Genomic DNA, 56,570 nt, shown 5'->3' with positions numbered 1-56,570 from the left:
AGAAAGTGTATTGCCCTGCTGGTGTTGCTGTGTGCGCCCTTTAGCCTGCTGGCCTGGGGCGTGGTGGGCCACCGGGCCGTGGCCAAAATTGCCGAAAACCACCTTTCCAGCTCCGCCAAGCGCGAAATAGCCCGCCTGCTGGGCACCGAAACCCTGCCGCTGGTGAGCACCTGGCCCGATGAAGTCCGCTCGGACCCGCAGTACAGCAGCACGGGCCCCTGGCACTACCTCAACGTGGCGTCCGGCCTCAACTTCCCGGCTTTCACGGCCCAGCTAAACGCGACGCCGATTATCCCGCCTACCAATGCCTACACGGCGCTGCTGCAGGTGCGCAAGGACCTGAAAGACCCCAGCAAAACGGCCGCCGAGAAGCTGTTTGCCTTGAAATTCCTGGTGCACTTGGTGGGCGACGTGCACCAGCCCCTGCACGTGGGCCACGGCGAAGACCGCGGCGGCAACAGCATCCTGGTGAGCTGGCGCGGGCACGACACCAACCTGCACAGCATCTGGGACGGCGACCTGGTGGAGTACCCCGGCTTCACCTACTCCGAAATGGCCCAGGCCTACGACCACGCCACTTCGTCCCAAGTGAAGCAGTGGCAGAAGGACGATATGGCCACGTGGCTGTTTGAGTCCTACCAGCTGTGCACGCCGGTGTACGCCGCCGCGGCCACCAGCCCCAAGTTCGACTACCGCTTTTACCCCGCCTTTGGCCCTTTAGTGGAGCAGCAGATTCTCAAGGCCGGCATCCGGCTGGCGGGCGTGCTCAACGCCGTGTTCCGATAACCCAGCTTCGGCGCGGCCAGGCGCCCCTTCCTGAAAGCCAAAGAAGCCCCGGCAGCGCGTGCAGCCGGGGCTTCTTTGGCTTTCAGGCAGATACCAAACCCCTAAGCTGAACACTGGTAACATGCGCGTAACATTGGCCGTCATAAGAGCCAAACAAGCGGCCATCGGCCCCTTTGCGCCATGACAAAACCCCTGCACCAACTGCCCGCCCGGGTGCCGCACTCCCACCAGCGCGTGCACGTAGTGGTCGAAACGCCGAAGGGCGGCCGCAACAAGGTGGCCTTCGACCCCGAACTGCAAGCCTTCAAGCTGAAAGGCGTGCTGCCCGAAGGCCACAGTTTCCCCTTTGACTTTGGCTTTGTGCCCTCTACCCAGGCCGAAGACGGCGACCCGCTCGACGTGCTGCTCCTGCTCGACGCGCCCACGTTTCCGGGCTGCGTGGTGGAAGCCCGCCTGATTGGGGCCCTCGAAATTGAGCAGGAGGAAAAAGACGGCCAGACCGTGCGCAACGACCGGCTGCTGGCCGTGGCCGCCGACTCGCGCGAGCACAAAAGCATCCACACCATTGCCAACCTCTCCGGCGAGATGCTGCACGAAATCGAGCATTTTTTTGTCTCTTATAACCAGGTAAAAGGGCAAAGCCTTAAGGTGCTGCGCCGCGTGGGCCCCGAGCGGGCGCACGCGCTACTAGAGCACGCGCAGCACTAGCCCCGCGTCATGAAAGAGCTTTGGGATACGCTATTTGGGCTGCACGCCACCTCCACCACCATCACCGCCCTGCAGATGATGACGCGGGCCTTGCTGGTGTTTTTTGCGGCGCTCTTGCTACTGCGGGTATCGGGCAAGCGCACGTTCGGCGGCAATGCCACCTTTGATATCGTGGTGAAGATTATGCTGGGCGCCGTGCTGAGCCGGACGGTGGTGGCGGCGTCGCCGTTTTGCGGCACGCTGCTGGCCTGCCTGGTGCTGGTGGGGCTGCGGCGGCTGCTGGCCTGGGGCTCGTTTCACAGCCACCTGGTGGGCCGGCTGGTGAAGGGCGATGAGTACGTGCTGGTAGAAAACGGCCAAATCAACCAGGAAAACCTCTCCCGCAACAACCTCTCCCGCAAAGACCTCATGGAAGGCGTGCGCGAAAGCGGCCACCTCGAGACGCTTGATGAGGATGAAATTGTGCGCCTGGAGCGCGACGGCAGCATTTCGGTGGTAAAAAAGAAGCCGGAGTAAAACGGAGCAGGCGAACTGCCTGATGGAGCCGGCTAATGCCCCGGGCGGTGTGGGCCTCCTTTGCCACCAGTCAAATGCCTGCTACTCCGGCGCGCTGATGCCGTTGGGCTGAAAAGCCCTGGCTGCGGCCCCTGAGCGAGCCATGCAAACACCACCTTCCGGGCCCCTGGTGCGGCGCTGTACCCGGGCCGTAGGGCGGCGCATGGGCGGTTATTAAATCAGGAGCGGGGACTTGGGCACGCAGCTGTTGCGGCGCTTTGGCTGGCTGGCACACAGCATGTGGGCAAGACCATAGGAGGGGCTGGGGCCGGTTATCGACTCAAGCAACTTGTATAAATAAGCTCGACTTTCCCAGCACCTCCTAGGCCAACTCCAAGCTTGGCTGATGCTGAGAATATGCTATTTCTTGGCAAGAACACAAAATCGGCTACATGTAATTAATACTCCAGAAAATAATCAAGATATTGTAGGTCCGAATCTTCATCCAATTTTAATTGAGCGGACATATAGCCTGCTTAGAATGTTTTAAAGCCTCATTTTTTTCTCCCTTTTCGTTTTACATGATAAATCCTTACTCTCTGGGAATCTGGACTCGTCGTTTACAAAGGTTCAGCTTGGCAGCGCTGCTGGCTGGCGGAACTACCGTAGCCGCGCAGGCACAGCTTTTGAATTATTCTACCGCGACGGCTACCAATGTGCCCGGCACCTACACCGACCTGGCCACGGTAGCCGGCAGCACCGTCATCGCCACGGCCAACACGGATAATGCCAACTCGGCGGCCCAAAACATCGGGTTCAGCTTTAGCTACAATGGCGGCACCTTCACGCAGTTTGTGCTCAACACCAACGGCATCATGCGCTTGGGCAGCGCGGCGCCTTCGGTCGCCAACCTGTTTGCGGCGTACGAAAACGGCCAGGCCGCGGGCGTCGACCCCATCACCAGCCCAAGCGCCGCCGATGTCAACCTGCTCGCTCCGTTCAACTTCGACCTGGAAGACGGCAGCGCCGGCCCGGCCGAGTACCGCGTGGCCACCACCGGCACGGCGCCCAACCGCGTGTGCACCATTCAGTGGAAAAACGTGCGAGACAAAGCCGGCACCGTCAACGCCACGCAGTTCGACAACTTTGAGTTTCAGGTACGGCTCTACGAAACCACCAACCTCATCGAGTTCGGGTACGGCAACACGGTATCGGCCACGGCCGGGGCCAGCATCAACCGCTTCCCCACGGTGGGCATCAAAGGCTCGGGCAGCAACCCCGGGCAGGACATCTTGGTCAATAAAACGTCATCGACTGCGGCCTGGTCAACGGCCGTTTTCATTACGGGGGTGTACGCTAGCAGCACTCTCAACTTTCGCCGCCTGGTGCCCCCCGACCTGGGCCGTACGTTTCGCTTTGCCACGGCGCCGGCCAGCGACGCCGCGGTAACCATGGTGTATACCCTGGGCAAAATAGCCAGCCCAACGGCCCTGCCCCACGCCGTGAAGGCCGTGGTGACCAACGCGGGCACGACTACGCAAACCAACCTGGCCGTGACGCTGAATGTGACGGGCGCCAACACCTTCACCGACACCAAGACCGTGGCCTCGCTGGCAGCGGGCGCGTCCACCACAGTTACGTTTGCCGATTACCCCGCCGCCCTCACGGCCGGCACCAACACCGTCACGGTGACGGTTCCGGCCGATGCCAACAACGCCAACAATGCCGCTACCTACGGCCAGCAGGTCACGGCCGACCGCACTTCTTACACCGACCCCACGGTAGCCGCTACCGGAGGCGTGGGCATCGGCACGGGCAATGCCGTTTTGGCCACTAAATACACGCTGTCGGCCGCTTCGGTACTCAGTGATGTGGTGCTGACGTTCGCCGCCGCGGCAGCCAATGCCGTTAACACGGCTCCCTTTCAGGTGCTGATTTACGATGCTTCCGGAACGGGCGGGCTGCCCGGCCAAGTGCTGTATGCTTCAGCCACGCAGAACCGCACATCGGCGGGCGGAGCCGTAACCGTGACCGTGCCCAGCGTAGCCGTACCCGCGGCCTTCTTCATCGGGGTGAAGGAAACCAGCACCGCGAACATTGCCATTTCCTACCAAACCGAGAACCCCATCCGCCCCGGCACCTTCTACTACACGACCGATGGGGCGGTGTGGAATGACTTTATCAACGTAACGCCCAAAGCCCGGGTGGCCATCGAATTCGGCACGGTGGTGCCGACTTGTACCCCGCCCACGGCCCTGGCAGCCAGCAACGTCACCGCTACCGATGCTACCATTACCTTCACGGCCCCGGCCAGCGGCGCGGCCAACTACGAAATTCTGTACGGCCCCACCGGTTTCAACACCGTGTCGGGGGGCACGCTGGTTACGGCGAGCTCCTCGCCCGTGACGCTCACCGGCCTGAGCCCGGCCACCACCTACCAGGTGCATGTGCGCAGCAACTGCACGGCCGGCGGCACCAGCATCTACGCCACGCCCATCAGCTTCACCACGCTGTGCAACCCGAACCCGGCCGTGGCCGCCTTCCCCTATAACCAGAACTTCGACACCATTCTGGCAGGCCAGGCCCTGCCCTGCGGCTTCACCACACTGAACGCCAACAACGACAACACGACTTGGGCCATCACCAAAACCAACCCCAACTCGGGCACCAACGCCATTCGCTACACCGGCCTGACCCTGAACAACGTGACGGCCGACGACTGGTTCTTCACCCCGCCCCTCACGCTGGCCGCTACTTCGCGCTACCAGGTGGCGTTCCGCTACCGGGGCGAAGGCATAGCCAACAGCCTTTCCTCCTTCACCGAAAGCCTAGAAGTTACGTCGGGCACGGCCGCTATGGCCGCCGCCCAAACCAACCTGCTGTACACCAACGCCGCCATTACCAACACGTCTTACCTACTGGCTGACGGTTCCTCTACGACAGTGGTAGCCCTGCTGCCGGCCGGGGCCGGCACCCAGTACGTGGGCTTCCACATCAAGAGCGCGGCCAATCAGGGCAACCTCTACATCGACGACCTTTCCATCACGGCTACCGCCGTCACGGCTACGTCGGACGCCTTGCTGCGCGCCATCAGCGTATTCCCCAACCCCTCCACTACGGGCCAGTTCGACCTCGAAATCCACGGAGCCAATGCCAAAGGCAGCCTCGCCGTGCTCGTGACCAACGCCCTCGGCCAGCGGGTATATACCGGCTCGGCCCGCGACAACTACTCCAACAAGGTCAACCTGAGCAGCCTAGCGCCCGGCATCTATTACCTGCAGGTGCGTCACGGCCAGGAGCAAATGACCAGCCGGATAAGCATCGTGAAGTAGCTCAATTTTAGTAAAACGTCTGGTGCCTGTTTGGGATTTGGAAACCCCTGATTTCCGTCATGCAGAGCGCAGCGAAGCATCTTGTCCCCGCTCTTTGTTATGCTGACAAAGGAAGCATCTTCTCACGGCTCAACGATTCGTGCAACCGTGATAAGGTCCTTCGCTCTGCTCAGGATGACAGACCAAGCGAGCGAGGTGATTCGCTGCACTCAGCATGACAATTTCCAAACACACGCTGAGACAATTTCCACGACAGCGGTTGAGACGGAATTTTTTCGGGCGAATGGCCGTCTCGCCAAGCAACTACCAAAAGGACTGTTGCTCAATCCCTTTATTTTCTCACTCTTTTCTTTACATGACGTTAATTCCTACTCTTTCGGGTTCTCGTAAGCTGGCCTTGGCAATTGCCTTGGCCATGCCGGGCCTGGCGGTAGCGCAGCAGGGGGCACCAGTAGCCCAAGCCCTGGCCTCCTTCTCGGCCAAGGTGCAGGCACAGGGCCGCCTGAGCGCGGCTGACGTAGCCAACCCCGCCGTAACCAGCTCCTACTTTGACCAAAGCACGGGCCTCACGCACACCTACCTGCAGCAGCGGGTGAACGGCCTGACGGTATTCAATGCCACCGGGGCCGTGCACACCGACCAAACCGGCAAAGTGGTGTTTTTCAACCAGGACTTTCTGCCGGGCGCCGCAGCCGCAGCGCCTGCCGCCACGCCGGCCCTCACGCCAGAGCAAGCCGTGGGGGCCGCCGCCAAAAGCCTGAGCCTGCCGCAGCCCGTGGCCCTGCGCCGCCTGGTAGAAGCCCGTGCGGCCGATGGCCTCCTCTTCAACAATGGCGGCATTTCGGAAGCGAATATTCCGGTGCGCCTGATGTACCAGCGCGTGGGCGACAAGCTGGTGCTGGTCTGGAACGTGACCATTGCCCAACTCGACCAGCAGCACCTCTGGAGCGCCCGCATCGATGCCCAGACCGGCCGGATGCTGGACCGCAACGACTACGTAGTGAACGAACTGGCTACCTTCCGCCAGCACGTGCTGGAAAATAAGGAGCGCCGCCAGCCGCTGACTACCGCAGCAGCGGCCGCTGCCGCTACGCGCGCCGTACGCAGCCCGAAGGGTACCCTGGGGGCACCCAATAGCCTGACGGTTATTCCGGTGCCTTTCGAAAACATTGACCTTTCGCCGCGGGTGGTCGTGCCGTTCAGCTCCGCCAATCCGCTGTACTCGCCCTATGGCTGGCAGGTGGGCGATGCCAAGGCTCCCAGCGGATTCTTTGCCGACAGCTACTCGTTCCTCTCGACGGGCAAGCAGCTCACGCGCGGCAACAACGTAGCCGCCTACGACGACAACATGACCGCGACTTCCGGCAGCGGCAACGTGGCGTCGAGCACCAACTCGCCCGATGGCGGCGCCACGCGCGACTTCGACTTTCCCTTCAACCAGCCGCAGGGCCCCCGCAATGCCGACAACCTCGCCGCGGGCATTACCAACCTGTTCTACTGGAACAACATGCTCCACGACGTGATGATGAGCAAAGGGTTTGATGAGGTATCGGGCAACTTCCAGTACAAGAACCTCACCGGCCAGGGCCTTGGCAACGACTTTGTGCGGGCCGAATCGCAGGACGGCAGCGGCCGCAACAACGCCAACTTTTCGACGCCTCCCGATGGCAGCTCGGGCCGCATGCAGATGTACCTGTTCGACAACACCGCCGCCAACGCCTTGACCATAACGGGCGCCAGCAGCGCGGCTGGCACCTACAGGTTTGCCGGCGTTGCCTTTGGCCCCAAGCTCACCAAGAAGCCCCTGGCGGGCAAGCTGGTGCTCGTGAATGACGGCGTATCGGCCGACGGCGGCGACCACGCCTGCGCCACGCCCTTTGTAAACGCGGCCGACGTAGCTGGCAACATTGCCTTCATTCAGCGCGGCGGCTGCCCCCAGCTCACCACGCTCAACCCGCGGGTCAACAACCAGTTTGCGCCCAAGGTGAAGCGCGCCCAGGACAACGGCGCCACCGCCGTTATTGTGTTCGACTCCCTGGCCACCACCGGCCTCACCAACTTTGGCGGAGCTGATACTGTCGGGATTCGCATTCCCGCTATTTTCATTAGCGGCGCCGATGGCTTTAAGCTGCGCGCGGCCCTGCTGGCCGGCGGCACCCTGAATGCTACCGCAACTCTGGGCCCGGAGTTCGACGGCTCGTTTGATAACGGCGTGGTTTCACACGAGTTTGGCCACGGCATCACCAACCGCCTCACCGGCGGCCCGGCCAACGCGAGTTGCCTCAATCCGGCCACCGGCAACCAGACCATGGGCGAAGGCTGGAGCGACTTCTTTGCGCTATGGATGACGACTCGCCCCGGCGACGACGGCAAAACCAGCCGCTACATTGCCACCTACGACAACGGTGACCCCTACAACGTGGGCCCCGGCTTCCGCCGCAAGCCTTACAGCACCGACTTCTCAAAAAACAACTACACCTACGCCCAGCTCGGTACCACCACCGGCAAATTCCAGGAAACCCACGACGTGGGCGAAGTATGGGCCACGGTGCTCTGGGACCTGAACTGGCAGTTTATCTACAAGTATGGCTACAACGCTGACTTCTTCAGCGCCACCGGCGGCAACAACAAGATGCTCAAGCTGGTGCTCGACGGCTGCAAGCTGCAGGTCTGCAACCCCGGCTTCCTCGACGGCCGCGACGCTCTGCTGCGCGCCGACTCCGTAACGAACCGCGCTGCCAACGCCGACCTGATTTGGAACGTATTTGCGCGCCGTGGTATGGGCTACAGCGCCGTGCAAGGCGACCGCGTGAACGGCCAACCCCGCGTGACGGGCATTGCCAACGGCTTCGACCTGCCTCCCGGCAGCAAGGTGATTGCCCTGGCCAATAAGAATGGCGCCGTGGTGGGCGGGGCCCTGGAAGCCTACCCCAACCCAGCCCAGGACCAGCTCACCGTGCGCACGCAGCTGAGCAGCGCCGCCCCCATGCAGGTGACCGTGCTCGACCTACTGGGCAAAACCGTATTGCGGACCGTAGCAGTACCAGCCGCCCGCATGCAGCAAACCGGCGTGGAGCTAAATACCAGCCGCCTCGCCTCGGGCATCTACGTGGTACGCGTGACGACCAGCAATGGCACTTACAGCACCAAGGTCAGCATCCAGCACTAAACTGCCAGCTCACCTTATTTGCAAAAAGCCTGGCTTCGGTCGGGCTTCTTTGTGCTTGGGCCGGCTAGGTATTTCGCCGGGGTAGCTCAACTTCTTGAATGCTGAAAGTTAGCTGGTGGCCTTAGCCCGGCAGAACCGGCCGCCTGGCAAACCACGGCTGGGCCTGCTCCAGCTGCCCCGCCAGCCGAAACAGCACGTCTTCGGCGCCCAGCGGGGCAATGAACTGCACGCCGCACGGCAGGCCGTCGGCGGTCCAGTGCAGGGGCACCGACATGGCCGGCTGGCCCGTGAGGTTGGCTACCTGCGTGTAGGGCGTCTTTTCGAGGCTTTGCTCAGCCAGCTTCTCCACGATGCCGGAACGGCGGATGAGGCCGCCGAGGCCGAAGGTGTTCACCAGTTTCAGGAGTCGCTGCTCGCCGGGCTTGGGCTGCAGCTCGCCAACGCGCACGGGCGGCGTGGCCAGCGTGGGCGTGAGCAGCAAGTCGTAGGTTTGGTGGAAGCGGCCCATGCGGCGCGCGCTGTCGTTCCAGGTGTGGCGGGCGGCGGCGAAGTCGGCCGCGGAATACGTGCGGCCCAACAGGCCAAGCAGCCAGGTGGTGGGCTCCACGTCGCGGGGCCGGGCGGGGCGGCCCAGCACCTTGGCCAGGGCCGCGATGCTGGCGCCGGTCTCGCCAAAATACAGCATGAGAAAAGCCGACGCCACGGCCCGGCCATCGAAGGGTAGCGGCACTTCGGCCACATCGTGCCCTAGGCTTTCCAGCAGTTGGGCGGCGTGGCGCACGGCGGCCATGCACTCGGGGTGCAGGGCGCTGCCCAACGGGTGGCCCAGACTAAAGGCAATGCGCAAGCGGCCGGGCGGGCGGCCCACTTCCTCTAGGTACGGCCGCACCGGGCCGGGCAGAAAGTACGGCGCGCCCGCGTCGGGGCCCTGGGTGGCGTCGAGCATAGCCGCGCTGTCGCGCACCGAGCGGCTGAGCACGTGCTCCACGGCCGCGCCCTGCCACTTTTCACCCTGCTCGGGGCCGGTGGGCACGCGCCCGCGGCTGGGTTTCAGCCCGAACAGGCCACAGCAGGCCGCCGGAATCCGGATGGAGCCGCCCCCGTCGCCGGCACCGGCCAGCGGCACGATGCCCGCCGCCACGGCCGCAGCCGCCCCGCCGCTGGAGCCCCCGGGCGTGTGGGCCAGGTTCCAGGGGTTGCGCGTGGGGCCGAACAAAACCGGCTCGGTCACGCCCATCAGGGCAAACTCCGGGGTGTTGGATTTGCCCAGAATGTTCACGCCCGCGGCCTGCCAGCGCCGCACCAACTCGGCATCCTCGGCGGGCACAAAATTGCGCAGCGCGCGGCTGCCCGAGGTGTGCGGCGCGCCGGCGTATTGCGCCCCAAAGTCTTTCAGCAGAAACGGTACGCCGCCCAAGGGCCCGGCGGGCAGCCCCGCTCCGGCCCGCAGCCGGGCCGGCTCGAACAGCGGGTGCACCACGGCGTTGATTTGCGAATTGACGGCCCCGGCCCGGGCAATGGCGGCCTCGCACAACTCCATGGCCGTGAGCTGGCCGGTGCGCACCAAATCAGCCATAGCCAGGGCATCAAGCTGGTCGTATTCGGAGAATGAAATCATGGGCTAAATGTAGCATCAGGCAGTGCGGAGCGAAGCATCTGGCTTGCACCACTTGTCAACCACGCCTCTTGTCATGCAGAGCGCAGCGAAGCATCTTATCAGGTTCGCACGAATCGTGGTGACGTGAGAAGATGCTTCGCTGCGCTCTGCATGACAAGAGGCGCGGGCGAGATGCTTCGCGATGCTCTGCATGACCGCCTGACACAAAAGCCAAGACAGCTCAAAAAGCGAAACTGCTTATTTGCTGCGCTTGGGTACGGCTGGAACTGGGACACTTGGGGCAGCAGTGGGCACCAAGCTATTGAGGTAGCTTTCTAGATTGGTGTAGCCGTTGGAGGCACGCAGGGCCCGGTCGGTGGGGCTGGCGGGGTTCAGGCCGTGGGCCTTTTCCCAGGCGTCGGGCATGCCGTCGTGGTCGGCATCGGCGGGGGCCGGGGATGATTTCAGCACCGGCCAGGCTCGCTGCGATACGCTGTAGGGCGTGCCGTGTGGGTAGTGGCCCTGCACGTCGATGATGGTGCCGGTGCCGGCGCGCACTTCCCGCACAATGCGCTGGTCGAGTGTATCGCGCCGCGGGCGGATGGCCCCGGCCCCGAGCAGTACGGCTTCGTAGGCCGCCGGGGCGGTTTGCAAGGCCAGCGGGCCCAGCACAAAGGGCTGGTCTACTTTGGACTGGGCGGTATCAGCCGCAGTGCCGCCGTTCATAACTACGCCGCGCCAGTTGTGGGCCGTAATGGCCGGGGCGCCGGCCACGTAGTTGCCGGTCAGGTAGAACTTTCCGTAGGGCAGGCGGCCGGTTTCCTTGTCAATCTTGTACGGGTTCAGCACCTGGGCGCGCACTTTGGAGTCGGTGCTGGGGCCGGGCTTGTAGTAGTTGTTCACCACGTTGTAGTTGCCGCCCTCGCCGGCGTACACGTTGTTTTCGCCCCAGTTGTAGATGACGTTGTTGCTAAAATCGCAGTTCTCGAAGCCCGCCGGGTGGGTGTAGCGGCTGCCATTGAAGCGGGGCGTGCGGTTTTTGCAGTGCGCAAATAGGTTGTGGTGAAACGAGGCGTGCTGCCCGCCCCAGATGCCGCCAAAGCCGTGGCGCTCGAAGTCCTTGTCGCCCTTCTCATAATGGTAGGAGTAGTTCAGGGGCTCGGCAATGAGGTTCCATTGCAGGGTGGTGCTGTCGCCCTCGTACACCGACAATACCTCGTCGGTGCTCCAGCTCATCGAGCAGTGGTCCACGATGAGGTGGTTGTTGCGCTGGCCGCCAAAGGCGTCGTCGCCTCCCGCGCCGTCCACAAAGCCCTGGTTCTGGTTTTTGTCGCCCATCCGGAACCGCATAAAGCGCACGATGACGTTGTTGGCCCGCACCATCACGGGGTAGTCGGCCAGGCAAATGCCATCGCCCGGCGCAGTTTGGCCGGCAATGGTGGTATTGGCTTTCTTGATTTCGAGCGGCGAGGCCAGGTGAATGGTGCCCGAAACCCGGAACACCACCGTGCGGGCCGCCGCGGGCTGGCTCAAGGCATAGCGCAGGCTGCCAGCCTTGCCGTCATCGTTGAGGGTAGTCACTTCAAACACCGTGGTGGGCACCGCCGCCGAGCCGCGCCCGCCGGTGGTAAAGCGCCCCGCGCCTTCGGCGCCCGGAAACGCGACTAGCCCCTGGGCCCATCCACGGGCCGGGGCCAGCAGCAGGCTCAGCCCAAGCACCCAGGTGGTTTGCAGGGAGCGGTAGTGAAACGACAACCGAGGTGAGATAGCGCGCATATAGTGGAATTGAAGAAGCAACTTAACGCCGCCGTGGTGAACATGCGGTGAAAGCCAGCCGTTGGGCCCGCTTGAATGCCAATTTGACGCGTATTCGGGCCTTCCTATCGCGCTTGCTTGTGCAAAGGGTAACTTCTGTGGGGCATCGTGCGTGTTAGGTAAGGTCATCCGTAGCAGCCTCGGGCTGGCTCGTGGCGTTTCTGTCCTTCCTTTTTTACCCTCGCTCTTCGCTTATGCGTTTACTTTTCCTCGCTGCTGCCTTTGCCGTGTGTGGCGCCCTGCCCGCCGCCGCGCAACGTGGTTCTACCGCTTCTACTTCCAAATCCGGTAATTCCCGGGACCGGATTGCCTTGGCTACCCGGCCCAACGCAGCAGCCGAGCGGCCCCTGCGGCTGGCCTGTGCCCCCATCAGCGGCAAGGTGTTTGACCCCAACGGCCAGCCGTTGGTAGGCGCCACCCTGCTCATCAAAGGCACCCAGGACGTGTACGTTACCGATTCGGAAGGCAAATTCCGCTTTACCGAGCCCGTGTACGAAGGACAGGTGCTGGCCATAGAAGCCGCGGGCTACAAAACCCTTAATGTGCCGCTGGCCGACTGCGCCGTGCCACGGCTGGTGCTGGAGCGGGCCCCCAGTGCCCACATCAAGCGCAGCGGTAAGCGCGCCGGGCAGGTCACCCGCCTGCACAATCGAAACACCAACCTGAAGTAGACAAGCTAGGCTGCCCGGACCTGGGCTGTGTGCGGCGGCGCTAGTAGCTACAGCTCCTCAGGCAGCCGCATTTGCCGCCACCAAGCACTTATTCGTCCTGCCGGGTAACAGAATCGTGTAATCGCCGTAGCAAGGTGATTATAGGTTGTTATGCAGCACTTCTCCGACCACTCCGGCACAAAGCACCTTCGGCTATATGCCTCCTGGGACGATGCTGCCCTGCTAAAAGCGCTGCAGCACGGAGACGAGCAGGCCTTTGCCGAGATTTATAGCCGCTATGGCTTTGAGCTGATTCAGCAGGCGTACCGCAAAGTGAATTCGCGCGAAGCCGCCGAAGAAATTGTGCAGGACTTGTTTGCCACGCTCTGGCACAAGCGTGCCACCACCGACGTGCAGAAACTAAAGGAATACCTGGGGTCGGCCGTGAAGTACCGGGTCATCAACCTGATGAAGACCAAACTGACCCACGCCGGCTACCTCGCCTACAGCCGCGCAGCAGCCAGTGAGGCCGACTACAGCACCGAGCAAAATTTGGCAGCCCTGGACTTGTCGGGGGCGTTGAAAATGGGGTTGGCGCACTTATCCGGCCACACCCGCGAGGTTTTCCAGCTCAGCCGGATTGAGTACCAAACGGTGCCGCAGATTGCGCTGCGACTGCAGCTCACGCCCAAGGCCGTGGAGTACCACCTAACGCGGGCGCTAAAACTTCTGCGCGTTTCCCTCAAGGAATTTCTGGTGCTGGCTATTTTCTTAATAGCTCAATAATTGATTGAAGCTAAGTGACAACCACGCAATCAGCTCAATAATTATATCTGTTTAGCTAATATTTTTTCACTCGGGATTAGGGATTGGCGCGGGTTGATTGACTATCATATCAGCAACTCTATAGAGTGGTACTGCCATGGCTCAATCGGATTTTCGCGCGCTGCTGCATCGTTACCAACGTAACGAGTGCACACCCGTGGAAAAACAGCGCGTGGAGGAATGGTACCAGCGCCTCGGCTCCAAGCAGGAGCTCGACCTCACGCCCGAGGAACGTGCTGAGCTGGTGGCCACCGTTTGGCAACGCATCGCGACCCTGACAACCGCCGCCTCTCCTTCGGTTTCTTTCCCCAAGGCTAAAGTTACCCGCCCGCTATGGCCTTCGCTGGGCGTGCGCTGGGCAGCGGTAGTGCTACTGGCCTTGGGAGCCGGCGTAGTGGGCATGCTCAGCGTGCCCGGCCCCACCAAGCTGCTCACCATATGGCAGCCCAAGACCAAGCCTACTACCACCAAGACGGCCTGGCTGGTCTATGCAAACACTTCTAAGAGCGAAGCCCGCGTAGCCCTGCCCGATGGCAGCCTCATCACCCTGGCGGCGGCCAGCTCCCTGAAATACCCCCGCTCGTTCACAGGCCCGCGCCGCACGGTTTACCTCACCGGGGCGGCTTTTTTCGATGTTTTTCATGACGCCGGGCACCCCTTCTCGGTGTACACCGACCAAGTGGTGACGACCGTGCTTGGCACCAGCTTTCGGGTGCAGGCCTACCCAGGGCAGCCCGAAGTGCAGGTGCAGGTGCGAACGGGCCGGGTGCGCGTGAGCCCCCGGGCCACCGCTACTGGGGCGCCCGCTGCCAGCGTAGTGGTGCTGCCCAATCAGCAGGCTGTGTATTCGGCCGTGCGCCAGGAGCTGCGGCGCGAGCTCGTGGCGCAGCCGGTGCTTCTGGCCCCGCAGCCTTTTGTTTTCAATGACCGGCCCGTGGCCGAGGTACTGGATGCGCTGCAGAAGGCGTATGGGGTGGCCATTGTGTACGATGCCGCGGCCCTGCACAACTGCACCATCAATCTCAGCCTGGGTGATGAGCCGCTGTTTGAAAAGCTCGACATCATCAGCGAGACGCTGGGTGCCTCCTACGACAAGGCCGACGGCCGCATTCTCTTTCATAGCCAACCCTGCCGGGCCGAATAGCCCGCGCATCTTAGCCCTTATGCCTATGCCTTAAATCCCCACAATCGATTCCGGAGCCTGCCCAGGCCACACAACAGTCCCACCGGTTGTGCACTCCCCTTTTTGAAGGCCGCGGGCAGCAAATGATTCCCGAACCAACTCACCATTTTTCTTATGACCACTCGACTACAATTCCCACCCCTCTTGCCCGGCCTTAAGCGCCTGGCACTGCTCTCGGGCCTGCTATTGGGCCTGCTTTCGAGCATCTCGCCGGCCTTTGCCTCCGCGGCCCAGCCCGTACTGGAGCACCTCGTTACGCTGCAGGCCAATGATGAACGCATGGCCACCGTGCTTAGCAAGCTGGAAACGCAGGCCAACGTGCGCTTTCAGTACAGCCGGCAGCTCATCGGTGCCAGCCGCCGCGTATCGGTTAATGCCGTGAGCCAGCCCCTGGCCCAGGTGCTGAGCCAGCTGCTGGAACCACTCCAAATCAACTACAAGCTCGTCAACGACGGTATTATCCTGCGGCCGGCGGCGCCCCTTGCGGCTCCCGCCGCGCCCGCCGATGCTACCGTGACCGGCCGCGTGGTTGACGAAAAAGGCGCGGGCCTGCCCGGCGTCAACGTCGTCATCAAAGGCGGCTCCAACGGCACCCAGACGGATATGGACGGCAAGTTCACGCTCTCCGTGCCCGAAAACAGCACGCTGGTTTTCTCCTTCGTGGGCTATACCTCGCAGGAAGTGGTGGTAGGCACCCAAACCACCATCAACATCGCGCTGGTGCCCGACGCCAAGGCGCTGAGCGAAGTGGTGGTAGTGGGCTACGGCTCGCAGCGCCGCCAGGACCTGACCGGGGCCGTGGCTCGCGTGGATGGCGCCGAAATCGTGAACCAGCCCGTGCAAACGCCCACCCAGGCCCTGCAGGGTAAGATTGCCGGCGTGCAAATCATCAGCGACGGCACGCCGAACTCGCAGCCCAAAGTGCGCATCCGGGGTACGGGCACGCTGCTGGGCGGCGCCGAGCCGCTCTACGTGGTGGACGGGGTGCAAACCACCGACATCCGCAACCTGAGCAACGCCGACATTGCCTCGATTGACGTGCTGAAGGACGCTTCGGCCGCTGCAATCTATGGTGTGCGGGGCGCCAACGGCGTGATTATCGTGACCACCAAAAAGGGCCAGCTGGGCAAACCCGTGCTCAGCTACAGCGGCACCGCCGGCTTCAAAACGGCCGCCCACCTCGTGCAGATGGCCGACGCGAACCAGTACGTAAACTACCTGAAAGACACCTCGCCCAATACGGTAATTCCGCCCTATTCGGGCACTACCAACTGGTACGACGAAATTCTGCGCCGGGGCACCTACCAAAACCACAACCTGGCGGTATCGGGCGCTACTGAAAGCGTGAAGTACTACTTTTCGGGCAACCTGCTGCAGGACGATGGCACGGTCATTAACAACAAGTTCTCGCGTCTAACGGTACGCTCGAACACCTCGTTTATGCTCTCGGATAAGGTCACGATTAGCTCGCAGGCCTCGTTTAGCCACGCCGACACGCGCGATGTGAACATCGGCACGGCCTACAACAACGCCTACCGGGCGGCGCCCATCATTCCAGCCAAGGTAAACGGCCTTTACGGCAACACGGCCGCTTTTGGCAACGTGGGCAACCCCGTGCTCGACATTGAGAAAAACGACAACAAGTCGCTCGAAAACCGCTTGCAGGGTAACATCGGTCTCGACGTGCGGCCCATTGAGGGTCTGACGCTGCGCTCGGCCATCAACGTGGACCTGAACGCCGACAACCGCCGCGTATATAATTATCAGTTTGCCAACGACGCCAAGACCTTCATTACCAGCGGCGGCAACCAGCGCAACGACCGCAGCAGCCTCTCGACCACGCAGGTAAATGCCTACCGCTACCTGTGGGAAAACACGGCCACTTACCAGCGCACCTTCAACGAGAAGCACAACCTGACGCTGCTGGCCGGCACCGTGGCCGAGGAAGGCCTGCGCGCCCAGTTTTCGGGCAGCCGCCGAAACGTGCCCGCCGACCCCAGCCAGTGGTACCTGAACACTGGCGACCCCAACACGGCGGTGAACGACGCCAGCACGGCCAAGGACCGCCGCCTCTCGCTGCTGGGCCGCGTCAACTACGCCTACAACAACCGCTACTTGCTCACCACCAACCTGCGCTACGACGGCACGTCGAAGTTCAACCGCGACCGCCGCTATGGCTTCTTCCCGTCGTTGGGCCTGGGCTGGATTGTGTCGGAAGAAGACTTCCTGCGCGACAACAAGACATTGAGCTACCTCAAGCTGCGCGCCAGCTACGGCCAGCTCGGCAACGACCAGATTCCGGCCGACTCCTACATCCTGACGGCCGATTCCAACATTCCGTATGTGTTCAACGGCCAGCCGGTGCTGGGCGCGGCCATCAAACAGATTAAGGACCGCAACGTGCGCTGGGAAACCACCACGGAGTACGACGCCGCCGTGGAGTTCGGCTTCCTGGAGAACCGCCTGACCGGTGAGCTGACGTACTACGACAAGCGCACCACCAACGCCCTGATTCCGGTGAACATTCCGGCCATCTTCGGCGACCCCGAAAACCAGTACATCACCAACGCGGCCGACATCACCAACCGCGGCGTGGAAGCAGCCCTGAACTGGCGCGCCGCTATCGGCACCAGCACCGACTGGACCTACAACCTCGGCGCCAACGTCACTTTCAACAAGAACCGCATTGCCAACCTCAACGGTGGCCAGGCCTTGTTTGGCGGCACCAACCTGGTGACCAAGTCCGACAACGGCGTGGCCGCCGGCAGCTTCTTCCTGCTCGACGCCATTGGCGTGTACCAGAGTGCCGATGAAATCACCAACGGACCCAAATCGACCTTCAACCCCAAAGTGGGCGACCTGAAGTATGCCGATACCAACGGCGACGGCATCGTCGACAACAAGGACCGCCGCTACTTCGGCTCCTACCAGCCGCCGGTATACTACGGCATCAACGGTGGGCTGAACTTCCGGAATGTGGACTTCTCCTTCGTGTTTTCGGGCAACCTGAACAACAAGGTGTACAACGCCAAAAAGCAGCTGCGCACCACCAGCACCGACAACATCGAAGCCAGCTTCGCCAACGACCGGTGGACGGCCTCCAACCACTCCACCACTAACCCCAGGGCCCTAAACAGCGGCATGCCCAACTCCACCTACTTCCTGGAGTCGGGCTCCTACCTGCGCCTCACCAACCTGGTGCTGGGCTTCACGGTGCCCGCCGCCACGCTGGAGCGCGCCCACCTGGCCTCGGTCCGGGTGTTTGCCGCAGCCCAAAACGTGTTCACGGCCACCAAGTACACGGGCTTCACGCCGGAACTGGCCGGCGGCCCCCTGGATTCGGGCATCGAAGCCAACACCTATCCCACGAGCCGCACCGTTACGCTGGGGCTGAATGTCAATTTTAAATAACGTAAGCCGATGAAAACCTTTTCTTACGCCTTTACCCGCCGTGCCGGCACGGCCGCACTGGCCTTGTCGCTGGCCCTCGTCAGCGGTTGCAAAGACTTTCTCGACGTGGCCCCGCAAGGCCAGCTAAGCGAAGACGCCATCCGCACGGACCCCGGCGCCGCCCAAAAGCTGGTAGACGGCGTGTACAACGCCATGTACCTGGGTGGCTTCGGCCCCGACATTCACGGCCTGCAGTTCGTCATCCTCACCGACATTGCCTCCGACGACGCCGACAAAGGCAGCACACCGAGCGATTATAACGACGCCCTCACGATTGACAACTTCACCGTAACGTCGTCCAACGGCACCATCAACAACGCCTGGAACGGCTACTACCAGGGCATTTCGCGCGCCAACCAGGCCCTCGACAAAATCCCGCTCAGCCCCGCCGCCGATGTGGTGAAGAACCGGCTGCTCGGCGAGGTGCGCTTCCTGCGCGGCTACTTCTACTTCAACCTGGTGCGCCTGTTTGGCGGCGTGCCCAAGCTGGATAAAGTACCGGCCACGTCCGAAATCAACAACCCGGACCTGCAGAAGCGGGCCACGGCGGCCGACATCTACGCCCTCATCATCAGCGACCTGGAGTTTGCGGCGGCCAACCTGCCCCTCAAAGGCGCCACCGAAACCGGCCGGGCCACCAAAGCCGCGGCCCAGGGCATGCTGGCCAAGGTGTACCTCTACCAGAAAAACTACCAGAAAGCTTACGACCTGACCAACGAAATCATCACGGGCAAGTCGGGCGCCTATGCCCTCTACCCCACGTATGCCGACATTTGGCGTACAGTGGGCGCCAACAGCTCCGAATCCATTTTTGAGGTGCAAGCCGGCATCAATTCGGCCTGCAACAACTCGGCGGTGGAGCTGTACAGCGTGAGCCAGGGCCCGCGCTCGGGTGGCAAAGGCGGTTGGGCTGACTTGGGCTTCGGATTCAATAACCCGACCCAGCAGCTGGCCGATGCCTACGAGCCCGGCGACGTGCGCCGCGCCGGCAGCATCATCTTCATTCAGCCCACCGCCCCGGCCGGCCAGCGCTCTACCGGCACGGTGCTCTGGGACGGCTTCCGCATCCCGAGCAAGGACTCGGTGGAGAACTTCCGCTACAGCTACAAGGCCTACCACAGCCGCACCAAGGAGCCCAACTGCGGCAACAGCGACTTCCTGCCCAAGAACATCCGGGTGCTGCGCTACGCCGAAATCCTGCTCATCAACGCCGAAGCCGCCGTGCAGATAGGCAACACCGCCGCAGCCACCACCGGCCTCACCGCCGTGCGCGCCCGTGCCGGCCTCGGCCCCAAAGCCGCCACCCTGGCCAACATCTGGCAGGAACGCCGGGTTGAGCTGGCCCTGGAGCACGACCGGTTCTTCGACCTCGTGCGCCAGGAAAGCGTGCAGCCCGGCCGCATTGTGCCACTCTTCGCCGCCCAGGGCAAGACGTTTGTGAAAGGCAAGAATGAGATTTTCCCCATTCCCCAGCCCCAGATTGACCTGAGCGGCGGCCAGCTCACGCAGAACCCGGGGTACTAGCGTTTGCAGCTTTGCTAAGATGAGAAGAACGTCATGCTGAGCTTGCCGAAGCATCTCTACCTCACGCTTGTCATGCTGAGGCACGAAGCATCTTATCACCAAGGAACGACTGGTTCGAACGTGATAAGATGCTTCGTGCCTCAGCATGACAGGTGGCGCGGCGGATGCCTCGGCAAGCTCAGCATGGCGTTCAATTTCATTGCATTTGAATATTGACCTATGAACACAAAACTCCTCCTGTATCTGCTGCTTCTGCTGCCCGGCTTCCTGCAAGCCCAGCCGAAGCCCGCACCGAAAAAAGACGCGCCCACGGCCAAGTTTGTCCCGCGCCAGCGCCCGCGCAACCTCACCGACGACCAGCTGCTGGACCTGGTGCAGAAGCAGACGTTTCGGTATTTCTGGGATTTCGGGCACCCGGTATCGGGCATGGCCCGCGAGCGCAGCAACGTGGCCTACGATTACGGCAACGAGGTAGTGACCACCGGCGGCACCGGCTTCGGAATCATGGCCATCGTTGTAGCGGCCGACCGCAAGTGGATAACACGGGAGCAAGCCGCCACGCGCATCTACAAAATGGTGCGCTTCCTGGAAAAGGCCGACGCCTTTCATGGAGTCTTTCCGCACTGGATGAACGGCGCCACCGGCAAGGTCATCAAGTTCGGGGCCAAGGACGACGGCGGCGACATCGTGGAAACGTCCTTTCTGATGGAAGGCCTGATTTGCGCCCGCCAGTACTTCACCGCCGAAACACCGGTGGAGCGCGACCTGCGCAACCACATTCTCTGGATGTGGGAAAACGTGGAGTGGAACTGGCACACCCAGGGCGGCCAAAACGTGCTCTACTGGCACTGGAGCCCCAACAACGGCTGGAGCATGAACCACCAGATTCACGGCTGGAACGAGTGCCTCATTACCTACGTGCTGGCCGCATCCTCGCCCAAATACGCCATCGACAAGCCCGTTTACGACCAGGGTTGGGCTACCGGGCCGGAGTTTAAGAATGGCAAGGAATACTACGGCATCAAGCTACCGCTAGGGCCGGACATGGGCGGGCCACTGTTCTTCACGCACTACTCTTTCCTGGGCCTGAACCCCCACGGCCTCAAGGACCAGTACGCCGACTACTGGCAGCAAAACCAGAACCACACGCTCATCAACTACGCCTACTGCGTCGACAATCCCAAGAAGTACAAGGGCTACGGCCCCAACACCTGGGGCCTCACTGCCTCCGATAGCTACCAAGGCTACGCCGCCCACAATCCCAAGGAAGACCTGGGCGTGATTTCGCCCACGGCCGCGCTTTCGGCTTTCCCCTACACGCCCGAGCATTCCATGCGCGCGCTGAAGCACTTTTATAACGACCTGGGCGACAATATCTGGGGTGAATATGGCTTCGTGGACGGTTTCAGCGAACAGCACAACTGGCACGCCAAATCCTACCTGGCCATCGACCAGGGCCCCATCGTGGGCATGATTGAGAACTACCGCTCGGGCCTGCTGTGGAAGCTCTTTATGAGCTCACCCGACGTACAGCGCGGGCTGACCAAGCTGGGGTTTGAGAGCCCGATGCTTAAGAAGTAAACCCCGATAACGCCAGAATAAACACCAAATAACGTCTGTCATCCTGAGCGCAGCGAAGGAACCTATCGCCGCTGAACAACTTGCAGTAATTCAGCCGGCGCGGTTGTGATAAGTTCCTTCGCTGCGCTCAGGATGACAGATGAGGATGATAGACGAATTTCCTTACATGCTCCGAATCCTCAGCTTCTTCAGTCTCTTCACGCTTCTCAGCTTCGCCACTCAGGCGCAGCCCAACACCCCCGCGCCCACCCGCCGCACCTACTGCAACCCGCTCAACCTGGACTACGGCTACACGCCTATTCCGGGATTTGCCACTGCCGGCCGGCACCGCGCCACCGCCGACCCGGTTATCACGCGCTACAAGGGCGACTACTACCTGTTCTCGACCAACCAGTGGGGCTACTGGTGGAGCCACGATTTGAACCACTGGAAGTTCATTCCCCGCCACTTCCTGCGCCCTGAGCACAAGGTGTATGACGACTTATGCGCCCCGGCCGTGTTCGTGCTCGGCGATACACTTTTGGTGTACGGCTCGACGCACGAGAAGAACTTTCCCATCTGGATGAGCTCCAACCCCAAATCCGACGACTGGAAGGAAGCAGTGCACAACTTTCAGGTTGGGGCCTGGGACCCCGATTTTTTCCTCGACACCGACGGCAAGCTCTACCTCTACTGGGGCAGCAGCAACGAATTCCCGCTGTACGGCCAGCAAATTAGCCGCAAAACCTTCCAGCCCATCGGCGAGCCCAAGGCCATGTTTGGGCTGAATGACAAGCAGTTTGGCTGGCAGCGCTTCGGCGAATACCTCGACAATACCTTCCTCGACCCGTTTATGGAAGGCGCCTGGATGACCAAGCACAACGGGCGGTACTACCTGCAATACGGCGCACCTGGCACCGAATTCAGCGGCTACGCCGATGGCGTGCAGGTGGCCGACCAGCCGCTGGGGCCGTTCACACCGCAGCCGCACAATCCATTTGCCTACAAGCCCGGCGGCTTTGTGCGGGGCGCCGGCCACGGCAATACCTTTCAGGATGCCTGGGCCAACTGGTGGCACGTGTCCACAACGGTCATCAACGTGAAAAACAACTTTGAGCGGCGCCTGGGCCTGTGGCCCGCCGGCTTCGACGCCGACGGCACGCTCTACACCAACACCACCTTCGGCGACTACCCACACTACCTGCCCAACGGCCCGGCCGACCACCTGCAGCCCCAGTTTACGGGCTGGATGCTACTCAACTACCAGCGCCCGGTGCGGGTGTCGAGCACGCTCGGCAGCTACCTGCCCAACTACGCCGTCGACGAAAGCATCAAAACCTATTGGAGCGCCGCCACGGCCAACCCCGGCGAATACATCCAGACCGACCTGGGCAGCGTGAGCACCGTGCGCGCCATCCAGATAAACTACGCCGACCAGGACGCCACCTTCCTGGGCAAATCAAAAGGCGTCTATCACCAATACAAGCTCTACAGCTCGCTGGACGGCAAAACGTGGAAGGTATTGGTCGACAAAAGCCGGAACAAAACCGATGTGCCGCATGACTATATTGAGCTGCCCGCGCCAATTAAAACCCGCTTCCTAAAGCTGGAAAACGTGCACATGCCCACCGGCAAATTCGCCATCAGTGGCCTGCGCGTCTTCGGCCTAGGCAGCGGCGCCAAGCCCACGCCCGTGAAAGGCTTTGTGGTGCTGCGAACGGAAAAAGACAAGCGCAGCGCCTGGCTCAGGTGGGCTCCCAACGACAAGGCCTACGCCTATAACATCTACACCGGCCTCGCCCCCGACAAGCTCTACAGCTGCATCATGGTGCACGGCGCCAACGACTACTACTTCAAAGGCATGGACAAAGACCGGCCATATTACTTCACCATTGAAGCCATCAACGAAAACGGGGTTTCGACCCGCACGCCGGTAACCCTGGCGAAGTAGCAGGCCGAACAATGCAGAGACGCGACACTTGGCTACGCCGACCTGCGGTTCGCGTCTCCTCGTTGAACGATAATAACCGCGCACAACTAACAACATCAGCAACGACAGAGAAGCGAAGTGTCGCGTCTCTATGCCGTTCAAATCAACACTTTCTTTCACTCCGCATGAAACGAATCCCCCTCGCTGCCCTCGCCCTGGCGCTACTAGCCAGCCCCGCCGCCCAGGCCCAGAAGAAGCCCGCTGCCGCACCAACCGCTGACCAAAAGATGAAGCAATTCATCGACGGCCTGATGGGCAAAATGACGCAGGACGAAAAAATTGGACAGCTCAACTTGGTGTCCGTGGGCTTTGATGTGACCGGGCCGGTGGTGAGCAAGGACGTGGACGCCAACATCCGCAAGGGGCTGGTGGGCGGGGTGTTCAATACCTTCACGCCGGTGGCCATCCGCAAACTGCAGGAAATGGCGCTGAAGGAGTCGCGGCTCCATATTCCGCTCATGTTTGGCTACGACGTCATTCACGGGCACCGCACCATTTTCCCGATTCCGCTGGGGCTGGCCGCTAGCTGGGACATGGCTGCCGTGGAGCAAAGCGCCCGCATCGCAGCCGAAGAATCTACCGCCGACGGCCTCGATTGGGTGTTTTCGCCCATGGTCGACATTGCCCGCGACGCCCGCTGGGGCCGCATTGCCGAAGGCGCCGGCGAAGACCCCTACCTCGGCTCCCGCATTGCCCGCGCCATGGTGCGCGGCTACCAGGGCCCCGGCAACGACCTGACCAAAGACAACACCGTGATGGCCTGCCTGAAGCACTTCGCACTCTACGGCGCCGCCGAGGCCGGCCGCGACTACAACACCACCGACATGAGCCTGCAGCGCATGTACAACGAGTACCTGCCGCCGTACAAAGCCGCCGTCGACGCCGGCGTGGGCTCGGTAATGTCGTCCTTCAACGACGTGAACGGCACGCCCGCCACCGGCAACAAGTGGCTCATGACCGATTTGCTGCGCAAGCAGTGGGGCTTCAAGGGCTTCGTGGTGACGGACTACACGGCCATCAATGAAATGATGGAGCACGGCATGGGCAACGCCGCCCAGGTGTCGGCGCTGGCCTTGAACGCGGGCATCGACCAGGACATGGTGGGCGAGATTTTCCTGAAAAACGTGGCCGACAACATCAAATCCGGCGCCGTGAGCAAGGCCCAGCTGGATGCCGCCTGTCGCCGCATTCTGGAAGCGAAGTACAAACTGGGCCTGTTTCAGGACCCGTACCGCAACGTGAGCGCGCAGCGCGCCACCAGCACCCTGATGAAGCCCGAATTCATCGCCGCCGCCCGCGACATTGCCCGCAAAAGCATGGTGCTGCTCAAAAACGAGCGCAATACCCTGCCCCTGAAAAAGACCGGCAGCATCGCTCTGATTGGCCCGCTGGCGAACCGCCAGCGCGACGTCATCGGCAGCTGGAGCGGCGCCGGCGACTGGAAGCAGGCCGTCTCGGTAGAGCAAGGCCTGCGCGCCGCCGCGCCCGGTCTGAAAATCACCTACGCCAAGGGCGCCAACATCGCCGACGATGCCCAGATGCTCGAGCGCCTCAACGCCCACGGCGGCGAGTTGGAGCTCGACAAACGCTCCTCCGACGACATGATTCGCGAAGCGGTGCAAGTAGCCCAGGGCGCCGACGTGGTAGTGGCCGTAGTGGGCGAGTCGCAGGGCATGACCGGCGAAGCGGCCAGTCGCGCCGACATCGGCCTGCCCGGCCAGCAGCTGGCCCTGCTCAAGGCCCTGAAAGCAACCGGCAAGCCGCTGGTGTTGGTGCTCATGAACGGCCGCCCGATGACCCTGCCCTGGGAAAACCAGAACGCCGACGCCATCCTCGAAACGTGGTTTGCCGGCACCCAGGCCGGCCACGCCATTGCCGACGTGCTGTTTGGTGCCTACAACCCCAGCGGCAAAATCACGGCTACGTTCCCGCAGGTGGTGGGCCAGGTGCCGCTCTACTACAACCACAAAAACACCGGCCGGCCCTTCGGCGGCGAGAAGCTCGACAAGTACAAGTCGCGGTACCTGGACGTGAGCAACGAGCCGCTCTACCCCTTCGGCTACGGCCTGAGCTATACCACCTTCAGCTACGGCAAGCCCACGCTCAGCAAAACCACCCTCGCCCCTACCGAGACGCTGGAAGTAAAAGTGACGGTGCAGAACACCGGCAACTACGACGGCGAGGAAGTAGCTCAACTTTACCTCCGCGACTTGGTAGGCTCCATCAGCCGGCCCGTGAAGGAGCTGAAGGGGTTCCAGAAAGTGATGCTGAAAAAAGGCGAGAGCAAAACCCTCACCTTCCGCCTGGCGCCCGACGACTTCAAGTTTTACAACAACGACCTGAAGTTTGTGGCCGAGCCCGGTGACTTCAAAGTATTCGTCGGCGGCAACTCGCGCGACGTACAGGAAGCCTCCTTCAAGCTGGCCGCTAAATAATTGCCAGCGTCGACCAGATACTGCGCGGCCTGAGCTAAGCCTCTGAGCCAAACCGATAGAAAGCCCGGGCCGGAATCAATTTGATTCCGGCCCGGGCTTTCGTCGTTTCCAGCCGATTTGAGTTGAGCTGGCAGTACTGCTACGGTCCTGCATACGGATTTTTGTAAAGTGCTAGCCGCGTACGCTATTTAGGGAAGCGTACAGGGTTTGTACCGGTACTAACACTGGTTTCACCGGTGTTAGTACCGGGTTTTTGCTTACCCACCTTTATTATCCCAAAACTCCCTTCCAAGCCGGTCAATGCTACCTATTAGTGGCACTCTGCACTCGTCCCGGTTTGTGTCCCGGTCTCTCCCGCTCTCTCAATTATTCTACTCGCCCCCGAATAATATCCACCACCTTCCACAACCCGCGGATATCCTCCCCCGCCACCGTCAGCATGCCGGCCTTGGGGTTGTCCGAATGCAGCACGAGTTGCCGCTTGGTCAGAAGGTCATTATCCTTAATCCGCTTCACCGTGAGCTGGTGCCCAAAGGTGGCCACGTACACCCCGCTCACCGTGTACTTGATATCCTCAAAAGGAATCGGCGTTACCGCCACCAGCATGCCGGCGCGTAGCTGCGGCTCCATCGAGTCACCATCAATCTCAAACACCAGCGTACCGGCTTTGCGCAGCTCGGGGCTCGGCTTGTAAATCCGCATCATCTCAAACTGGCCATAGTCGCCTTCGCTGGCCACCAGCTCCACGAAGCCCGCCCGCACCGGTACCGGAATAAACGGGCAGTCGATGAACTCGGCATCCGCAAACTTGCCCAGCAGGATAACATTGCCGCCAGGAGCACCGCCATCCTCCATGGGGCCGCTGTTAAACCACAGCCAGTCGCGGCTGACATTTAATTCCGTCACGATGGTTTCCAGCACCTCGTTGCTCGGTTGGTGCCGCCCGCCTTCCAGCTGAGCTACGGTCGGCCGCGCCACGTTCAGCAAGTCAGCCATTTGCTGCTGCGTCAGCCCACGCGCCTGGCGCACCACCTTCAGCCGTTCCGCCATGCTCAGCTCCGGCAGCGGACTAACTGAGCTTATTTTCTTGCGTTCCAGTGTAGCCATATTGTAACATTTAGTAACTATTACCTACATTTTAACATTACTCATCTATCCAAAGGTAACAGAACAAAACTAAAATGCAACCACTTGGAACCATTCCTACGCCGGCCGACCTGCGAACGTTGCTACCTCACGGAGCTATTTCCAGCATTGCCCGCTCGCTGAAAATGCCCCACGCAGCCGTTTCCAAGGCCTTGCAAAAGGCCAAGCCCGCCCACCTCGCCGTCGCCCACGACATTCGCCTCATCAAGGAGTCGGGCAGCCAAACAGTACAGCAGGACCTCGCCCAATTAGCCAGCCCAAGTTCCGGCCCAAACTGAGGCGAAAGTAGCTTCTTCTACCCGAGCATCTAACCATGCCAAGCCAGCCTTACCCATGCCCGAAAATTAGGGAGTGTTTACAATTAGAGCCACGTTAGCGCGGCAATCAAGCAGCAGGTAGCGAAATAATTGGCGGCCCGTTTATCAAAGCGGGTGGCTACGGCTCGAAAGCGTTTCATGCCGTTGATGGCGCGTTCAATTTGGTTTCGATCTTTATAAATTTCAGCCTCGTGCTCAAGGCGTATCGTTCGGTTTTTCTTGCCTGGAATCACGGCCTGGGCTCCGGCTTGCCCAATCTGGACGCGCACGTAGTCCGCGTCGTAGGCCCGGTCGGCCAACACGGCCTGGCCCGCCCGCAGATGGCGCCGCAGCAGCCCGGGGGCTTGTGGGCAATCGCCGGCCTGGCCGCCGGTCAGGGCCAAGGCGCAAATCCGGCCGTAAGCGTCGCAGCTCCAGGGTAGAATTAAGAAAAAAAGAACGTCATGCTGAGCGAAGTGAAACGCAGCCGAAGCATCTCTACCACGCAAGTAATCCAACCACCCGCGCCCCCAACCCAATAGCCCTTACCAACCCCGCCATGCAGCCCGAAACCAACGTCCGATTCCTCCTCGCCGTCAAAATCACTGCTCCCACCCCCGACGCCATCACCTTCACCTTCCAGCGCGACTTCCACGGCCGCGACCTCTACCCCCTCACCGTACCCAGCCAGCAGCTCCACCAGCTCGGCACGGAAAACTTCCTCCAGTACGTCGCCGACACCTACCTCGCCCAGCAGCCCGCCGAGGCCTTGCGCGTCACCCGCTCCACCATCCTATTCACCCTCACCCACAGCATGTAACTGCTTCCCCTGAATCAACTCAAGCAGCCCAGCCGACTGAGCAGCCACAGCCATGCACTTCGACCAGTCGGAGGCCCGCTTACCAGTTGTTGGCATTTTTTTGCCACAACCCTTGACAGGTGCTAGCAGTTGTAGCACCCGATGACACCTTCCCCTTACCACGCGGGCGAACGACAGTTGCAGCAGCGCCTTGGCGAAGTGCCGGTAGCCGACCGCCACGCCCCCGCTATTCGCCCCACCATTCCGGCCAGCGTTGCCGCGCAGCTCCGCCAGCAGCCGCTGGTCATCGCCAGTTCCCTCGACGCCACCGGGCGGGTGTGGACGTCGGCGGTGCAGGGCACGCCCGGCTTTGCCCGCTCCTCCCATCCCACGCAGCTGGCCCTGGACCTGGCGCTGGCCGTGCCGGCCCGCGAAGACGTGTTGTGGGCCAACCTGGCCCGGCACCCGGCGGTGAGCCTACTCTTCATCGACTTTCCCACCAAGTGGCGGTTTCGGGTGAACGGCCGCGCCCGGGCCACCGCGCCGGGGTGGGTGGTCGACATCGACCAGGCGTTTCTCAACTGCCCCAAGTACCTGGCCGACCATCTGGCCGCGTTGCCCGGCGCCGGCGTGGTTTCGGTGGCCCCGCGCACCGCGGGCCCGGGTGCCCCGCCCGACCTGGCTGCTTGGCTGCGCCGGGCCGATTCGTTCTTCGTCGGCAGCAGCGACGGCGCCCAGGCCCTCGACACGGCCTACCGCGGCGGCCCGGCCGGCTTCGTGCAATTCGAAGCCGCCGGCAGCCTGCTCGTGCCCGACTACGCGGGCAACAGCATGTACAACTCCCTCGGCAACTTTGCCTTGTGCGATGCCGCCGGCCTACTATTTCTCGACCCGACCGCCGGCCGCGCCCTGCAGCTCACCGGCCGCGCCGAGTTGCTCTGGTCCGAAAGCACGGGTCCGGTGGCGCCCACCGGCGGCCCGGGCCGGCACTGGCGGTTCACGCCCGAGGCGTGGGTGGAGGCCCCACTGCCGGCGGCGCTGCCGTTTTGCTAGCCCCGAACGGGCATTTGGGCCTAACCTGCGCCGCCCTCTCCGGCCGACCGGATGCCCCTTGGTCAAGCCGGCCGTCAACAACTCCGTTGATGCGGCGTTGGGCTATGATTGGGGCATCCTGTACACCCGGCTCAACGGCTCCTACCTCTTCGGTTCCAATGCCCACGACCCCTTCCTGGTGCTTGACAACTCCCGTGCCTTCGACCTCGACGGTGTGTTCACCACCAACGACTACTTCACCATCACCCCCAAGTTCAGCCTCGTGGCCGGCACCCAGGACTTCGTGCAGGTCAGCGACGCCCAGCAAATCCTGCGCGGCAACAAAAAGCCCAAAACCAAAAGCGGCACTGCCACCACCAGCACCGACGCCTCTCGCTTCACCCTACTCAGCTACGGCCTGCGCCTGCCCGTGGCCTATACCCTCGGCAAGGTTTCGGCCGAAGTGGCCTACCGCTACCTACAACCCGTAAACGTGCTGCCTGAGGACGATTCTTCCGGCCGCTCCTTCTTCACCGCCACCCTCACCGTTACGCTCTAGCCGCAGACTGCCCTGGCGCTGGACTTAGAGCGTGTTTGGATTTTGATAAAATCACTTTCCGAACGTCATGCTGAGCTTGTCGAAGCATCTCTACCGCTTCGGTTGGGCCGTTCAACGAAGCGGTAGAGATGCTTCGACAAGCTCAGCATGACGTTCTGTTAAATTCCCAAACACGTTTTAAAAAAAGAATAGCTCAGTTTAAATGCCTGAATTATTCTTTTTTTTCAAAATCAGCAAAACGGAAAGAAGCGGTATCGACCTTTCTCCAACAGTAGCACGGCTAAAACATGCCCTTGTGCTTCTCCACGCCCAGCGGTTCGCACCGCAAGTCAACAGTGCCATAACGCAAACGAGCGGACCATCTGGCCCGCTCGTTTTATTTCCACTCTATACCTTAACATGCGGCCCTGCCTACCTTTGTCCTCCTGTTTGCCAAGTTGCTGCTCATGCCTGCTCCCGCCTCCCGGCTTTACTTCAACAACCCCGTGGGTCGGGTAATGGAACATCCCGATGGCTACGCGCACGTCATCTACGAGCCCGGCGCCCGCCAACTCCACCACCTCCAGGCCTTCCTCACCCACACGGGCCAGCTGCTGCGCCTGCGCGGTTGGCACAAGCTCCTCGGCGACCAGCGTCAGCTGGCCCCTTACACCCCCGAGGAAAGCCAGTGGATAGTCGACTACTGGCTCACGGCCGAGCAGCGCGGCACCCACACCATCTACGGAGCCGTGGTGCTCCCCCAGGACGTCTTTGCCCGCCTTTCCGTGAGCGAGATAATGTCTGAGGCCAAGGCCGCCGCCCTTACCTACCGTCTGTTCGACTCCGAAGAAACGGCCCAGGACTGGCTGCGGCAATTGCCCTAAGCGTCCCCCTGGCCACCCAAGGCCTGCTTTCCCGCACTTGCTGCTTACTTCGCCTTGTCGGCCAGTTGCTGCCGCAATTCATCCAGTTGCCGGGCATTTTCCTGCGCGGCCAGCCGCGCGGCCAGGCGCAGCTCAATCTCGTCCATGGCAATAGCCGCCATGTCCTGCAGAATCAGCTTTTGGGCTTCGTTCAGGTAGCGCTGCTTCTGGTCGATGACACAGAACGTACCCAGCTGGTGACCGTCGTGGGTCTGCAGCGGCGCCGCGGCATAAAACCGCAAGCCGAACTCGCCCGCCACCAACGGGTTGGCCAGCGTGCGCGGGTCCTGGCGGGCATCCTCCACTATGTATACTTCATCGGAAAGAATGGCCGAGGCACAGAGGCCGGGGTCACGGTCAATCTGCTCCGCATCCAGCCCGTAGCGCGACTTAAACCAGATGCGGTCTTCGTCCACTAGGCTGATGAGGGCAATGGGCATGTTAAAGACTTTGGCTGCCAGCCCCGTCAGGCGGTTCATGCTGCCGTCTTCCGGCGTATCCAGGATGTTGTAGCGCTTGAGCGCCTGCAGGCGCGCCGCTTCGCGGGTGGTGTCGGTTTCAGTTGTCATAGCAAAAAGAAGGAAGAGTGTGTGCGGCAATATAGCACCCGCAGGCCCGAAGAGGTTGACAGCTAATGTATCGCCCGGCGCTTGCTAGCAGTTCCTGCCCCACCGGCCGTTGGGCAGAAAAGCAACCACATGAGGTTAGCAGCCGCCACACAGATACCCACAGCATCGCCCCTTGCCAATTGCCGACGGACTCGCACCACACGCCAGCATCGGCTTGTCCATGGTGAGAAGTGCACGAAAAGCCCCGACTCATTTAAGTCAGCGCTTGCTGTAAAGGCCGGCTGGATAAGAGAGTATGGTTGAACCGGAAGGAGGGGGCCGTAAGGCCCAACCTGGACCATTGATGCCCGCATTCTGTTGCATTAAGATGCGCATTATCCTCAACGGCGTGCGGCTTAACCCGTACAATTGTCCCAACTTTTCTTTCACTAAGCCCCCGCACCCGTGCACGCGCAAAACCAAGCCCTCCTCGACGCCCTCAATGCCTGCATCGCCGCCTGCGAGCACTGCGCCACCGCCTGCCTACAAGAGCAGGACGTGCAAATGATGGCCCGCTGCATCAGCATCGACCGCGACTGCGCCGACATCTGCGCCATCACGGCCCGCTTCGTGGCCCGCGGCTCCGAGCACGCCCAGCACGTCATGCGCGAGTGCGCCGAAATCTGCGGCATCTGCGCCGCCGAATGCGAGAAGCACGGCGCCCACATGCCGCACTGCCAGGAGTGCGCCGAAGCTTGCCGTCGTTGCGAGCAGGCCTGCCGCCAGGGCATGAGCGCGGCGGCCTAACCCTAGTGAATGCCCGGACCGCAGCCCGGTAACTCACCAAGTACGCTCGCCGTAGCCCGCTGTCCCCTTACGCACTTTAATGACCACTGCTACTCCCCGGCTGTACTTCAAAAACGCCCTCGGCTGCCTCTATGGGCACCCCGACGGTTACGCCCTCATCCGGTTCAATGCCGGTACGCCCAAACCAGCGGAGCTGCAGGCCTTGTTCACCCAGGTGCGCCGGCTGCTGGAGCTCAACCGCTGGCACCGCTTCCTCACCGACCAACGCCTGCTGGCCCCCTGCACGCCCGCAGAAGTCGCCTGGATAGTAACCCATTGGCGCGACACCGCCGCCGAGCACCCCGACGGACTATACGGCGCCGTCGTCATGTCCCACAACGTGTTCACCCGCCTCGTCATGGGCCAGATTGTACAGGAGGCCAACGTCGGGTCCATGCATTTCCGCCGCTTCGAAACCGAAGCCGAAGCCACGGCTTGGATCGAGCACGTCGGTTAGGTTTTTCGTGTTACTTCACGGAGGCGGCCCGGCGTGTCCCCGCGTTGTACTTTTACCGCGGGCTACCCCACGGCACCCTCCGCTTCCGCCCGTTTCATTCCATGGTTACCCCTGCTCACCTGCTTGCCTCCAATGAAGACCAGCGGCTCGCGGCCCTGCAAGCCTACCAAGTGAGCGGCGACGTGCCCTTTTTTGATGAATTCGTGCGCCTCACCGGCAAGCTGCTGCGGGTGCCCATTGCCCTGGTGTCGCTGGTAGAGGCCGACACCGTTTGGTTTCGCGGCAACTCGGGCCTGGAAGAAGTGCCCGAACGCGTGCCCCGTAAGGAAAGCCTGTGCTCCGTGGCCATTCTCAACGAGGAAGCCACCGTGTTTGAAAACCTGGCCGACCAGCCCTGCACCCTCATAGACCCCACCGCCGTAGGCGACCTCGGCCTACGCTTCTATGCCGGCTTCCCGCTGCAAACCGCCACCGGCGAGGCCATAGGCACCCTGTGCGTCATCGACCGCCAGCCCCGTATTCTGGCCCCCGAAGAATCCGCATTAATGCGCGAGCTGGCCGACGTGGCCCTGCTGCTGCTCGACCTGCAGGGCGCCCTGGGCAGCACCACGGCGCCCGCGTCGGCGTTGTGGAACGACATCTACACCGCCATCGCCGGGTCCCTCACACGCCTCGACACCCTCGCCGGCCTCCTGCAATGGGAAGAGGCCCCCGATACCCCCGCCGCCTTGGCATACCAAGCCTCGAGCCGGGAAGAAGCCATTGTGGCGGCCCAGGCCCTGCACCAGCAAATTACCTCTGCCGTCCAGCAGCTCAAGCGCCAGTCCTGACCGGCGGCTAGCCCCAACCGCAGCGGTTTCGCCCACTCGGGCAAAGGATGCTGTGCACGTTCGCTTGATTTGGCCTTCGCCCCATAGTCCAGCACACCAAACTTGCGCGGTCTGGTGTGGGTGCCAGCTCCCCGACACTCCCCGGCTCGGTCCTACCTCTCCCGGGTGCAGCGGCTCATACAGCAGCTGCGCGGCGGCTCCCTGCCGCACGTTGGGCATGCCCCCCCAAAGAGGAACGTGTCCTTCGAAGGAAGCGGCGTGCTGCCCGCTTTTTTTCTGGGTATTTCTTTAATAAACTAAAAACGGTTGGCCTCCAGCACCTCCTGCAAGTCGTGCATGCGGCCCTCTACTTGGGCCAGAAACGCCGTGGGCACGGGCACTCGGCTGCCGTTGCGGGCGTTCAGGTAGCGCACCAGCGCGTTGAGGGCCCCGATTTCTTCCTGCAGCTCGGCGCTCAGCTGTGCCCAGTCGGCTTCGCCCTTGGCCAAACGCCCGCGGCACAGGTGGCGCAGGGCCAGGGTGCGGCTAACCAGGCCCGCGAGTAGTTCCAGAATGCGCTGTTCATCGGGGGTAAAGGGCCGGGCCTCGCGGTCGATGAGGCACAGCGTGCCGAGCGGGCGCTGGTCAGGCAGCAGCAACAGGGCCCCTGCGTAGAAGCGCACGTGGTTTTTTGCAGCGGCCCGCAGGGCTTCGGCTGGAATTTCCGGGTAGTGCTCCAGCGCCACGTCGTGGTACACCACGGCCCGGGATAGCACAATGGCGGTCGAGCACAAGGCCTCTGCACGGGGCTGCTGGCGGTGGCCGGGCATGCCCACGTTCGCTGGGTAATGCACGTCGGCTTCCTCCACCACGGACAAAAGCGAGATGGGCACCTGGAACAGACGGGCAGCCAACACGACGAACTCTTCAAACACGGGCTCGGCCAAAGCGGCGAGCACCTCAAAAGAGCGCAGGCTGAAGAGCCGGTCAGCTTCGTCGTCGGGAAGGGTTGGAAGCATGGCCAAGCGTGCAGAAGAAAGTAGGAACGCGCACAAGGTAGCCACGCGTAAGGACAAGCCAAGGCGGGCGCCGTTCCTAGGTTCCAATTTGCTAAAACCAAAACGAGCGGACCATCTGGCCCGCTCGTTTCTTTTTGCGCGATTGGCGGAGCCAACACCCCGGGTAGAGCGGGCATTTCGGAAGCTTTGATTGTCAATCCGCTATATCGATGCAAATCCTCATATTGAGTTGTAGCTTACCCGTTCAAAGCTCAACTTTCCCTTTAATTAATTCCACTTCCGCGCCGGGCTGGCGGCGTGGCCCCTGCTCCCATGCGCTACTTCTTTTTACTGGCCCTGCTCTGGCTGGCGGCCGCTTCGGCGGCGCTGGCCCAGACGCCGGCCCACCGCCTGGCCCGCTACCGCTACTACGAAGCCAACCCCGACTCGCTAGGCCGGGTGCTGGCCACCCAACGCACCGACACGGCCCGCTTGCGCCTGTTGCAGCACCTGCGGGATGTGGGGGAATTTACCTCTGCTGCGGAAACACGCGCGAGTGTCGGGGAACTCGCCCAACTGGCTCACCGGCTCCGGCGGCCCGACGCTCCCGCCTACCGGCTGTGCGCGGCCGGTTTGGCCCTGGCCGAGGCGAAGGCGCCGCTCGCCCAGCAACTTGACACGGCGCGGGCAGCGCTGGCTGCGTTTGACCGGCTAGGACGGCCCGCGCCCGAGGTGGTTGACAGAATTGGGGGGCTGCTCAGGGAGCTCGAATCCCCCGAGGAGCGCTTGACATTTTACCGCGCTCAAGCGGCCTACTACCGCCGGCGCAACATGCCGGAGAACCTGTACCCCTGCTACCGGGCCCTGGGGGGCTATTACGTGCGGCGGGGAGATTACAACCAAGGCATCAGCTACTACCTGCGGGCGGCCGACCAAGCCCGCGCCTACAACCGGTACCACCAGTTTAACGACCTGGGCGTAGCAGGCTCCTATTACGCGGACTGGGGCAACCCGGCCAAGGCCCTGCACTTCCTGCGCCAGAGGGTGGTTCTGCAACACGCGTTGCCCCGCCGCGACGGCTTCGACCGGAACGCTTACCCGAACTGGGCCATCGCCCAGGCCTACCGCCAGCTGGGCAACTACCCCGCCGCCCTGCGCCACGCCAACTTGTCCCTGGTGGGCACCCCCACCGACACTACCCGCAGCTACGCCTACGGAGTGCCACGGGTCCAGGCCTATGGGCAGGTGGTCAAAAGCGCGGTGTTGCTCGACATGGGACGCGTGGCCGAGGCCGGCCCCCTGCTGGCGCGCGCCCAGCACCTGGCCGATTCGCTCCACCTGGGCCTGAGCAATCCCTCCTACGGCACCATCGAGCTGGACGCCACTTGGGCCCGCTACCACGCCGCCCGCGGCGAGTCCGCCCGGGCCGAAACGGCCTGGCTCGCGGCCTACGGCAAGGCCTGCGGCATTAAGTCGGTGCCGCTGCGCCTAGCCTACCTGCGCGCCCTGGCCGACTTCTACGCCCATCAGGGACAAACGGAGCCCGCCGGCCGCTACGCCCGCACCGCCCTGGCCCTGAGCGACTCGCTGCGCACCCAGCAGGGTGCGTTTCAAGTGGCCGGCTATGAGGCCGAACGCGCCGAGCAGGCCCAGCAGGCCCGCATCGCCGGCCTGCGCCAGGCCCAAGTGCAGGAGGCCGCCCGCGCCCGGCGCCAGCGCTTGGTGCTGTGGGCGGTGCTCGGTGGGGCCGCGCTGCTGGTAGCGCTGGCCGCAGTCCTCTACGCCGCTTTCCGCCGCTCTGAGCGGCTCAAGCAACTCGTCACCGAGCAGAAGCACAACCTACAAGGCCAGCGCGACCAACTCGATACTTCTTTGACGGAGCTGCGCACGACCCAAGCCCAGCTCATCCAAAAAGAGAAGATGGCTAGCCTGGGCGAGCTCACGGCCGGCATCGCCCACGAGATTCAAAACCCGCTCAACTTCGTCAACAACTTCTCCGAAGTCAGCGCCGAGCTGGTGGCCGAGTTGGAAGAAGAGCACGCCAAGCCCGCCCGCGATGCCGAACTGGAAGCCGAGCTGCTGGGCGACCTCAAGCAGAACCTGGTGAAAATCACGCAGCACGGCCAGCGCGCCGCCGGCATCGTGAAGGGCATGTTGGAGCACTCGCGCACGAGCACCGGCGAGCGCGCCCCCACCGACGTCAACCAGCTGGCCGACGAGTACCTGCGCCTGGCCTACCAGGGCCTGCGGGCCAAGGACAAAACCTTCAACGCCGCGCTCAAAACCGACTTCGTGCCCGGCCTGCCGCTGGTCGAGGCCGTGGGCGCCGACCTGGGCCGGGTGCTGCTCAACCTGTTCAGCAACGCCTTCTACGCCGTGCACCAGCGCCGGCAGACCGGCGAGGCGGGCTACGCGCCCACCGTCAGCGTGGCGACCGCGCGCGTGAATGGACACGTCGCCATCCGGGTCACGGATAACGGCATCGGCATGCCGGCCGAGGTGCAGGCCAAGATTTTCCAGCCCTTTTTCACCACCAAGCCCACGGGCGAGGGCACCGGCCTGGGCCTTTCCTTGAGCTACGACATCATCGCTCAGGCCCACGGCGGCACACTTACCGTCGACAGCCAGGAAGGGCAGGGCACCGCATTCACCATCTCCTTACCTCATTAGCAAATGGTTTTTCTCTCGTTGCCCCGGGTGGCCTGTTGGCTTGTCGTTGGGCTGTTGCTGTGGAAGGGCGGGCCCGCAATGGCGCAAACAACTGCCCAGGTTGATGCCCGCCACCGCTACTGGGAAGCTCCACCCGATTCCTTGCGCCGGGTGCTGGCCGGCCAACGCACCGACACGGCTCGCCTGCGCACGCTGATTCATCTGGTCGATGTATGCCCCCTTTGGAACGAGGCCAAAACCAAAGTGGAGGAAACGACGGAAGCGGCGGTGCTCACTGCCCGGCACCATCGTCCCGGGGCGCGGGCATACCGCCTGCAGGCGGCCGGGCAACAGCTGCGGATAAACAACGCCCTGGGTCCCGCGCTCGACAGCCTGCAGGCGGCCATTGCCGAATTCGACCGCCTCCACCGGCCCAAGCCGATGCTGGTGTATTTCATTCGCTACCTCTTTTCGCCCGCGCACCAGACAGCGAAGCGGGACTACTACCAGACGCAGCTGGCCACCTGCCGCCAGCGGGGCGATGCCGCTGGCATGGCCGTGTGCCATAGTGCGCTCGGGGGGTACTTTACCGCGGCCGGCGACCACAACCAAGCCGTTGGCCATTTCCTACAAGGTGCGGAGATGATTCGTCCTTACAACCGGCACGTCTGTCGCAATTGGCTGGCGGCCGCCGGCCAGGCGTACGGCGAGTGGGGCAATCCGGAAAAGGCGCTGTACTATCTGCGGCAATCCCTGGCCGGGCGTAGCAGCCAGCAAGGCCCCTCGCCTTTCTACCGATCCAAACTTCTGGCCCAGGTGCACCTGCAACTGCGCGACTACCCTGCTGCTTGGAGCGCCCTCGACCAAAGCATCGCCAGCGCCAAAGGCGATAAAAGGGCCCTGGCGCCCGCATACCTGATGAAAAGTGCCATCTTACTGGCTCAGGGGCACCCAGCCGAAGCTGTTCCGTTGCTGCGCACGGCCCAGCACCTGGACGATTCCCTGCATTTGCCCCTGTTTGCAAACTTGGGCCTCTTTGAACTGGACGCCACCTGGGCGCGGTATTGTGAGGCCACCGGCGACGCCGCGCGCGCCGAAGCTCACTGGCTGACGGCGTACCGCCGGGCCCAACAGGGCCACTTTACGTCGCAGCGGCTGGCGTACCTGCGCGAACTCACCCGCTTCTACCAGCAGCAGCGCCGGCCGGCCGTGGCCGCGGCGTACGCCGTGGCCGCCCTGGGGCTGAGCGACACGCTCAGCGCGGCCCAGGGCCGGCTGCACGTGTCGCAATACGAAATCGAGCAGGCCCAACAGGCCCAAACCCTGCGCATTGCCGGCCTGCGACAGGCCCAGGCCCTGGACGCAGCCCGCGCCCGGCGCCAGCGCTGGGTGCTCGGGTCGGTGCTGGCGGTGCTGGCCTTGCTGGCGGGCCTGGGCTTCGTGCTCTGGCGTGGCAACCGCCGCCAGCAGCGCGCCAACGCCCTGCTGCACCTACAGAAAACCGAAATCCAAACCCAGCGCGACCAAACCACCCAGGCCCTGACTGAGCTGCGCACGACCCAGGCCCAACTCATCCAGAAAGAGAAGATGGCCAGCCTGGGCGAGCTCACGGCCGGCATCGCCCACGAGATACAGAACCCGCTCAACTTCGTCAATAACTTCTCCGAAGTCTCGGCTGAGTTGTGCCAGGAAGCGCAGGAACTGCTCGCCGCTACCGCCTTGCCGACCGCTGAAAAGGAGGAGCTGACCGATTTGCTGGTAGACTTGAGCCAGAACCAGTCGAAAATCACCCAGCACGGGCAGCGGGCCGCCGGCATTGTCAAGGGCATGCTGGAGCACTCGAGTAGCAGCGCCGGCGAGCGCGAACCTACCGACCTGAACCGCTTATGCGACGAGTACCTGCGCCTGGCCTACCAAGGATTGCGGGCCAAAGACAAGAGCTTTAACGCGACCCTCAAGACGGACTTCTTGGCCGACCTGCCGCCGGTCACACTAGTGGGCGCCGACGTGGGGCGGGTGCTGCTCAACTTGTTCACCAACGCCTTCTACGCCGTGCGCCAGCGCCAGCAACAAGGTGAGCCCGGCTACCAGCCCCAGGTCGGCGTGCGCACGGTTGTGCTGAATCAGCAGGTGCAAATTCAGGTCACCGACAACGGCACGGGCATGCCCGAGCATGTCAAAGCCAAGATTTTCCAGCCCTTTTTCACCACCAAGCCCACGGGCGAAGGCACCGGCCTGGGCCTCTCCTTGAGCCACGACATCATCGCCCAGGGCCACGGCGGCACCCTCGGCGTCGAAAGCCAGGAAGGAGAGGGCACGACCTTCTCGGTGGGGTTGCCCCTGAACCGCCCCGCCTGATGTATGCCGGCGTTCCGGTAAGTGGCTTTTCAAAGAACCGGGTAACCTGACGATAAAAAGGCCCCAATTAAAACGAGCGGACCACCTGGCCCGCTCGTTTCGTTTTCACCCCACCTGCTGCTGTTACCCCTAGCCCATCCCCTCCGAGCTGGACCGCCCTGAATCCGCTTTGCTGAGGGTGATTTTGGCCATATTGCCTACTATACCCGGTGCCGTTGCGCAAGTAACCAGCGCCCCCTGCCCCCGGACGCGCGTCGTACTGCTCACGCCCGCTCCGCTACCAGCCGGTACAGGTCTTGGGCATTGTCAAAAGCGGCGCCCATGGTATTGTTGAAGTAGGCATACACGTCTTTCCCATCCTGGAGGTAGTCGTGTATCTGCTCGGCCTGGTCGTGCAGAAAGTCGCGCTCGTAGGACTCGCGGTAGTTGCCCTGCGGGCCGTGGAAGCGCATATAGACAAAGTCCGCGCCCTCGTTGAGTTGGGCGTTTCGGGCGGGGCCTTTGTCGTGCAGCACGAGGCTGGCGCCGTGGTGGTCCAGCATCTCAAACGCATCGTCGGCATACCAGCTGGGGTGGCGAAACTCCACCGCTTTGCGCCACTCGTGGGCGGGATCTGCCGCGGCAAGCGCATCCAATAGGGCACGGACCGCGTTTAGCTGGCGAATAGTGTTGCTGGGCGGGAACTGGATGAGCAGGCATCCTTTTTTGGGGCCCAACTCCCGTGCGGCCTCTAGAAAGCGGACCAGGCCGGAGAGGTCCTCGGCAAGAGTCTTGGTGTGCGTGATATCGCGCCACAGCTTGAGGGTAAAGTCAAACGCCGGGCCGGTTTCCGCGGCCCAGGCCGCAAACGTTTTGGGCTGGGGGATGCGGTAGAAGGTGCTGTTAATCTCCACCGAGTTAAACAGGGTGGCATAGTAGGTGAGGCGGCTCGTCGCCTGGTAGGCCTCCGGAAAGGTGGCCTTGGGGCCGGGCACGACGATGCCGCTGGTGCCAGTGCGCAGGGTGCCAAGGAGGGCCGGCATGAAAAGGAGGTATACGGGAGTGTCGTGGTATAACGTGCCACGCTGCCTCGGCGTTTTACCCCAGGCGCCTCTTCACGGGGTCCCAACGTATCCTGTGCTTGTTATCGTAGCGCTCTTTGCAGGCCAGGCAGGGGGGAATGCCGCTCGAAGGCCCTGCACGCCGCCGAAGGCAACGAGCTGCGCTTCTACGCCGGGTCCCTGCCCCTCAAGTCGGCCCAGGATTTCGCTGACCGCCTCGCCATCTACGTCAACCACCTCAACCGCTCCGTGAAGGAGGTGACCGGCAAGCCCACAACCAGCCACATCGCCGACCGCATCATCGGCGAAGCCAAGGCCCTGCTGCACCACACCAATTGGGACGTGGCCGAAATTGGTCAAAGCCTCGGCTTTGAGTATTCCTCCTACTTCAACAACTTCTTCAAGAAGCACACCGGCAGCACCCCGCTGTCCTTCCACAAAGCGGTCTGAAAAGTCCAGTTACCCTGGCACGCGCTAAAACGAAACGAGCGGACCATCTGGCCCGCTCGTTTCATTTCTGCCCTACACTTCAAAATGCGGCCGGTCCTTAAACCCGGGCCAGTCGCCGCCCCAATGCACCCGCGCATCGGCCGCTTTCATCAGCCGCGCAAACTTGCTCAGCAGCAGCCCCGACCACGACATCTCCCCATTCGGCAGCTGAAACGCCACGTCCAGCGCCGAGCATGGCTGCCAGTTGTGCTTCGACTCGCCCCCGCGCTTGTACGTCACGATTTTCCCCGGCTTCGTTCGCCCCTGGGCGTACAGCGCATCCTGACGCGCCACCGACCGGTAGCACTCCGTAATCAGAGGCAACCCCAGCAGCCGCAGCACCGGGTCACCTTCCCACCGGGCCAACGCATGGGCATACGCTGCACCCAGGCTCGGCATTGCCTGCACCAGCCGCGCCGCCTGAATCTTCCGCTCAATGGGCCCAAGCGCTGGCGCAACCCGCACAGGTGCCATCAGGCGCTTACTCGTTTCCATTTCCCGGCCTTACTGCAACAGAAGCCCCAGGCTCGCTAGCTACAGCAGCTTCCGCCACGGCCACCACTCCCTCTGCCGGCAATTTCACCATGGCCTCCGGACGCTGCAATGCCTTCCGGACCGTAGCCCAGATGGTCACCAACGCCACCAGCGCCTGAATAATCAAGTGCCCATAATTCTCAATCTTGTCGGGGTCAGGCGGTACCAACCCTGCACTGGCCAACTGACCTACCAGGGCAGTAACCATGATGTGGGCAAAATGCCCCGATTTCGTGCTGCTGAACATGGCGTTAGGCTGTGTTACATTGTTTGTTATTGCTACAAACATACGTGCTCAACTGTTACATTGTTCAAACACTCCATATAACCCATATTGCACTTTGTAGGGCAGCCCCTCCGGGCCGGGCTGTCCGCCACTCCGCTTCGCTTCGGCCCTTCGGTCAGCCTTCCATTGGTCGGCTTGGCTTCCATCCATCGTATGATTGTGCTGCCGTACATTATCGGCGTTACCGGCAAGGAAGGCGGGGTCACCACCCATCCATAAGCACGCTGCCGCCAAGCGGTGATGCTGGGCGGCAGAGACTGTGCCCCGCCTTCTGTTTTCGCCCGAAGACTGGACAGTATAAAGGGAGCCCCGCAGCGGCGGCATCCCGCATGAAACGAGGAAAGTTGCGGTGAAAACCTTGCGGGTGGCCTGTTTTCCACCTTTTATTCCCTTTTGTATGCTTGCCCCTGCCCCGGCCGCCCCGCCGCCCGTCTTGCTCAAGTACGTCGTCGGCATCGACATCGCCAAGGCCACGTTTGCCGCCTGCCTGGGCAGCATCGACGCCGCCCAGCGCCTGCGCCTGGGCAAGGTGGCCGAGTTTGCCAACAACGCCGCCGGCTTCGAGGCCCTGCGCCGCTGGGTGGCGGCCGGCCAGGCCGAGCCCGGGCGCCCGGTCTGGTTTGTGGTCGAGGCCACGGGCGTGTACTACGAGGAACTGGCCTACTACCTCAGCGCCCAGCAACAGGCCCTGAGCGTGCTTTTGCCCAACAAGGTCAAGCACTTTGCCCGCAGCACCGAGCAGAAAAGCAAGACCGATGCGCTCGACGCCCGCGTGCTCTGCCGCCTGGGCCTGGAACGGCAACTGCCGGCCTGGCAGCCGCTCACCCCGGCCATGCGCCAGTTGCGCTCGCTCACCCGCGAGCGGGCCGCGCTGCGCACCCAGGCGGCCCAGGCCAAGAACCGCGCCCACGCCTATACCCACAGCTACGAGCCCGACCTGTTGGCCTTGCAGCGCTTGCAGCAGCGCCAGGCCCTGTTCGAAGCGCAGATGACCGAGATTGACGCCCAAACCGCGGCCGTGGTGGCCGCCACGCCCGAGCTGGCCCGCAAGCTGACGCAGCTCACGAGCGTGCCCGGCATCGGCCTGACGACGGCCGTGACCATCGTGGCCGAGACCAGCGGCTTCGCCCTGGTCGAAAACGAACGGCAATTGGCCAGTTACGCCGGCCTGGACGTGGTGCAGCGCCAGAGCGGCAACCTGGCCCGGCCCACGGCCATTTCCCGGCGCGGCAACGCCCGCCTGCGCACGGCCCTCTACCTGCCGGCCGTCAGCAGCCTGCGCTACAACGAGCAGCAGAAAGCGTTTTACGCCCGCCTGCGCGCCCGCTCCCCCAACGGCAAGGTGGGCGTGATTGCCGTCATGCGCAAGCTGCTGCTGCTCAGCTACTCGCTCTGGAAAAATGACCAGGCCTACGCCCGCACTACCACCCCGCTACCGTCCTCCTGCACAAAACCGCCCCGACACCCGAGGGAGCCGAGGCGGCACAGGATGCACCCGCAGGTGCTCCTTTGGAGGCCCAAATCTAAAAAAAAGTTAGCCCTTTTGCTTGCTTTTCATCACAGTATCTGCTGCATCCTCACGCTCCGCCAACCGCACGGCCAGCCGTTAGCTACGCTGACCTTCGGTTGCCAATCTGCAACCGAAGGTCAGCGTAGCTAAGGTCACCGCCTCCCGTTGGTCGGTATTTCCCCTGCAGGGTCGTACCCGGTAGGGCCCCGGCGGCCTCCGCACACGGCTCAACCACTCCACCCACCCGCTGCCTCCAGCGCCGCCCGCCCTACGGGACAGGCAACGCTTCCAGCCCTCCCAAATCAACCCGCCGGCCCAGCACTTCCACTCCGCTCACCCGCCAACGCCAAGCTGCTGCGCTCCAGTCCCCGGCCTCTTCCCCTCTCCCTGACGCCCCCCCCGCACCAGCACCCACGCAGCCTGGCCACCAACCCGTAAACAGCCCCACGCCAGGCAGCGCGTCCGCCCCCACCCGACCCAGCCGGGGACCCCTCCGGGGCAGGGGCCAGCCGTCGCCTCCATTCCCTACGCTCCCTTCGCCACGCTGCGCTACGTCCGCTCGGCCCTTCGGCTGCGCCTACGCGCCTCCCTCCCTACGCTTGCTAGGCTCCAGTCGCTTCGGTCACTGCATCGCCGTCCCACCCCTTTCCCACCGCACAAAGCAGCCTGCTGCGCAGAGTGTCCATTGGGGGCGGCCCCCCAAACCCCCGGTCGTCATGCCCCGGCTAACGCCGTGTCATCCTCCTCGGGCCCACCCGCACCACGCCAGCCCCACACCCTCACAAGGCGCCCTCCGGGCCGCGCCCATTGGGGGCTGGCCGCCCCCAAACCCCTGCCAAAAGGCTTTTAGGCTTGTTCAAGTCGGCCGCAGTTTCTCACCGACCACACAATTGCACTTTAATTATTTATTGGGCTAAAAAAAATTGCAAAACCATCCAAACATTTGTTACATTATGTTTGAATAACAAACGTTTGTTTGTATCTTTAGGTAGCAAGTCGGGAAAGGCCCGGCTGCCCGCCCTACCCGGAGGCCTACGGCGCGGGGCACCTCACGGCTAACCTATACAGCCATGCTCACCCCATTCCAGTTTTCTCAGCTCGCTGCCACCGCTTGGTGCGGCCCAGCTCTTACCTGCCACTTTGCTAGTGTGCAGCGCTACGTCGCCAGCAGCGGCTACATCACCGAAACCTACCACGTCAGCTACCATGCCGGCGAAGGCCAGCAGCACGTCTACCAGGCCGGCGCCCCTTGCCCGTTTGTGGCCATACTCCAGGCCGTGGCCGCTTTTGCGGAGCGGTGCACCGTTCCGCTGCTTGGGGCCACCGTGCAGGGCCACGCCGCTCGTATTGTGTCTGCCGCCGAGCAAGCCTTTAGCGGTGCGCCTGCCCCGGCGCCCGTTCCAGTGCCCGAGGTTGTCTGCGCCGAGTGCGGCGAGGGCCGCGATGCCTTCGGCCAGTGCCGCTGCTATGTGCCAGCCCCTCATTTAGTCGCCAGTGCAGCCTAGCGCTACCCGGCAGGCCGCTCCCGCAGTGGGGGCGGCCCTGCCCCCGGCGCACCAGCTGGCCCGCGCCCAGTCGGCTTATGCCGCCGCCAAGGAAGCCCGGTGGGCGCTGCGCGATAATTACAACGATGCCCGCCGCCCCGACCGCTTCGCCCGGCTTCGGGCCGCCGTCGCCGCCGTACAGGACGCCCGCGCTGCCCTGGCCGCCGCTACCACCCTCTATCACGCCAGTTCCCACGCCGCCGCGCTCCGGGCCGCTGGCTCCCTCATCCTCACCGGTCCGCCATGCCTCCCACCATCACCCTCAGCCTCGCCCAGGTTGCCACGGCCTGCTTTCCCGTGCCCGGCGCGCGGTTCAGCGGCTGCGCCTTCGCCAAAGGCACCCGCTTCAATTGCCAGTACGATGTGCCCGACCCGCGCACCGGGTACGTGGTGGCCCACTTCCGGGGCACCGGCACCACCCCATTCGAGGCCATAGCCGCCGCCGTGCAGCGCCCAAATGCTTGAAGCGCATTTTCCACGCCAGCGCCCACGCCTTTCCTCATTTCTAGCCACCAGAGGCCGCCAAGTTGGGCGGCCCCACAAGCTCACCTTCTCATGCCCAAAACGGCTACTCCTTACCAGCCCCACTTGCTCGACCCGCACAGCGCCCAGCCGCAGCCGGTCAGCCCTGCCAACGGCTGCAGCTTCAAGCTGGCCGAATTGTACCAGCTGCTCGACTGCCAGACCGTCGACGTGGTACGCCTCTCGCCCGAGCTCATTCTCATCATCGACGACGAAGGCAAGTTCCGCCACCCGGCCTACCTCAACCTCATTGCCACCTACCTCTGGTACCAGCACCAACCCGAAGCGCGGGGTGTCGACAGCATCGTGGGCCGCGCCATCGTCTGCCACGACAAACAATTCCGCTAACTCAAAACGGCTCAGGGGCCGGCCGCCAACAGGGCCCACTTTTTTCACTTCCCAACCCATTCCCATTATGGCAACCGCCACCACATCCTCCAAGACCGCCGCCGCGATGGCCGCCCCAGCCGCTCAGGTTTCTGACCTAGCCCTTACCCCGAGCACCCGCCCGGCCCTACCTCGTCGCCGGCGTCGACGAAAGCACCGGCGAAGAAACTTGGTCCAACCGCTTCCGCTACCTACCCGGCCACCCGCGCCAGGTGCGCGACACTACGCCCGTACCGAAGAGCGCTGCGACTGGCCCCTGGTCGAAGACCTAGCCGCCGCCGTGCGCCGCCAGCGCTACTGCCGCGACCTGCTTTTCCGCGGCCAGGCCGAGCAGACCCACACCGCCATTCACGCGGCCACCGGCGTGCCCGTCAAAATCCGCCCCGACCTGCTTCACGTCAGCCCCCGCATCGGCAAGGTGGTCCTGGTCGACTTCAAAACCACCAGCGCCCGCGACTACGCCGGCTTCTGCGCCACCATCGAGCCGTACGACTACGACCGCCAGGCCGCCCTCTACGCCGACGTGCTCGGGGCCACGCGCTTCACCATCATCAGCGTGCAAAAGAAAGCCCCTTCGCCGTCTGGCAGGACGAACTGTTTGAAATTCCCGACCTCTTCGAACAGGGCCGCAAGAAGTACAGCACGCTACTGCGCCACTATGCGCGCCTACAGCGGCAGGCTACCTAAACAGGGGGTGGTTGCCAGTGGCCCGATTCATTTGCGTATAACGCACGCAACGCCCGATTTCATTTTTATTGTCGTCGAAAATTCCCACTTGGGCCGGACGCAGGCCCCGGAACGGAATGCCACTACTGGTGCATCCTCGGTCAGGCAGTACATCCGCCCGCGCACCACCACGGCCGAGAGGACCGTGAGCCCGCCAATGGCGGCCAGCGCCGCTCCCAAGCCAAAGGCATCGGCCAGCAGGCCGGTGAGCAGTGCCCCGATGGCGTAGCCCGCATCGCGCCAGAACCGGAAGATGCCCACGCTGTGCGCCCGCTGCGCCAGCGGCGCGTACTCGGCCACGGCCGCCAGAAAGGTGGGGTACACCAGCGCCGTGCCCGCGCCCAATAGCCCCGCCAGCAGCACAAATACCGGGTAGGAAGACGTAAACAGCATGGCCAGCAGCACGGCTCCTTGCAGCAGCATGCCCCAAAAAAGTAGGTCTTTCTTGCACAGGCGGTCGGCCAGTGGCCCAGTCACCAGCTGACCCAAACCCCACACCGCCGGGTACACGGCCGCTACCGTGCCAATCTGCGTCAGTGTAAAGCCTTTACTGGCCAGTAGCAGCGGCAGCAGGCCCCACACCATGCCGTCGTTCAGGTTGTTCACCAGCCCGGCCTGCGTGACGGAGCCCAGATTGGGGTGCCGCCACGTCACGTCCCAGAACGAGAGCGGCGGGCCAGTTGACACGGCCGGGGCCTGCGCGGCTTCCAGGGCCACGTGGGCGCTCGTGTCGCGCACCAGCAGCGAGCCCAGTAGGCCCAGCACCGCCAGCGCGATGCCCAGATAAAAAGGGTAGGGCCGCAGGCCGTACTCCGTGGCCAGCCAGCCCGAGGCGAACGCCGTGGCCGCCACGGCCAGGTAGCCGGCCGACTCATTCAGGCCCATGGCCAGGCCGCGCTGCTTCGGGCCCACCAAATCAATTTTCATCACCACCGTGCTCGACCAGGCCAGGCCCTGGTTCAGGCCCAGCAACACATTTGCCACAATCACCCAGCCCCAAGTGGGAGCCCAGAGCAGCAGCAGCGGCACCGGCAGCCCGAAAAGCCAGCCGATGACCAGCAGGTTTTTCCGCCCAATCTTATTGGCCCAGGCTCCGGCGTAGTAGTTGGCCACCGCTTTGGTCAGGCCGAAGACGACGATAAAGGAGAGGATGGCCGAGCGCGCCACCACCTGAAATTCTTGCTCCGCCAGCCGCGGCAGGATGCTGCGCTCCAGCCCCACCATGCCGCCCACAAAGGCGTTAACGAGCACCAGCAGGCTGAACTGCCGCCAATTTTCATACAAGCCGAGTCTAGGAATCATAGGAGGCAGGCTAAACAATGGTTACGGGTGCACCAGCGCCCAGCCCTCGGCCTGACGAATAATCAGCTCGCCGTTGCCGGTGGGCCTGCTGTCGGGCACGGCCCGGCCGTTGAGGCTGCGCTCCATGCAGTCGACCACCCGCTTCTCGATGCCTTCTACCGAGCCGGAGCGGGCCCGCAGCTTGGGGTACGTCGCGGCCACCGCCAGGTAGTTGTTGGCGAAACCCTGCGTACCAGCCTGCAGGTGGCAGTTCTAGCAGTTCATCCCGTTGGTGAGGTGCGCCACCGAGCCCTGCGGCCCCAGGTACCGCGCCGTGTGGGCAATTAGCTCCCGCTCGTAGCGAATCTGGCGGCCGGCGGCCCATAGTGCTACGTGACGACGACGACCAACACGAGCACCACGGCCGCTGTCAGCACCATCAGCAGGCGCGCCAGGTGGGGCAGCTGCTGCACCCGGTCTTCCGTGGGTTTCATGGCGGAGGATTGAAAGGTGAAGCGGTTAGTACGGCAGCTTTTCGCGCAGGGCGCTGTAGGTCCAGGTGCCGGCCAGGGCGGCCAGAATCAGCACGGCCGCCGAGCCCACGCCACTGCCCAGCTGCGCGAACAGCGGGCCAGGGCAGGCCCCGGTCAGGGCCCAGCCGAGGCCGAAGATGAAGCCGCCAATCCAGATGCCGTGGTTGAATTTTTTGTCGGTCAGCACGATGGGCTCGCCGTCCATCGACTTCAGGCGGTTGCGCTTGATGAGCTGAATGGAAATCATGCCCACCAGTATGGCCGAGCCAATGACGCCGTACATATGGAAGGCCTGGAAGCGGAACATTTCCTGAATCCGAAACCAGCTGATGACTTCGCTTTTGGTGAGAATGATGCCGAACAACGTGCCCAGCACCAGGTATTTGAAATATTTCATAAGAACAGCTTAGAATAGCAGCGGGTAAATCACCCAGGTCATGAGCAGGCCGCCGGCAAAGAAGCCGATGACGGCCACCCCCGACACCCACTGCAGGTTCGAGAGGCCCGAAATGGCGTGGCCCGAGGTGCAGCCGCCGGCGTAGCGCGTGCCGAAGCCCACCAGAAAGCCGCCCAGCACCAGAAACACCCAGCCTTTCCAGTTGGCGAGGTTGTCGAGGGCAAACAGCTCCCGGGGCAGCAGGCCGGTGAAGTCGGTTAGGTGCAGTTCGGCTTTCAGGTCGCGCACCGTGGCGGCCGAGATGCCGATAACGTCGGGGTGGCCCAGGAGCCGGTAGCCGATGAAGCCGCCCAGCGCGATGCCGAGCACGAACACCAGGTTCCAGATTTCGGCCCGCCAGTTATAAGTCAGAAACGGGATGCCGGCCGGCACGCAGGCCGCGCACACATGCCGCAGGGAGGAGCTGATGCCCAGCGCCTTGTTCCCGACGAGCAGCAGCGCGGGTACCGTCAGGCCGATGAGCGGGCCGGCCACGTACCAGGGCCAGGGTTGTTGCAGGAGTTCAAGCATGAAAACAGAAGTCGAAATGAAGGAGGTTAATTATTTGGTCGTCAGTTGCCCTGGCCAGTCCATCACGCCGCCGAGCAGGTTGCTGACCTGCGCGAAACCGGCGGTGGTGAGCTGGCCGGCGGCGTTGGCCGAGCGCGCGCCGCTGCGGCAGTACACGTAGGTGGGCTTGGTTTTATCCAAATCGGCGACACGCTGGCCAAAGTCGGGCGCCGTGACTTCGATGTTGACCGCGCCGGGCAGGTGGCCCGCGGCAAACTCGTCGGGCCGGCGCACGTCCACGAGCACCGCGCCGGGCTGGCGCAGGCCCTCGGCAAACTGCGCGGGCGTCAGGTTTTGAAAGGCGGGGGCAGAAGATTTATTGAAACCGAACATGGCGAAGGAATTTGATTGGGAGGGAAGTAAGAAAAAAAAACAGAACGTCATGCTGAGCGTAGCCGAAGCATCTCTACCGCTTTGGTCTCACGATTGAGTTAGTACCACAGTAGAGATGCTTCGACTGCGCTGCGCTACGCTCAGCATGACGGGCGTTGAAGCTTAGTGGGCCGCCGTCGCCGTTTGGAAGGACTTCACGGCCTCGCTCAAATCCAGTACTTCGGTGCCGGGCAGGGCGTTGGCCACGATGCTGCTGCCGGCCGCCGAGCGGTAGCCGCCGGCGCAATGCACCACCACCGGCTTGTCGGTCGGAATCTCGCTGGCCCGCTCGCGCAGCTCGGGCAGCGGAATGTTGATAGACCCATCAAAAATGGGCTCGTCGCGGTACTCCACGGGGTTGCGGATGTCCACGATGGTGTAGTGCTCCGGGTGCTCCCGGAAGGTCGGCACGTCGAGTACCGGCAGGGTGGCCTTGGTGGCCGGGGTACCCACCAGCGCGCCTTTAATCAGCGGCTCGTAGCCGATTTTGGCCGTTTTCTGAATAAGGTCCTCCCGCGTCGCTTCGTCGGCCGCGATGAGGTAGAACGACTCCTCCGGCCCCACGATGGAGCCCAGCCAGGTTTCGAACTTGCCGCCCTGCTGGATGTTGATAGCGCCGTTCACGTGGCCTTTCTTGAATTCGGCTGCGGGGCGGGTGTCGATGACCACGGCCCCGGCTTCCAGCGCCGCGCCGGAGGCCAAGCGCGGCACCTGCTGCACGCTGGGCGCAAAGGCCGGTGCGCCGGCTTTGTTCAGGGCCACGTCGTAGCCGAAGTATTTGGGGATGAACGGTTGGTCGGCCAGCAACTCTTTCACAAAATCTTCTTCGCTCATGGCGCGCAGCATGGGGTTGCCGATTTTCTCGGCCCCAATGGTGCTGCTGTTGGCCCCGCTCAAGGCCTTGCCGCAGAGCGAGCCCGCGCCGTGGGCCGGGTACACCAGCACGTCAGCCGCCAGCGGCATGAGTTTCTCGCGCAACGAGTGGTACATCTGCTGGGCCAGCTCCTCGCGCTTGGCGGTCAGGTTGCCGGCGTTTTCGCGCAGGTCGGGCCGGCCCACGTCGCCGATGAAGAGCGTGTCGCCAGTGAATACGGCCACGTCCTTACCCTCGCGGCTCAGCACGATGCTGAGCGAATCGGGCGAGTGGCCGGGCGTGTTCAGGGCGCGGAAGGTGAGCTTGCCCACGGTGAAGGCGTCGCCCTCATCAAAGGCCTCGTGAGCGTAATCAGCCGCGAGCAGCTTGCTCACGCGGATAACGGCCCCGGTGGCTTGCGCAATTTCCAGGTGCGACGAGACAAAGTCGGCGTGGGGGTGGGTTTCGATGACGGCCACGATGTTGGCCTCGTTGGCCTTCGCGTAATCGTAGTATTGCTGCGGGTTGCGGGCCGGGTCGATGAGGACAATTTCGCGGGCGCACTCGCTCAGAATGGCGTAGGAGAAGTGGGCCAGGCCCTTGTCTTCAAACTGTTCGATTTTCATGATTGGCGACGAAAAAACGGGAGAAAGAAACGGGAGCGGAAAAGCGGGGAAACAGGGGATTAAGCGTGGTGAAACAGCAGCTCTTTGGTCAGAATAAACGTGCCCATGGCCAGCGTGAACCAGCCAAAAGCCGGCTTGAGCTTGGCCCCCGGGATGAATCGGGCCAGGTAAGTGCCGAGCACGATGCCGCCCAGGGCAAAGGCCAAAAAGCCAAGCAGGAAGGTCCAGGCGATGGGCGTGCCGGCGCTTAGGTCGCCGGTGAAGCCGATGAGCGAATTCAGGGCAATGATGGCCAGCGAGGTGCCCACGGCCAGCTTCATGGGCAGGCGCGCACCCAGCACCAGCGCCGGGATGATGAGAAAGCCGCCGCCCGCGCCCACAAAGCCCGTGAGCGTACCCACCACCAGCCCAATGGTGAGAATAAGCGGGTAGTTGAAGGCGTGCGGGAAGTGCAGCTCCTCGTCGAGCACCTCTTCGGCCTGCTTGCTGCGAATCATGGACGTGGCCGCCGCCACCATGAGCACGGCAAAGGCCACCAGCACCAGCAAGTCTTTGGTGAAGACAATGCTACCCATCGTGAACAGCACGTGCGGAATGGCCGGCATCAGCACCTTGCGCACCACAAACACGGCCAGCAGCGAAGGAATCAGAAAGACCACGGCCGTTTTCAGCGACACCAGCCCCTTGCGGAAGTAGCCCGAGGCGCCCACCACCGACGTGCTGCCCACCACAAACAACGAATACGCCGTGCTCAGCACCGGGCTCACGCCCATCAGGTACACCAGCACGGGCACCGTGAGGATGGAGCCGCCCCCGCCCATGATGCCGAGCGAAAGGCCGATGAAGATGGCCGCGAAGTAGCCGAAGTAGTGCAGCATGAGAAACGAAGGTGTCGTATGAAATTATGAATGGGTGTTCATGTATTGCGGCAAAAAAAAGCCGCGCCGCTTACAGGAACGTGCACGCGGCCAGGCACTGAATCACGTCGATGACCTCGCGCATCTTCAGCGAGTAAAAAATGTTTTTGCCGTCGCGGTAGGAGCTGAGAATTCCCTTGAGCTTCATGCCCGAGAGGTGGTGCGAGAGCAGGCTTTGCTCCACGTTCAGCTTCTCGCTGATGTCCGACACCGACAGGCTGTCGTTGGCCGCCAGCAGCTGCACGATGGCAATGCGCGTGGGGTGGGCCGTGGTTTTGAGAATGAAGGCCACCTTCTCCATCTTCTCACTCGTGAGATTCATGTCAACGGGGCCGAAGGAAGTAGCAGCAGTCATCACTCGTACAAACTTATGAACATTTGTTCATTCATACAAGTGTGGCCCCTGCATTTGTTCCCATAAGTTTCTTTTTTCTTGGGTCTGCTTTCTCAGCCAACGGTTCCAAGGGCCGTGCTTTGGCCTCAGCCCTCCTTCTGTTCCCCACTTATGAACCGTCAAAACCTATTGCCGTGGCTTCCTTTAGCCCTTTTGGCCGTGGTCATGCTCACCGACCTCCGCACCCCGGTACTCGGCGGCCTGCAGCGCGGCCTGCTGGCCACCGGCCTGTGGAAACCAGATGTTCCCGCTGCCCCAGCCGCGCTGCCCGTGGTGCTTACCCGCAGCGCTGCCTACCCGCATAACCTGCCGATGGTTACCCTCGAGGGGAAGTCCGTAAACCTGAGCGAACTGAAAGGCAAAGTCGTCTTCGTGAATTTATGGGCTAGTTGGTGCCTGCCCTGCCGCGCCGAAATGCCGGGCATCGAAGCCCTGTATTAAAAGATGGAGCCTGCAAAAGTGGCGTTCGTGATGCTCACGCTCGACGACGATGCGGCCAAGGCCCGGAAATTCGTGCAGAGCCAGGGCTACACCTTCCCCGTGTACCTGCGCGCCGGCGAGCTGCCCGCGCCCTTCGATTTCAACTCCATTCCCTCCCCCGTCATCCTTGGCCCCGACGGCCAGGTGGCCGCCCGTCACGACGGCATGGCCGAGTACGACACCCCCGAGTTCCAGCGGGCCCTGGAAAAGCTGGCCCGCCGCTAGCCCGCGGCACTTGCTGTCCCCCTCTCCAACAAGCGGGCCGCTTTCCAGGGCCCCCTTGTTGTGCCTCCCCAAAGGGCAGGCATTCACGCGTACTTTAGCAGTTGCCTGAATACGAACAAGGATTTGCTAGCCGACAAGCAGCGGTGCGTCGGCAACTTGGCCGATGTCCTCCACCTGACGATTTCGGCCGTGTCGCCGCACCTGCGCAAGCGCAAGGACGGCTGCGTGGTCACCGCCCGCCAAGTCGGCCAAACCGTGTTCTACACCCTCCACGCCGAGCATCAGCCGGTGCTCCTGCTCCTGCTCCTGCTCCTGCTCCTGCTCCTGCTCCTGCTCCTGCTCCTGCTCCTGTTGGCCCGTCTCACCACTCAGCCCGAACCAACCCCGTGAACAACGCCCCCGCCCAGCCCTCCAAATCCTTGTTCGGCGCCGGCCTGCTGGCTGCGCTGGCCGCCTCGCTCTGCTGCATCACCCCGCTGCTGGCCGTGGTGGGCGGGCTTGGGGGCGCCGCCAGCTCCTTCGCCTGGCTCGAACCTTACCGCCTCTACCTGGTGGCCCTGACCGTGGCCGTACTCGGCTTCGCCTGGTACCGCCACCTGCGCCCCGCGCCGGCCGCCGACTGCTGCGCCGTGCCTGCCAAACGCCCCATCATGCAATCCACTGGCTTCCTGGCCTCCGTTACCGTACTCGCCGCCTTGCAGCTGGCTTTTCCCTATTACGGCGCCAAGCTTTACCCCACCGCCAGGTCCAGTGCCCCCGTGGCCACTGCTACCGGTGCCGCCCCCATCTGGCAAACCCGCACCTACCGCATCCAGGGCATGACCTGCGAGGCCTGTGCCCACCACGTCGAGCAGGCCGTGCAGCAAGTACCCGGCGTGCAATTCGTGGTCGTTTCCTACGACCAAGCCACCGCCCAGGTCTGCTACAACAGCGCCCAAGCCCAGGCCGCCCAAGTCGAAAGCGCCATCAACAGCACCGGCTACCACGTCCAGAACCCAACCCGCTAACCACCGCCCCATGACGCCGACCCAACCCGTCACCCTTACCTCTGTGCTCACCTGCCCCGTCTGCCAGCATGCGCAAGCCGAGCAGATGCCCACCGACGCTTGCCAGTGGTTCTACGAGTGCACCAGCTGCCACACCTTGCTCAAGCCCCTGGCCGGCGACTGCTGCGTGTACTGTTCCTACGGCTCGGTACCGTGCCCGCCGATCCAGCAGCAGGGCAAAGGGGCTTGCGGCTGCTGTTAATGCCCCCGTTTAAGCGTTAGACCGTGGCTGTTGCAGAACTCGGTGAGAAACGCAAAAATGGACTCGCCCCTATTCCAGGCGTGTTACACGTCCATTTATTCGTGTTTCGGGCTCGGTTTGGCGCATTGAAACCTCGCTTATAAGCGCCCACTGAGTTCTGCAACAGCCACGACCGTTTTGCTAAACGTTTCTTGCTTCTAAAAACAGGCCTCTGCGGAGCGTCGTTATTGGGCGCTCGCTTTCGGGGCTGTCGGCCGCACTGTGGGGTAGGCAATGCCCAACTGCTCCAAGTAGGTTTTGTACTTGGCCGGGTTGTAGTAGAACTTCATCATCTGTGGTCGGTACTGGGCCATGATGCTCTGGTTGAGGGTGATGGCCGGCTTGTCCGTGGCCGAAATCAGCGGCGTGTACTTGGTGTCCTTGGTTTGCACGTCGTTGAAGTACGCCCAGGCCGCTTTGAGGAGCTCGGGTTTCACCAGCAGGTCGAGCAGGGTCAGGGCCTCGGCTTTGGCGCCCGCCGTCACCCCTTTGTGGGCAATGGGCGTGGCCATGGCAATGGCGTTAGCCCAGTGGTGGCCGGGCAGGCCGGGAATGTTGGCGGGGTAGTGCAGCACCACCGTGGGCACGCTCCAGGAAATGTCGCCAATGTCATCCGAGCCCCCGTAGGAGGAGGTCGCGGGTCCCATGAGCGTGTCGAGGCGAATGGCTAGGCCGTCGATGGGGCGGTTGCGGCTGTCCGTTTTGGGGGCCTTCGTTTCGGCCTGCGCGGCGCGGGCCAGCGTTTGGTCGGCCGCGCTCCACTGGGGCAGGCCCACGCGCCGGATGTTCTGGTACATGGCCTCAGCAATAGCCTTATTCAGGTGGATGGGCCAGGCGCTGCCCAGCACCTCGTGGGTTACGCTGGTCTTTGTCATCAGCGTGGCGCCCTCGGCCATCTTCTGGGCGTCGGCGTACATTTCCATGATTTTGGGGTAAGTGCGCTCGCGTAGGAAGTACCACACGGCCGCCTTCGAGGGCACCACGTTGGGCTGGTCGCCGCCATCGGTGATGACGTAGTGCGAGCGTTGACTCAGGTCCATGTGCTCGCGGTGGAAGTTCCAGCCCACGTCCATCAGCTCCACGGCGTCCAGGGCGCTGCGGCCGCGCCAGGGGGTTGCCCCCGCGTGCGCCGCCTGCCCCTCAAAATTGAACTTGACGGAAATATTTCCGGTGTAGCCGTTGTCGCCCCACGACACTTTCAAGTTGTCGCCCACGTGAGTAAAGATGCAGGCATCGACGTTTTTAAAGTACCCGTCGCGCACGAAGTACGCTTTGGCGCCGATGAGTTCCTCGGCGGCGCCAGGCCAGAGCATGAGCGTGCCGGGCAGCTTCTCGCGCTCCATGATTTTCTTGAGCGCCAGCACCGCCGTGATGTTGAGCGGCACGCCTGAGTTGTGGCCCTCGCCGTGGCCCGGCGCGCCCTCGATGATGGGGTCGTGGTAGGCCACGCCTGGCTTTTGGGAGGCCTTGGGAATGCAGTCGATGTCGCTGCCGATGGCAATGACCGGCTTGCCCGACCCCCAGGTGGCCGTCCAGGCCGTCGGCACGCCGGCAATGCCGGACTGGATGACGAAGCCGTTTTTCTTCAGGATGCCCGTCAGGTAGTGCGAGGTTTCCGTTTCCTGAAAGCCCAGTTCCCCGAAGCTAAACACCATGTCCACCATCTGCTGGGTGGCCTTCTGCTGTTGGTCAATTTCCCCGATGAGCTCCTGCTTCAGCGCTTCGAGCTTGGCGGGTGGCAACGGGGCAGTCACGGGCGGCGCGGTTTGGGCCAGGGCAGGCAGCGAAAGTAGGCCGGCCAGAAGCCAACCACAGGAGCGAGAAAGTAGCATGTATAAAACGAAGAGGGCTAAACAGATGGGTAAAAGTAGACGCTTTATACCCTAACTCTGCAAACTCTGTGACCACCCAATTGCCCAATAGGCTCTCCGCTCCGATAACGCTCCTTTGAACTGATGAAGCGCGTTTGCCTCTGCTACCGATTTCTTGAACGAACGCGACTAGTTTATTAAGCGGGGCGCTACGTCGGCCGCCTCAGGGCTTGTGTGGCTATCCCAGGTCAAAGCCGTAGCGCAGGCCCGCGGCGAACCCGTACTGCGCATCCCGGGCCGTTTGTGCGCTGGCCGGGGCCGTGAGATTGCGGTTGGCGGTGGTTTGCACCAGCACGTCGAGCTGGGGCGTGAGGCGGTAGCCCGGCGCCAGGCCGCCGGTGAGATACCAGTTCCGCGCCTTGGCATAGTCGTAGGTTTCGTAGGTCACGCGCCCGTCCACCGTGACCTTGTTGTCCGCTTGGTAATAGTGAAACAGCAGCGTGGGGCCGAGCAGCAGGTTTAGAAAGACCCGGTGGGCGGGGCGTCGGGCGGGGTCGTAGCGCAGCAGCCCGGACACGGCCCCGTCGTAGGTATCGAGGTAGGTGGTGGCCACTACCGTTTCGCGGGCTGGGGTGTGGGTGACCACCAGGTTGTCTTCGGTCGGCGGATTGGTTTGCGAAAAGCCAACTTGCAGCGTGAGATGCGGATTTATTTGGTACCCTACGTACCCGCTGACGGGCTTGATAACGACCTCCTGGATGGGGTAGGTGAAGGACGTCACCTTAAAGCCCTGCGCCGCCCATTCCGTGCCCACGTAGTACCGGTAGCG

At 62.8% G+C, this 56,570-nt stretch carries 51 protein-coding genes and 2 pseudogenes (2 of these 53 cut by a window edge); 34 read left to right on the top strand and 19 right to left on the bottom strand.

Going from position 1 to position 56,570, the window contains the following annotated elements:
• The 5 genes from AUC43_RS07790 to AUC43_RS07765 form a co-directional block, all read left to right on the top strand.
• On the top strand, nucleotides 1–786 hold the 3' portion of the coding sequence (locus AUC43_RS07790) for a S1/P1 nuclease (RefSeq protein ID WP_068191669.1). 6 nt of this gene lie to the left of the window's left edge; 786 of the gene's 792 nt are visible here — the last part of the coding sequence; its start codon lies off the left edge, out of view; the stop codon is at nucleotides 784–786.
• 180 nt (nucleotides 787–966) lie between these two features.
• Nucleotides 967–1,494, top strand: coding sequence for an inorganic diphosphatase (locus tag AUC43_RS07785; RefSeq protein ID WP_068191667.1), 528 nt, complete (start codon nucleotides 967–969; stop codon nucleotides 1,492–1,494).
• Nucleotides 1,495–1,503: 9 nt separating this feature from the next.
• Nucleotides 1,504–2,010: a DUF421 domain-containing protein gene (locus tag AUC43_RS07780; protein WP_068191666.1), complete on the top strand. Its 507-nt coding sequence runs from the start codon at nucleotides 1,504–1,506 to the stop codon at nucleotides 2,008–2,010.
• Between the two features lie 665 nt (nucleotides 2,011–2,675).
• Nucleotides 2,676–5,321: a fibronectin type III domain-containing protein gene (locus AUC43_RS07775; RefSeq protein ID WP_199243514.1), complete on the top strand. Its 2,646-nt coding sequence runs from the start codon at nucleotides 2,676–2,678 to the stop codon at nucleotides 5,319–5,321.
• Between the two features lie 355 nt (nucleotides 5,322–5,676).
• The gene (locus AUC43_RS07765) at nucleotides 5,677–8,490 is read left to right on the top strand and encodes a M36 family metallopeptidase (protein ID WP_199243513.1); all 2,814 of its coding nucleotides are present in this window, start codon (nucleotides 5,677–5,679) and stop codon (nucleotides 8,488–8,490) included.
• A gap of 121 nt (nucleotides 8,491–8,611) precedes the next feature.
• On the opposite strand, the gene AUC43_RS07760 is transcribed toward AUC43_RS07765, so the two are convergent.
• Both AUC43_RS07760 and AUC43_RS07755 read right to left on the bottom strand, forming a co-directional pair.
• Complete coding sequence (locus AUC43_RS07760; RefSeq protein WP_068191654.1) at nucleotides 8,612–10,108, bottom strand: amidase; 1,497 nt, start codon at nucleotides 10,106–10,108, stop codon at nucleotides 8,612–8,614.
• A 237-nt stretch (nucleotides 10,109–10,345) separates the two neighbouring features.
• A complete protein-coding gene (locus AUC43_RS07755; RefSeq protein ID WP_068191652.1) occupies nucleotides 10,346–11,863 on the bottom strand; it encodes a pectate lyase family protein in 1,518 nt (505 codons plus the stop codon).
• 233 nt (nucleotides 11,864–12,096) lie between these two features.
• On the opposite strand from AUC43_RS07755, the gene AUC43_RS07750 reads away from it, so the two are divergent.
• The 8 genes from AUC43_RS07750 to bglX all read left to right on the top strand — a co-directional run bounded on the left by AUC43_RS07750 (nucleotide 12,097) and on the right by bglX (nucleotide 25,519).
• Nucleotides 12,097–12,573: a carboxypeptidase-like regulatory domain-containing protein gene (locus AUC43_RS07750; RefSeq protein WP_082684980.1), complete on the top strand. Its 477-nt coding sequence runs from the start codon at nucleotides 12,097–12,099 to the stop codon at nucleotides 12,571–12,573.
• Nucleotides 12,574–12,723: 150 nt separating this feature from the next.
• Nucleotides 12,724–13,338, top strand: a complete 615-nt coding sequence (locus AUC43_RS07745; protein ID WP_068191648.1) for an RNA polymerase sigma factor — start codon at nucleotides 12,724–12,726, stop codon at nucleotides 13,336–13,338.
• Nucleotides 13,339–13,474: 136 nt separating this feature from the next.
• Entirely contained in the window at nucleotides 13,475–14,521 is a 1,047-nt protein-coding gene (locus AUC43_RS07740) for a FecR family protein (RefSeq protein WP_082684979.1), read from the top strand.
• A 153-nt stretch (nucleotides 14,522–14,674) separates the two neighbouring features.
• On the top strand, nucleotides 14,675–17,971 hold the full coding sequence (locus AUC43_RS07735; RefSeq protein ID WP_082684978.1) for a TonB-dependent receptor: 3,297 nt from the start codon (nucleotides 14,675–14,677) through the stop codon (nucleotides 17,969–17,971).
• Between the two features lie 9 nt (nucleotides 17,972–17,980).
• Nucleotides 17,981–19,534, top strand: a complete 1,554-nt coding sequence (locus AUC43_RS07730; protein ID WP_071885842.1) for a RagB/SusD family nutrient uptake outer membrane protein — start codon at nucleotides 17,981–17,983, stop codon at nucleotides 19,532–19,534.
• A 219-nt stretch (nucleotides 19,535–19,753) separates the two neighbouring features.
• On the top strand, nucleotides 19,754–21,115 hold the full coding sequence (locus AUC43_RS07720) for a glucoamylase family protein (protein WP_068191640.1): 1,362 nt from the start codon (nucleotides 19,754–19,756) through the stop codon (nucleotides 21,113–21,115).
• 166 nt (nucleotides 21,116–21,281) lie between these two features.
• On the top strand, nucleotides 21,282–23,045 hold the full coding sequence (locus tag AUC43_RS07715; RefSeq protein ID WP_068198379.1) for a family 43 glycosylhydrolase: 1,764 nt from the start codon (nucleotides 21,282–21,284) through the stop codon (nucleotides 23,043–23,045).
• 164 nt (nucleotides 23,046–23,209) lie between these two features.
• Entirely contained in the window at nucleotides 23,210–25,519 is a 2,310-nt protein-coding gene (gene bglX / locus AUC43_RS07710) for a beta-glucosidase BglX (protein ID WP_068191638.1), read from the top strand.
• A gap of 366 nt (nucleotides 25,520–25,885) precedes the next feature.
• Here bglX and AUC43_RS07705 read toward each other — a convergent pair whose 3' ends face one another.
• Nucleotides 25,886–26,626, bottom strand: coding sequence for a LexA family transcriptional regulator (locus AUC43_RS07705; RefSeq protein WP_082684977.1), 741 nt, complete (start codon nucleotides 26,624–26,626; stop codon nucleotides 25,886–25,888).
• A 74-nt stretch (nucleotides 26,627–26,700) separates the two neighbouring features.
• Between AUC43_RS07705 and AUC43_RS20875 the strand changes: the two genes are divergently transcribed.
• Nucleotides 26,701–26,943 (top strand): hypothetical protein, encoded by a 243-nt coding sequence (locus AUC43_RS20875; protein ID WP_157780985.1) that lies wholly within the window; start codon nucleotides 26,701–26,703, stop codon nucleotides 26,941–26,943.
• A gap of 83 nt (nucleotides 26,944–27,026) precedes the next feature.
• Here AUC43_RS20875 and AUC43_RS07700 read toward each other — a convergent pair whose 3' ends face one another.
• A complete protein-coding gene (locus tag AUC43_RS07700; RefSeq protein ID WP_257721718.1) occupies nucleotides 27,027–27,470 on the bottom strand; it encodes a transposase in 444 nt (147 codons plus the stop codon).
• A gap of 50 nt (nucleotides 27,471–27,520) precedes the next feature.
• Here AUC43_RS07700 and AUC43_RS07695 point away from each other — a divergent pair, with 50 nt between their 5' ends.
• From AUC43_RS07695 to AUC43_RS07680, 4 genes are all read left to right on the top strand, one after another.
• Nucleotides 27,521–27,781, top strand: a complete 261-nt coding sequence (locus AUC43_RS07695) for a hypothetical protein (protein ID WP_068191631.1) — start codon at nucleotides 27,521–27,523, stop codon at nucleotides 27,779–27,781.
• Between the two features lie 141 nt (nucleotides 27,782–27,922).
• Nucleotides 27,923–28,813, top strand: coding sequence for a pyridoxamine 5'-phosphate oxidase family protein (locus AUC43_RS07690; protein WP_082684975.1), 891 nt, complete (start codon nucleotides 27,923–27,925; stop codon nucleotides 28,811–28,813).
• Nucleotides 28,814–28,871: 58 nt separating this feature from the next.
• Nucleotides 28,872–29,351, top strand: a complete 480-nt coding sequence (locus AUC43_RS07685; protein WP_068191627.1) for a hypothetical protein — start codon at nucleotides 28,872–28,874, stop codon at nucleotides 29,349–29,351.
• A gap of 446 nt (nucleotides 29,352–29,797) precedes the next feature.
• Entirely contained in the window at nucleotides 29,798–30,214 is a 417-nt protein-coding gene (locus tag AUC43_RS07680; RefSeq protein ID WP_157780984.1) for a hypothetical protein, read from the top strand.
• A gap of 44 nt (nucleotides 30,215–30,258) precedes the next feature.
• Here AUC43_RS07680 and AUC43_RS07675 read toward each other — a convergent pair whose 3' ends face one another.
• Complete coding sequence (locus AUC43_RS07675; RefSeq protein ID WP_068191623.1) at nucleotides 30,259–30,822, bottom strand: GAF domain-containing protein; 564 nt, start codon at nucleotides 30,820–30,822, stop codon at nucleotides 30,259–30,261.
• A gap of 444 nt (nucleotides 30,823–31,266) precedes the next feature.
• Here AUC43_RS07675 and AUC43_RS07670 point away from each other — a divergent pair, with 444 nt between their 5' ends.
• From AUC43_RS07670 to AUC43_RS07660, 3 genes are all read left to right on the top strand, one after another.
• A complete protein-coding gene (locus tag AUC43_RS07670) occupies nucleotides 31,267–31,608 on the top strand; it encodes a four-helix bundle copper-binding protein (protein WP_068191621.1) in 342 nt (113 codons plus the stop codon).
• Nucleotides 31,609–31,687: 79 nt separating this feature from the next.
• A complete protein-coding gene (locus AUC43_RS07665; RefSeq protein ID WP_068191618.1) occupies nucleotides 31,688–32,104 on the top strand; it encodes a hypothetical protein in 417 nt (138 codons plus the stop codon).
• A gap of 101 nt (nucleotides 32,105–32,205) precedes the next feature.
• Nucleotides 32,206–32,934 (top strand): GAF domain-containing protein, encoded by a 729-nt coding sequence (locus AUC43_RS07660; protein ID WP_157780983.1) that lies wholly within the window; start codon nucleotides 32,206–32,208, stop codon nucleotides 32,932–32,934.
• A gap of 296 nt (nucleotides 32,935–33,230) precedes the next feature.
• On the opposite strand, the gene AUC43_RS07655 is transcribed toward AUC43_RS07660, so the two are convergent.
• Nucleotides 33,231–33,932, bottom strand: coding sequence for a GAF domain-containing protein (locus AUC43_RS07655; RefSeq protein WP_157780982.1), 702 nt, complete (start codon nucleotides 33,930–33,932; stop codon nucleotides 33,231–33,233).
• Between the two features lie 312 nt (nucleotides 33,933–34,244).
• Here AUC43_RS07655 and AUC43_RS21540 point away from each other — a divergent pair, with 312 nt between their 5' ends.
• The gene (locus AUC43_RS21540) at nucleotides 34,245–36,581 is read left to right on the top strand and encodes an ATP-binding protein (protein ID WP_068191610.1); all 2,337 of its coding nucleotides are present in this window, start codon (nucleotides 34,245–34,247) and stop codon (nucleotides 36,579–36,581) included.
• Between the two features lie 3 nt (nucleotides 36,582–36,584).
• Entirely contained in the window at nucleotides 36,585–38,918 is a 2,334-nt protein-coding gene (locus AUC43_RS21535; protein ID WP_233254131.1) for an ATP-binding protein, read from the top strand.
• Nucleotides 38,919–39,181: 263 nt separating this feature from the next.
• Here AUC43_RS21535 and AUC43_RS07640 read toward each other — a convergent pair whose 3' ends face one another.
• Complete coding sequence (locus AUC43_RS07640; protein ID WP_068191605.1) at nucleotides 39,182–39,940, bottom strand: DUF72 domain-containing protein; 759 nt, start codon at nucleotides 39,938–39,940, stop codon at nucleotides 39,182–39,184.
• A 42-nt stretch (nucleotides 39,941–39,982) separates the two neighbouring features.
• Here AUC43_RS07640 and AUC43_RS21840 point away from each other — a divergent pair, with 42 nt between their 5' ends.
• Complete coding sequence (locus tag AUC43_RS21840) at nucleotides 39,983–40,408, top strand: helix-turn-helix domain-containing protein (RefSeq protein ID WP_082684974.1); 426 nt, start codon at nucleotides 39,983–39,985, stop codon at nucleotides 40,406–40,408.
• Nucleotides 40,409–40,480: 72 nt separating this feature from the next.
• Here AUC43_RS21840 and AUC43_RS07630 read toward each other — a convergent pair whose 3' ends face one another.
• Nucleotides 40,481–40,942 carry a M15 family metallopeptidase gene (locus AUC43_RS07630; protein ID WP_068191600.1) on the bottom strand — a complete coding sequence of 154 codons (462 nt, stop codon included), beginning with the start codon at nucleotides 40,940–40,942 and terminating at the stop codon, nucleotides 40,481–40,483.
• Complete coding sequence (locus AUC43_RS07625; protein ID WP_199243512.1) at nucleotides 40,929–41,189, bottom strand: hypothetical protein; 261 nt, start codon at nucleotides 41,187–41,189, stop codon at nucleotides 40,929–40,931. Before AUC43_RS07625 ends, AUC43_RS07630 begins: the two co-directional genes overlap by 14 nt.
• A 475-nt stretch (nucleotides 41,190–41,664) precedes the next feature.
• On the opposite strand from AUC43_RS07625, the gene AUC43_RS07620 reads away from it, so the two are divergent.
• The 5 genes and pseudogenes from AUC43_RS07620 to AUC43_RS20375 form a co-directional block, all read left to right on the top strand.
• Nucleotides 41,665–42,927, top strand: coding sequence for an IS110 family RNA-guided transposase (locus AUC43_RS07620; protein ID WP_068191596.1), 1,263 nt, complete (start codon nucleotides 41,665–41,667; stop codon nucleotides 42,925–42,927).
• 920 nt (nucleotides 42,928–43,847) lie between these two features.
• A complete protein-coding gene (locus AUC43_RS07615) occupies nucleotides 43,848–44,282 on the top strand; it encodes a hypothetical protein (protein WP_157780980.1) in 435 nt (144 codons plus the stop codon).
• A gap of 282 nt (nucleotides 44,283–44,564) precedes the next feature.
• Complete coding sequence (locus AUC43_RS07610; protein WP_068191592.1) at nucleotides 44,565–44,786, top strand: hypothetical protein; 222 nt, start codon at nucleotides 44,565–44,567, stop codon at nucleotides 44,784–44,786.
• Between the two features lie 90 nt (nucleotides 44,787–44,876).
• The gene (locus AUC43_RS07605) at nucleotides 44,877–45,191 is read left to right on the top strand and encodes a DUF3846 domain-containing protein (RefSeq protein WP_068191590.1); all 315 of its coding nucleotides are present in this window, start codon (nucleotides 44,877–44,879) and stop codon (nucleotides 45,189–45,191) included.
• A gap of 67 nt (nucleotides 45,192–45,258) precedes the next feature.
• Nucleotides 45,259–45,747, top strand: a pseudogene (locus AUC43_RS20375) (hypothetical protein); the annotation flags it as partial.
• A 197-nt stretch (nucleotides 45,748–45,944) separates the two neighbouring features.
• On the opposite strand, the gene AUC43_RS07595 reads toward AUC43_RS20375, so the two are convergent.
• From AUC43_RS07595 to AUC43_RS07560, 8 genes and pseudogenes are all read right to left on the bottom strand, one after another.
• Entirely contained in the window at nucleotides 45,945–47,258 is a 1,314-nt protein-coding gene (locus AUC43_RS07595) for an MFS transporter (RefSeq protein WP_082684973.1), read from the bottom strand.
• An 87-nt stretch (nucleotides 47,259–47,345) separates the two neighbouring features.
• A pseudogene (locus tag AUC43_RS21525) lies at nucleotides 47,346–47,603 on the bottom strand (c-type cytochrome); the annotation flags it as partial.
• A 153-nt stretch (nucleotides 47,604–47,756) separates the two neighbouring features.
• A complete protein-coding gene (locus AUC43_RS07585) occupies nucleotides 47,757–48,167 on the bottom strand; it encodes a DUF6691 family protein (RefSeq protein ID WP_068191583.1) in 411 nt (136 codons plus the stop codon).
• Between the two features lie 9 nt (nucleotides 48,168–48,176).
• Nucleotides 48,177–48,737, bottom strand: a complete 561-nt coding sequence (locus AUC43_RS07580) for a YeeE/YedE family protein (protein ID WP_068191581.1) — start codon at nucleotides 48,735–48,737, stop codon at nucleotides 48,177–48,179.
• A 30-nt stretch (nucleotides 48,738–48,767) separates the two neighbouring features.
• On the bottom strand, nucleotides 48,768–49,109 hold the full coding sequence (locus AUC43_RS07575; RefSeq protein ID WP_068191579.1) for a rhodanese-like domain-containing protein: 342 nt from the start codon (nucleotides 49,107–49,109) through the stop codon (nucleotides 48,768–48,770).
• A gap of 162 nt (nucleotides 49,110–49,271) precedes the next feature.
• Nucleotides 49,272–50,627 carry a rhodanese-like domain-containing protein gene (locus AUC43_RS07570; protein ID WP_068191578.1) on the bottom strand — a complete coding sequence of 452 codons (1,356 nt, stop codon included), beginning with the start codon at nucleotides 50,625–50,627 and terminating at the stop codon, nucleotides 49,272–49,274.
• Between the two features lie 59 nt (nucleotides 50,628–50,686).
• Complete coding sequence (locus AUC43_RS07565) at nucleotides 50,687–51,505, bottom strand: sulfite exporter TauE/SafE family protein (protein ID WP_068191575.1); 819 nt, start codon at nucleotides 51,503–51,505, stop codon at nucleotides 50,687–50,689.
• Nucleotides 51,506–51,575: 70 nt separating this feature from the next.
• Nucleotides 51,576–51,866, bottom strand: coding sequence for an ArsR/SmtB family transcription factor (locus AUC43_RS07560; protein ID WP_233254130.1), 291 nt, complete (start codon nucleotides 51,864–51,866; stop codon nucleotides 51,576–51,578).
• A 237-nt stretch (nucleotides 51,867–52,103) separates the two neighbouring features.
• On the opposite strand from AUC43_RS07560, the gene AUC43_RS21520 reads away from it, so the two are divergent.
• From AUC43_RS21520 to AUC43_RS21510, 5 genes are read left to right on the top strand one after another with little or no spacing between them, the layout of a single operon-like run.
• Nucleotides 52,104–52,379 carry a TlpA disulfide reductase family protein gene (locus AUC43_RS21520; RefSeq protein WP_233254129.1) on the top strand — a complete coding sequence of 92 codons (276 nt, stop codon included), beginning with the start codon at nucleotides 52,104–52,106 and terminating at the stop codon, nucleotides 52,377–52,379.
• Between the two features lie 3 nt (nucleotides 52,380–52,382).
• Nucleotides 52,383–52,643, top strand: a complete 261-nt coding sequence (locus AUC43_RS21515) for a TlpA family protein disulfide reductase (protein WP_233254128.1) — start codon at nucleotides 52,383–52,385, stop codon at nucleotides 52,641–52,643.
• A 60-nt stretch (nucleotides 52,644–52,703) separates the two neighbouring features.
• Complete coding sequence (locus tag AUC43_RS20870) at nucleotides 52,704–53,033, top strand: ArsR family transcriptional regulator (protein ID WP_157780979.1); 330 nt, start codon at nucleotides 52,704–52,706, stop codon at nucleotides 53,031–53,033.
• A complete protein-coding gene (merTP, locus tag AUC43_RS07545) occupies nucleotides 53,030–53,650 on the top strand; it encodes a mercuric transport protein MerTP (RefSeq protein ID WP_068191569.1) in 621 nt (206 codons plus the stop codon). The genes AUC43_RS20870 and merTP overlap by 4 nt, the downstream gene beginning before the upstream one ends.
• 10 nt (nucleotides 53,651–53,660) lie before the next feature.
• Nucleotides 53,661–53,891 (top strand): GDCCVxC domain-containing (seleno)protein, encoded by a 231-nt coding sequence (locus tag AUC43_RS21510; RefSeq protein WP_071885838.1) that lies wholly within the window; start codon nucleotides 53,661–53,663, stop codon nucleotides 53,889–53,891.
• Nucleotides 53,892–54,115: 224 nt separating this feature from the next.
• Here AUC43_RS21510 and AUC43_RS07540 read toward each other — a convergent pair whose 3' ends face one another.
• Both AUC43_RS07540 and AUC43_RS07535 read right to left on the bottom strand, forming a co-directional pair.
• Nucleotides 54,116–55,762: a peptidase dimerization domain-containing protein gene (locus AUC43_RS07540; RefSeq protein WP_071885837.1), complete on the bottom strand. Its 1,647-nt coding sequence runs from the start codon at nucleotides 55,760–55,762 to the stop codon at nucleotides 54,116–54,118.
• Between the two features lie 217 nt (nucleotides 55,763–55,979).
• Nucleotides 55,980–56,570: the 3' portion of a hypothetical protein gene (locus tag AUC43_RS07535; RefSeq protein WP_068191567.1), read on the bottom strand. Its footprint extends 135 nt past the window's final position; 591 of the gene's 726 nt are visible here — the last part of the coding sequence; its start codon lies off the right edge, out of view — the gene reads right to left on this strand; the stop codon is at nucleotides 55,980–55,982.

It is taken from the genome of Hymenobacter sedentarius, assembly GCF_001507645.1.
Classification (GTDB): Bacteria; Bacteroidota; Bacteroidia; order Cytophagales; family Hymenobacteraceae; genus Hymenobacter; species Hymenobacter sedentarius.
Note: the sequence above shows the minus strand (reverse complement) of the source record. Positions and strands in the feature narration are given on the sequence as shown.

What these genes read in the sequence shown, in the direction of transcription:
- AUC43_RS07785 (WP_068191667.1), top strand. Translation starts at nt 967, where the DNA reads ATGACAAAACCCCTGCACCAACTGCCCGCCCGGGTGCCGCACTCCCAC.
- AUC43_RS07780 (WP_068191666.1), top strand. Translation starts at nt 1,504, where the DNA reads ATGAAAGAGCTTTGGGATACGCTATTTGGGCTGCACGCCACCTCCACC.
- AUC43_RS07765 (WP_199243513.1), top strand. Translation starts at nt 5,677, where the DNA reads ATGACGTTAATTCCTACTCTTTCGGGTTCTCGTAAGCTGGCCTTGGCA.
- AUC43_RS07760 (WP_068191654.1), bottom strand. Translation starts at nt 10,108, where the DNA reads ATGATTTCATTCTCCGAATACGACCAGCTTGATGCCCTGGCTATGGCT.
- AUC43_RS07755 (WP_068191652.1), bottom strand. Translation starts at nt 11,863, where the DNA reads ATGCGCGCTATCTCACCTCGGTTGTCGTTTCACTACCGCTCCCTGCAA.
- AUC43_RS07750 (WP_082684980.1), top strand. Translation starts at nt 12,097, where the DNA reads ATGCGTTTACTTTTCCTCGCTGCTGCCTTTGCCGTGTGTGGCGCCCTG.
- AUC43_RS07745 (WP_068191648.1), top strand. Translation starts at nt 12,724, where the DNA reads ATGCAGCACTTCTCCGACCACTCCGGCACAAAGCACCTTCGGCTATAT.
- AUC43_RS07740 (WP_082684979.1), top strand. Translation starts at nt 13,475, where the DNA reads ATGGCTCAATCGGATTTTCGCGCGCTGCTGCATCGTTACCAACGTAAC.
- AUC43_RS07735 (WP_082684978.1), top strand. Translation starts at nt 14,675, where the DNA reads ATGACCACTCGACTACAATTCCCACCCCTCTTGCCCGGCCTTAAGCGC.
- AUC43_RS07730 (WP_071885842.1), top strand. Translation starts at nt 17,981, where the DNA reads ATGAAAACCTTTTCTTACGCCTTTACCCGCCGTGCCGGCACGGCCGCA.
- AUC43_RS07720 (WP_068191640.1), top strand. Translation starts at nt 19,754, where the DNA reads ATGAACACAAAACTCCTCCTGTATCTGCTGCTTCTGCTGCCCGGCTTC.
- AUC43_RS07715 (WP_068198379.1), top strand. Translation starts at nt 21,282, where the DNA reads ATGCTCCGAATCCTCAGCTTCTTCAGTCTCTTCACGCTTCTCAGCTTC.
- bglX (WP_068191638.1), top strand. Translation starts at nt 23,210, where the DNA reads ATGAAACGAATCCCCCTCGCTGCCCTCGCCCTGGCGCTACTAGCCAGC.
- AUC43_RS07705 (WP_082684977.1), bottom strand. Translation starts at nt 26,626, where the DNA reads ATGGCTACACTGGAACGCAAGAAAATAAGCTCAGTTAGTCCGCTGCCG.
- AUC43_RS20875 (WP_157780985.1), top strand. Translation starts at nt 26,701, where the DNA reads ATGCAACCACTTGGAACCATTCCTACGCCGGCCGACCTGCGAACGTTG.
- AUC43_RS07695 (WP_068191631.1), top strand. Translation starts at nt 27,521, where the DNA reads ATGCAGCCCGAAACCAACGTCCGATTCCTCCTCGCCGTCAAAATCACT.
- AUC43_RS07690 (WP_082684975.1), top strand. Translation starts at nt 27,923, where the DNA reads ATGACACCTTCCCCTTACCACGCGGGCGAACGACAGTTGCAGCAGCGC.
- AUC43_RS07680 (WP_157780984.1), top strand. Translation starts at nt 29,798, where the DNA reads ATGCCTGCTCCCGCCTCCCGGCTTTACTTCAACAACCCCGTGGGTCGG.
- AUC43_RS07675 (WP_068191623.1), bottom strand. Translation starts at nt 30,822, where the DNA reads ATGACAACTGAAACCGACACCACCCGCGAAGCGGCGCGCCTGCAGGCG.
- AUC43_RS07665 (WP_068191618.1), top strand. Translation starts at nt 31,688, where the DNA reads ATGACCACTGCTACTCCCCGGCTGTACTTCAAAAACGCCCTCGGCTGC.
- AUC43_RS07660 (WP_157780983.1), top strand. Translation starts at nt 32,206, where the DNA reads ATGGTTACCCCTGCTCACCTGCTTGCCTCCAATGAAGACCAGCGGCTC.
- AUC43_RS07655 (WP_157780982.1), bottom strand. Translation starts at nt 33,932, where the DNA reads ATGCTTCCAACCCTTCCCGACGACGAAGCTGACCGGCTCTTCAGCCTG.
- AUC43_RS21540 (WP_068191610.1), top strand. Translation starts at nt 34,245, where the DNA reads ATGCGCTACTTCTTTTTACTGGCCCTGCTCTGGCTGGCGGCCGCTTCG.
- AUC43_RS21535 (WP_233254131.1), top strand. Translation starts at nt 36,585, where the DNA reads ATGGTTTTTCTCTCGTTGCCCCGGGTGGCCTGTTGGCTTGTCGTTGGG.
- AUC43_RS07640 (WP_068191605.1), bottom strand. Translation starts at nt 39,940, where the DNA reads ATGCCGGCCCTCCTTGGCACCCTGCGCACTGGCACCAGCGGCATCGTC.
- AUC43_RS07630 (WP_068191600.1), bottom strand. Translation starts at nt 40,942, where the DNA reads ATGGAAACGAGTAAGCGCCTGATGGCACCTGTGCGGGTTGCGCCAGCG.
- AUC43_RS07625 (WP_199243512.1), bottom strand. Translation starts at nt 41,189, where the DNA reads ATGGTTACTGCCCTGGTAGGTCAGTTGGCCAGTGCAGGGTTGGTACCG.
- AUC43_RS07620 (WP_068191596.1), top strand. Translation starts at nt 41,665, where the DNA reads ATGCTTGCCCCTGCCCCGGCCGCCCCGCCGCCCGTCTTGCTCAAGTAC.
- AUC43_RS07615 (WP_157780980.1), top strand. Translation starts at nt 43,848, where the DNA reads ATGCTCACCCCATTCCAGTTTTCTCAGCTCGCTGCCACCGCTTGGTGC.
- AUC43_RS07610 (WP_068191592.1), top strand. Translation starts at nt 44,565, where the DNA reads ATGCCTCCCACCATCACCCTCAGCCTCGCCCAGGTTGCCACGGCCTGC.
- AUC43_RS07605 (WP_068191590.1), top strand. Translation starts at nt 44,877, where the DNA reads ATGCCCAAAACGGCTACTCCTTACCAGCCCCACTTGCTCGACCCGCAC.
- AUC43_RS07595 (WP_082684973.1), bottom strand. Translation starts at nt 47,258, where the DNA reads ATGATTCCTAGACTCGGCTTGTATGAAAATTGGCGGCAGTTCAGCCTG.
- AUC43_RS07585 (WP_068191583.1), bottom strand. Translation starts at nt 48,167, where the DNA reads ATGAAATATTTCAAATACCTGGTGCTGGGCACGTTGTTCGGCATCATT.
- AUC43_RS07580 (WP_068191581.1), bottom strand. Translation starts at nt 48,737, where the DNA reads ATGCTTGAACTCCTGCAACAACCCTGGCCCTGGTACGTGGCCGGCCCG.
- AUC43_RS07575 (WP_068191579.1), bottom strand. Translation starts at nt 49,109, where the DNA reads ATGTTCGGTTTCAATAAATCTTCTGCCCCCGCCTTTCAAAACCTGACG.
- AUC43_RS07570 (WP_068191578.1), bottom strand. Translation starts at nt 50,627, where the DNA reads ATGAAAATCGAACAGTTTGAAGACAAGGGCCTGGCCCACTTCTCCTAC.
- AUC43_RS07565 (WP_068191575.1), bottom strand. Translation starts at nt 51,505, where the DNA reads ATGCTGCACTACTTCGGCTACTTCGCGGCCATCTTCATCGGCCTTTCG.
- AUC43_RS07560 (WP_233254130.1), bottom strand. Translation starts at nt 51,866, where the DNA reads ATGAATCTCACGAGTGAGAAGATGGAGAAGGTGGCCTTCATTCTCAAA.
- AUC43_RS21520 (WP_233254129.1), top strand. Translation starts at nt 52,104, where the DNA reads ATGCTCACCGACCTCCGCACCCCGGTACTCGGCGGCCTGCAGCGCGGC.
- AUC43_RS21515 (WP_233254128.1), top strand. Translation starts at nt 52,383, where the DNA reads ATGGAGCCTGCAAAAGTGGCGTTCGTGATGCTCACGCTCGACGACGAT.
- AUC43_RS21510 (WP_071885838.1), top strand. Translation starts at nt 53,661, where the DNA reads ATGACGCCGACCCAACCCGTCACCCTTACCTCTGTGCTCACCTGCCCC.
- AUC43_RS07540 (WP_071885837.1), bottom strand. Translation starts at nt 55,762, where the DNA reads ATGCTACTTTCTCGCTCCTGTGGTTGGCTTCTGGCCGGCCTACTTTCG.